This window comes from Demequina globuliformis (assembly GCF_000975155.1).
GTDB lineage: Bacteria > Actinomycetota > Actinomycetes > Actinomycetales > Demequinaceae > Demequina > Demequina globuliformis.
In genome coordinates, this window is sequence record NZ_BBRG01000006.1 from 1 (window position 1) to 57,671 (window position 57,671).

At 66.2% G+C, this 57,671-nt stretch carries 51 protein-coding genes (1 of these 51 running past the window's edge); 17 read left to right on the forward strand and 34 right to left on the reverse strand.

The features are described from left to right. Positions 1–186: 186 nt before the first annotated feature. The 4 genes from lplAB to AOP75_RS12050 form a co-directional block, all read right to left on the reverse strand. Positions 187–1,236, reverse strand: a complete 1,050-nt coding sequence (gene lplAB / locus AOP75_RS12035; protein WP_062079338.1) for a lipoate-protein ligase LplAB — start codon at positions 1,234–1,236, stop codon at positions 187–189. A 138-nt stretch (positions 1,237–1,374) separates the two neighbouring features. Then, complete coding sequence (cimA, locus tag AOP75_RS12040) at positions 1,375–2,970, reverse strand: citramalate synthase (protein WP_062079339.1); 1,596 nt, start codon at positions 2,968–2,970, stop codon at positions 1,375–1,377. Positions 2,971–3,324: 354 nt separating this feature from the next. Next, positions 3,325–4,686: an HNH endonuclease signature motif containing protein gene (locus AOP75_RS12045; protein WP_062079340.1), complete on the reverse strand. Its 1,362-nt coding sequence runs from the start codon at positions 4,684–4,686 to the stop codon at positions 3,325–3,327. A gap of 203 nt (positions 4,687–4,889) precedes the next feature. Continuing rightward, entirely contained in the window at positions 4,890–5,423 is a 534-nt protein-coding gene (locus tag AOP75_RS12050) for a M48 family metallopeptidase (protein WP_062079341.1), read from the reverse strand. Positions 5,424–5,560: 137 nt separating this feature from the next. On the opposite strand from AOP75_RS12050, the gene AOP75_RS12055 reads away from it, so the two are divergent. Further along, positions 5,561–6,130, forward strand: coding sequence for an RNA polymerase sigma factor (locus AOP75_RS12055; RefSeq protein WP_062079342.1), 570 nt, complete (start codon positions 5,561–5,563; stop codon positions 6,128–6,130). Beyond that, positions 6,127–7,134, forward strand: coding sequence for an endolytic transglycosylase MltG (locus AOP75_RS12060; RefSeq protein ID WP_062079343.1), 1,008 nt, complete (start codon positions 6,127–6,129; stop codon positions 7,132–7,134). Before AOP75_RS12055 ends, AOP75_RS12060 begins: the two co-directional genes overlap by 4 nt. A gap of 18 nt (positions 7,135–7,152) precedes the next feature. Here the strand turns inward: AOP75_RS12060 and AOP75_RS12065 are convergent, their stop codons facing one another. The 7 genes from AOP75_RS12065 to AOP75_RS12095 form a co-directional block, all read right to left on the reverse strand. Further along, positions 7,153–8,259, reverse strand: coding sequence for a branched-chain amino acid aminotransferase (locus tag AOP75_RS12065; protein WP_062079344.1), 1,107 nt, complete (start codon positions 8,257–8,259; stop codon positions 7,153–7,155). A 57-nt stretch (positions 8,260–8,316) separates the two neighbouring features. After that, positions 8,317–9,135, reverse strand: a complete 819-nt coding sequence (locus AOP75_RS12070) for an SDR family NAD(P)-dependent oxidoreductase (protein ID WP_062079345.1) — start codon at positions 9,133–9,135, stop codon at positions 8,317–8,319. 15 nt (positions 9,136–9,150) lie between these two features. Continuing rightward, positions 9,151–10,947: an AMP-dependent synthetase/ligase gene (locus AOP75_RS12075; RefSeq protein ID WP_062079346.1), complete on the reverse strand. Its 1,797-nt coding sequence runs from the start codon at positions 10,945–10,947 to the stop codon at positions 9,151–9,153. 148 nt (positions 10,948–11,095) lie between these two features. Next, positions 11,096–11,650, reverse strand: a complete 555-nt coding sequence (locus AOP75_RS12080) for a hypothetical protein (RefSeq protein WP_152650080.1) — start codon at positions 11,648–11,650, stop codon at positions 11,096–11,098. A gap of 128 nt (positions 11,651–11,778) precedes the next feature. Further along, entirely contained in the window at positions 11,779–12,705 is a 927-nt protein-coding gene (locus AOP75_RS12085; protein ID WP_236683176.1) for an ABC transporter permease, read from the reverse strand. Beyond that, complete coding sequence (locus AOP75_RS12090) at positions 12,702–13,673, reverse strand: ATP-binding cassette domain-containing protein (protein WP_152650081.1); 972 nt, start codon at positions 13,671–13,673, stop codon at positions 12,702–12,704. Before AOP75_RS12090 ends, AOP75_RS12085 begins: the two co-directional genes overlap by 4 nt. An 87-nt stretch (positions 13,674–13,760) precedes the next feature. Further along, a complete protein-coding gene (locus AOP75_RS12095; RefSeq protein WP_269078819.1) occupies positions 13,761–14,444 on the reverse strand; it encodes an NADPH-dependent F420 reductase in 684 nt (227 codons plus the stop codon). An 88-nt stretch (positions 14,445–14,532) separates the two neighbouring features. On the opposite strand from AOP75_RS12095, the gene AOP75_RS12450 reads away from it, so the two are divergent. Then, positions 14,533–15,447: a PDDEXK family nuclease gene (locus AOP75_RS12450; RefSeq protein ID WP_083966969.1), complete on the forward strand. Its 915-nt coding sequence runs from the start codon at positions 14,533–14,535 to the stop codon at positions 15,445–15,447. 18 nt (positions 15,448–15,465) lie between these two features. Here AOP75_RS12450 and AOP75_RS12105 read toward each other — a convergent pair whose 3' ends face one another. From AOP75_RS12105 to AOP75_RS12140, 8 genes are all read right to left on the reverse strand, one after another. Next, positions 15,466–16,671: a DNA cytosine methyltransferase gene (locus tag AOP75_RS12105; protein ID WP_062079351.1), complete on the reverse strand. Its 1,206-nt coding sequence runs from the start codon at positions 16,669–16,671 to the stop codon at positions 15,466–15,468. Between the two features lie 842 nt (positions 16,672–17,513). Continuing rightward, the gene (locus AOP75_RS12110; protein ID WP_062079352.1) at positions 17,514–18,449 is read right to left on the reverse strand and encodes an LAPAL motif-containing putative phage structural protein; all 936 of its coding nucleotides are present in this window, start codon (positions 18,447–18,449) and stop codon (positions 17,514–17,516) included. Between the two features lie 193 nt (positions 18,450–18,642). Continuing rightward, complete coding sequence (locus AOP75_RS12115) at positions 18,643–19,095, reverse strand: hypothetical protein (protein WP_152650082.1); 453 nt, start codon at positions 19,093–19,095, stop codon at positions 18,643–18,645. 822 nt (positions 19,096–19,917) lie between these two features. Beyond that, the gene (locus AOP75_RS12120; protein WP_152650083.1) at positions 19,918–20,718 is read right to left on the reverse strand and encodes an amino acid ABC transporter ATP-binding protein; all 801 of its coding nucleotides are present in this window, start codon (positions 20,716–20,718) and stop codon (positions 19,918–19,920) included. Beyond that, positions 20,702–21,370 carry an amino acid ABC transporter permease gene (locus AOP75_RS12125; protein ID WP_062079354.1) on the reverse strand — a complete coding sequence of 223 codons (669 nt, stop codon included), beginning with the start codon at positions 21,368–21,370 and terminating at the stop codon, positions 20,702–20,704. Before AOP75_RS12125 ends, AOP75_RS12120 begins: the two co-directional genes overlap by 17 nt. Positions 21,371–21,375: 5 nt before the next feature. Then, a complete protein-coding gene (locus AOP75_RS12130) occupies positions 21,376–22,203 on the reverse strand; it encodes a transporter substrate-binding domain-containing protein (protein ID WP_062079355.1) in 828 nt (275 codons plus the stop codon). A 352-nt stretch (positions 22,204–22,555) separates the two neighbouring features. Further along, a complete protein-coding gene (locus AOP75_RS12135; protein ID WP_152650084.1) occupies positions 22,556–23,029 on the reverse strand; it encodes a hypothetical protein in 474 nt (157 codons plus the stop codon). Beyond that, positions 23,026–23,982 carry an alpha/beta fold hydrolase gene (locus AOP75_RS12140; protein ID WP_062079357.1) on the reverse strand — a complete coding sequence of 319 codons (957 nt, stop codon included), beginning with the start codon at positions 23,980–23,982 and terminating at the stop codon, positions 23,026–23,028. Before AOP75_RS12140 ends, AOP75_RS12135 begins: the two co-directional genes overlap by 4 nt. Before the next feature lie 71 nt (positions 23,983–24,053). On the opposite strand from AOP75_RS12140, the gene AOP75_RS12145 reads away from it, so the two are divergent. Together AOP75_RS12145 and AOP75_RS12150 are read left to right on the forward strand one after the other, a co-directional pair. Then, the gene (locus AOP75_RS12145) at positions 24,054–24,617 is read left to right on the forward strand and encodes a dihydrofolate reductase family protein (protein WP_062079358.1); all 564 of its coding nucleotides are present in this window, start codon (positions 24,054–24,056) and stop codon (positions 24,615–24,617) included. Between the two features lie 3 nt (positions 24,618–24,620). Beyond that, positions 24,621–25,058 (forward strand): hypothetical protein, encoded by a 438-nt coding sequence (locus tag AOP75_RS12150; protein ID WP_062079359.1) that lies wholly within the window; start codon positions 24,621–24,623, stop codon positions 25,056–25,058. Positions 25,059–25,086: 28 nt separating this feature from the next. On the opposite strand, the gene AOP75_RS12155 is transcribed toward AOP75_RS12150, so the two are convergent. From AOP75_RS12155 to AOP75_RS12170, 4 genes are all read right to left on the reverse strand, one after another. After that, the gene (locus tag AOP75_RS12155) at positions 25,087–25,575 is read right to left on the reverse strand and encodes a small multi-drug export protein (RefSeq protein WP_062079360.1); all 489 of its coding nucleotides are present in this window, start codon (positions 25,573–25,575) and stop codon (positions 25,087–25,089) included. Positions 25,576–25,718: 143 nt separating this feature from the next. Then, positions 25,719–27,359, reverse strand: a complete 1,641-nt coding sequence (locus tag AOP75_RS12160; protein ID WP_062079361.1) for an MDR family MFS transporter — start codon at positions 27,357–27,359, stop codon at positions 25,719–25,721. 191 nt (positions 27,360–27,550) lie between these two features. Then, positions 27,551–28,162, reverse strand: coding sequence for a TetR/AcrR family transcriptional regulator (locus tag AOP75_RS12165; protein WP_062079362.1), 612 nt, complete (start codon positions 28,160–28,162; stop codon positions 27,551–27,553). Positions 28,163–28,229: 67 nt separating this feature from the next. Then, the gene (locus AOP75_RS12170) at positions 28,230–30,584 is read right to left on the reverse strand and encodes a hypothetical protein (protein ID WP_062079363.1); all 2,355 of its coding nucleotides are present in this window, start codon (positions 30,582–30,584) and stop codon (positions 28,230–28,232) included. Positions 30,585–30,697: 113 nt separating this feature from the next. Between AOP75_RS12170 and AOP75_RS12175 the strand changes: the two genes are divergently transcribed. Both AOP75_RS12175 and AOP75_RS12180 read left to right on the forward strand, forming a co-directional pair. Further along, on the forward strand, positions 30,698–30,937 hold the full coding sequence (locus AOP75_RS12175) for a hypothetical protein (RefSeq protein WP_062079364.1): 240 nt from the start codon (positions 30,698–30,700) through the stop codon (positions 30,935–30,937). Then, the gene (locus AOP75_RS12180) at positions 30,937–31,434 is read left to right on the forward strand and encodes a hypothetical protein (protein ID WP_152650085.1); all 498 of its coding nucleotides are present in this window, start codon (positions 30,937–30,939) and stop codon (positions 31,432–31,434) included. The genes AOP75_RS12175 and AOP75_RS12180 overlap by 1 nt, the downstream gene beginning before the upstream one ends. Positions 31,435–31,499: 65 nt before the next feature. On the opposite strand, the gene AOP75_RS12185 is transcribed toward AOP75_RS12180, so the two are convergent. The 6 genes from AOP75_RS12185 to ilvD form a co-directional block, all read right to left on the reverse strand. Further along, on the reverse strand, positions 31,500–32,609 hold the full coding sequence (locus AOP75_RS12185; protein ID WP_062079366.1) for a branched-chain amino acid aminotransferase: 1,110 nt from the start codon (positions 32,607–32,609) through the stop codon (positions 31,500–31,502). A 123-nt stretch (positions 32,610–32,732) separates the two neighbouring features. Further along, positions 32,733–33,776 (reverse strand): 3-isopropylmalate dehydrogenase, encoded by a 1,044-nt coding sequence (locus tag AOP75_RS12190; RefSeq protein WP_062079367.1) that lies wholly within the window; start codon positions 33,774–33,776, stop codon positions 32,733–32,735. Further along, a complete protein-coding gene (ilvC, locus tag AOP75_RS12195; protein WP_062079368.1) occupies positions 33,773–34,801 on the reverse strand; it encodes a ketol-acid reductoisomerase in 1,029 nt (342 codons plus the stop codon). Before ilvC ends, AOP75_RS12190 begins: the two co-directional genes overlap by 4 nt. Positions 34,802–34,910: 109 nt before the next feature. After that, a complete protein-coding gene (ilvN, locus tag AOP75_RS12200) occupies positions 34,911–35,429 on the reverse strand; it encodes an acetolactate synthase small subunit (RefSeq protein ID WP_062079369.1) in 519 nt (172 codons plus the stop codon). 4 nt (positions 35,430–35,433) lie between these two features. Continuing rightward, positions 35,434–37,263: an acetolactate synthase large subunit gene (locus tag AOP75_RS12205; RefSeq protein ID WP_236683177.1), complete on the reverse strand. Its 1,830-nt coding sequence runs from the start codon at positions 37,261–37,263 to the stop codon at positions 35,434–35,436. A 588-nt stretch (positions 37,264–37,851) separates the two neighbouring features. Further along, positions 37,852–39,549, reverse strand: coding sequence for a dihydroxy-acid dehydratase (ilvD, locus tag AOP75_RS12210; protein ID WP_062079370.1), 1,698 nt, complete (start codon positions 39,547–39,549; stop codon positions 37,852–37,854). A 95-nt stretch (positions 39,550–39,644) separates the two neighbouring features. Between ilvD and AOP75_RS12215 the strand changes: the two genes are divergently transcribed. From AOP75_RS12215 to AOP75_RS12230, 4 genes are all read left to right on the forward strand, one after another. Then, on the forward strand, positions 39,645–40,430 hold the full coding sequence (locus tag AOP75_RS12215; RefSeq protein WP_161794578.1) for a MerR family transcriptional regulator: 786 nt from the start codon (positions 39,645–39,647) through the stop codon (positions 40,428–40,430). Positions 40,431–40,596: 166 nt separating this feature from the next. After that, a complete protein-coding gene (locus AOP75_RS12220; protein WP_062079372.1) occupies positions 40,597–41,247 on the forward strand; it encodes an NADPH-dependent FMN reductase in 651 nt (216 codons plus the stop codon). A 192-nt stretch (positions 41,248–41,439) separates the two neighbouring features. Beyond that, complete coding sequence (locus AOP75_RS12225; RefSeq protein WP_062079373.1) at positions 41,440–42,000, forward strand: NADPH-dependent FMN reductase; 561 nt, start codon at positions 41,440–41,442, stop codon at positions 41,998–42,000. Between the two features lie 148 nt (positions 42,001–42,148). After that, positions 42,149–43,492, forward strand: coding sequence for a cryptochrome/photolyase family protein (locus AOP75_RS12230; RefSeq protein ID WP_062079374.1), 1,344 nt, complete (start codon positions 42,149–42,151; stop codon positions 43,490–43,492). Between the two features lie 45 nt (positions 43,493–43,537). Here AOP75_RS12230 and AOP75_RS12235 read toward each other — a convergent pair whose 3' ends face one another. Next, entirely contained in the window at positions 43,538–44,470 is a 933-nt protein-coding gene (locus AOP75_RS12235; RefSeq protein ID WP_062079375.1) for a 2-hydroxyacid dehydrogenase, read from the reverse strand. A 63-nt stretch (positions 44,471–44,533) separates the two neighbouring features. Further along, on the reverse strand, positions 44,534–45,529 hold the full coding sequence (locus AOP75_RS12240) for a LacI family DNA-binding transcriptional regulator (protein WP_062079376.1): 996 nt from the start codon (positions 45,527–45,529) through the stop codon (positions 44,534–44,536). A gap of 124 nt (positions 45,530–45,653) precedes the next feature. On the opposite strand from AOP75_RS12240, the gene AOP75_RS12245 reads away from it, so the two are divergent. From AOP75_RS12245 to AOP75_RS12270, 6 genes are all read left to right on the forward strand, one after another. Then, positions 45,654–47,012 carry an ABC transporter substrate-binding protein gene (locus AOP75_RS12245; protein ID WP_062079377.1) on the forward strand — a complete coding sequence of 453 codons (1,359 nt, stop codon included), beginning with the start codon at positions 45,654–45,656 and terminating at the stop codon, positions 47,010–47,012. A gap of 43 nt (positions 47,013–47,055) precedes the next feature. After that, a complete protein-coding gene (locus AOP75_RS12250; RefSeq protein WP_062079378.1) occupies positions 47,056–48,111 on the forward strand; it encodes a carbohydrate ABC transporter permease in 1,056 nt (351 codons plus the stop codon). Then, complete coding sequence (locus AOP75_RS12255) at positions 48,108–49,010, forward strand: carbohydrate ABC transporter permease (protein ID WP_062079379.1); 903 nt, start codon at positions 48,108–48,110, stop codon at positions 49,008–49,010. The genes AOP75_RS12250 and AOP75_RS12255 overlap by 4 nt, the downstream gene beginning before the upstream one ends. A 4-nt stretch (positions 49,011–49,014) precedes the next feature. After that, positions 49,015–51,333, forward strand: a complete 2,319-nt coding sequence (locus AOP75_RS12260) for a beta-xylosidase/alpha-l-arabinosidase (RefSeq protein WP_062079380.1) — start codon at positions 49,015–49,017, stop codon at positions 51,331–51,333. Positions 51,334–51,473: 140 nt separating this feature from the next. Then, complete coding sequence (locus tag AOP75_RS12265; protein WP_062079381.1) at positions 51,474–52,823, forward strand: anaerobic C4-dicarboxylate transporter family protein; 1,350 nt, start codon at positions 51,474–51,476, stop codon at positions 52,821–52,823. A gap of 28 nt (positions 52,824–52,851) precedes the next feature. After that, the gene (locus AOP75_RS12270; protein ID WP_062079382.1) at positions 52,852–54,189 is read left to right on the forward strand and encodes a M20/M25/M40 family metallo-hydrolase; all 1,338 of its coding nucleotides are present in this window, start codon (positions 52,852–52,854) and stop codon (positions 54,187–54,189) included. 254 nt (positions 54,190–54,443) lie between these two features. Here the strand turns inward: AOP75_RS12270 and gatB are convergent, their stop codons facing one another. The 3 genes in view from gatB to gatC are tightly spaced (at most 5 nt apart) and all read right to left on the reverse strand, a layout consistent with a single transcriptional unit that may run on beyond the window. Next, positions 54,444–55,952, reverse strand: coding sequence for an Asp-tRNA(Asn)/Glu-tRNA(Gln) amidotransferase subunit GatB (gatB, locus tag AOP75_RS12275; protein WP_062079388.1), 1,509 nt, complete (start codon positions 55,950–55,952; stop codon positions 54,444–54,446). A gap of 5 nt (positions 55,953–55,957) precedes the next feature. Then, on the reverse strand, positions 55,958–57,463 hold the full coding sequence (gatA, locus tag AOP75_RS12280; protein ID WP_062079383.1) for an Asp-tRNA(Asn)/Glu-tRNA(Gln) amidotransferase subunit GatA: 1,506 nt from the start codon (positions 57,461–57,463) through the stop codon (positions 55,958–55,960). Beyond that, positions 57,460–57,671, reverse strand: partial view of an Asp-tRNA(Asn)/Glu-tRNA(Gln) amidotransferase subunit GatC gene (gatC, locus tag AOP75_RS12285; protein WP_062079384.1) — the 3' portion only. The gene runs 88 nt beyond the window's last position; only the last 212 of its 300 coding nucleotides appear in the window; its start codon lies off the right edge, out of view; it ends in the stop codon at positions 57,460–57,462. Before gatC ends, gatA begins: the two co-directional genes overlap by 4 nt.

Below are 57,671 nucleotides of genomic sequence, written 5' to 3' on the forward strand. Positions count from 1 at the left end.
AAAGTCGGACGCGACTAGCGGAGCGGATGTGTCGAGGCGCCAAGCACTACAGGTCCGCGGCTAGGCGCGGGGCGCTCAGCATCCGGTGCGCGTGGTCACGCGCAAGGTGTGCCGCGCTCGGCGCTCAGCGTGCAGTGTGAATGGTCACGCGCAAGCAGTGTGGTGTCCAACGTCCGGCGCTTGCGGCTACGGGACCAGGCCGATCCACTCAGGGGTTGAGAACTTCGACTCCACCAACTCGGCTGCTGCGGCGAGCTCGTCGGGACTGACGGATCCGGTGGTGGTGCGGTAGCGCCCGGCGAAGTGAGCAAGGAACGCGCTGATCACGTCGGCCCGGGCCATGCCCGTCTGACTTCGCAACGGGTCCACGCGCTTGTTCGCGCTCTTGGTGCCCTTGTCTGACATCTTCTCGCGGCCAATGCGAAGCGTCTCCATCATGGCGTCCGCGTCGATGTTGTACGCCATCGTCACGTGGTGAAGCACGGCGCCGGACGAGTATCGCTTCTGGGCCGCTCCAGCAATCTTGCCGGCGTCAGAAGCTATGTCATTCAGCGGCACATAGCGCGCTTGAATGCCGACGTCCGCCAGCGCGCCCAAGACCCAGTCGTCGAGGAAGGCATAGGACTGCTCGAACGACAGTCCCTCGACCAGTGACGACGGCACGGAAAGCGAGTAGGTGATCGTGTTACCAGGCTGGATGAACATGGCTCCGCCGCCCGAGACTCGGCGCGTGACGGTGATGTCGTGCCTATCCGCCCCCTCGGGATCCACCTCGTTGCGCAGCGACTGGAACGATCCGATCACGACAGCGGACGAGGCCCACTCCCAAATGCGGAGCGTGGGGCCCCGGCGGCCCGCAGCGACCTCCCGCGTGATCACGTCGTCGAGCGCCATCTGCATGTGCGGTTCGCGGGGCTCATCGTGCAGCATCTCGAACGTGTGGTCGTGCCAGCCCGTGGCGTGGCCAAGTGCACGGCGGACGGCGATCGCGACGGCCTCGGGAGAGAAACCCACAAAGTGCGCGTCGGGGCCGGCGGCGCGTTCCACGACGGCCGCGAGCGTCGCAACAGAGGAGTCAGCTGGCATCCCAGTGAGCGCAACCCGAATGTCCATGAGGGCCTCGGCGGGTTCCAAGAAGAAGTCGCCAGAGATCACCACCTGCGACAGCGTGTCCGTAGAAACCTCGACGTCGGCGACAACGAGCTTGCCGCCAGGAACCTTGTATTCACCGTGCATGCTCACCATTGTCCCCCGCCGGACGCGGCGGAGGTCGGGACTTCGCTCAGGGCCGAGCCGACGTGGGGACCGCCTCCACCCGTCGCGCGGCAGCGCGTCGCCGTGGAGTAAACACCTACGGCGACGCGCTGGCGACGCTCAGCGGCGGGTGATGCCTTCCTTCAACAGGCCGTACACCATCGAATCGACCAGAGCCTCCCACGAGGCCTCAATGATGTTGGGGCCAACGCCGACGGTGCGCCATGTCTCCCCCGTCTGTCCGTGCACGGTGGTGATCAGGACTCGCGTCACGGCATCGGTACCGTGCGACGCTTCCATGATGCGCACCTTGAAGTCGGTGAGTTCGAAGTGCGCGATCTCGGGGTAGGCGGCACGGAGCGCGGTGCGCAGGGCGTGGTCGAGAGCGTTGACGGGACCGTTTCCTTCGCCAACGGAGACCTGCCGCTTCCCGCCTGCAGCCAGCTTCACGATGGCTTCGGCATCGGCGTCGGTGGGATCGCCCAGCTTCGAGGACACGCGGACCCGCCACGTCTCGACGTCCCAGAAGGTGTTGTCCTCGCCCAGTTCGTCGCGCAGGAGCAGTTCAAAGGAGGCATCGGCGGCGTCGAAGGTGTAGCCCGCGGCCTCGGCGTGCTTGACGCGGTCGGTGACGCGGCCCAGGAGCTCGTTCTGACCCTCGAGGTCGAATCCCAACTCCTTGCCCTTGAGCTCAATCGAGGCGCGTCCGGCCATATCGGACACCAGCATGCGCAGGCCGTTGCCGACCTTCTCGGGCTGAGTGTGCTGGTAAAGGTCGGGGTCTACGCGGATGGCCGACGCGTGGAGGCCAGCCTTGTGCGCGAACGCGGACGCCCCGACGTACGGCTGGCGGGCGAACGGAGCGATGTTCGTGATCTCGGAGATGGCGTGGGCGATCCGTGTGGCTTCGGTGAGCCCCTCGCCCTTGAGGACGGTAAGCCCCTTCTTGATCTCGAGGTTGGCGACCACGGAGACGATGTCAGCGTTGCCGGTGCGCTCGCCGTAGCCATTGATGCACCCCTGCACGTGGGTGGCCCCAGCCGCGACGGCGGCCATGGAGTTTGCGACCGCGCACCCGGAGTCGTTGTGAGCGTGCATGCCGAGCACAGTGTCGACGCGCCCGGCGACTGCACGCACGATCTCAGTGACGTCGTCGGGCAGCATGCCGCCGTTGGTGTCGCACAGGCACACGGTGTCAGCGCCACCTGCGACAGCGGCCTGCAATGCCCTCACTGCGTAGTCGGCGTCGTAGCGGTATCCGTCAAAGAAGTGCTCAGCGTCCATGATGACGCGGCGGCCCTCGCCGGTGAGGAAGGCGAAGGTTTCCTCGATCATGCGGAGGTTCTCGTCGGGGCTGACGCGTAGGGCTCGCTCCGCGTGGCGGATGTCCGACTTGCACACGAGCGTGACGATGGGCGCCTCGGAATCAAGCAATGCACGCACTTGGGGGTCGGCCGCGGCGGTGGTCCCGGCCTTGCGCGTCATGCCAAAGGCCGCGAACTGAGCGTTCTTAAACGACAGTTCCTTATTGACCAGCCCAAAGAACTCCGTGTCCTTGGGGACGGCGCCGGGCCAGCCGCCCTCGATGATGCCCACGCCGAGCTCGTCGAGCAGGGGCGCAATCGCCATCTTGTCCGCAACGGACAGGTTCATGCCTTCCTGCTGGGCGCCGTCGCGCAGCGTGGTGTCGTAGACCTCCACAGTGAGATCCGTCATCGTGCCAACTCCTCGTCATGTGTCACAGGGCATGCGGGCGCTCTACGAACGCCTGCCTTCTGTGCGGTCACTTTCCCATCGCGTGTTCTGCGGCGGTGCTTGTGGCGGTGCCGGAGAGCCTTCCCAACAAAAAAGCCCCCCGGGTACGGGAGGCTGCGCATCGGGAGGTTCTCGCCGATGCGCTACGGAATGATGATCGCGGTGTACATCGGGTTCAGTATGGCACACGGCGGACACCAGGGAGAAGCACCTGTGGCCGTACTGTCGAGGACCGCGCAACCGGCGCCTCCCAAGCGTGCGCGCGAGCCAGCACGCCTGAGCCTCGGCCTGTGCGCGGCACGCGCCGACGGGCACCTACACATTCGCGTCGTAACGCGCACGGCCGCCAATCCTGGGCCGCCGCTGAGGATCAACATGCTTGGGCGGCGTGAACCACACTTGCCCCTCCCGCACGTCGATGCTCCACCCATCCGCATGAATCCGATGGTGACAACCGACGCACAGCATCACGCCATTGTCTAGATCGGTCGGGCCAGCATCCCTGCCCCACCAGCGAATATGGTGCGCCTCGCAGTAGCTCGGCGGTGCGTGGCACCACGAGCACCCGCCGTCGCGCTCCAGCAACGCCAGCTTCTGGGCGCGGGTGAACATCCGCTGGGATCTGCCGACGTCCAGCGGTAACGACTCCCCACCCAGGACCGCGGGCAACGCCTCGGCGTCCACGGCCATGCGGCGGAGCGTCCCCGCGCTCAGGGGACTCGCGATGCCGTCGACCTCTCCCACGCCAAGGCCTGACTCAAGATCTGATTGATTGACCCTCACCACTACCGTGGTGGTGACGCCGGTAGGAACGGCATCGCAACCGGCCATATGCCGGCACATGGAGACGAGCTCGTCAGCACGGATCTGCACGGCCGAGCGGTCGTCGACCAGCCCGTCGTCGCCCACTCCCGGCACGGCCGATCCACACGCACCCGCGGGGCGGCCACGCTTTGTCGCGTTGTCGCGCCGCTGCCGGAACACCCGCTTCACGCCCGCCTCCAACACTGCCACCACCGGCGCTGCGGACGCGGCGTCCAACCGCGCGTGAATGGTGACCATCCCGTCCGCCTCATCGCGAATGGTGACGGTGCGGTCATGGAACGCCCTCATCTCCCTCGCCTCGAGGTCCTGTGGGCGGCGTCGCGCTTCTTCGAGCGCGATCATCTTGCGCACCTGGGCCAGCGGGAGTTTCTTCGCTTTGGTGACGAGCCTCGCCTCAGCGCACTTGAGGAGGTCTGGCGAGACCTCCGAGATGCGCTCAAGTGCGCGAGTGAGCAACGCTGCCGGCTCCGCGGACAACGTCCCCGCCTGCACGGCCGCATGCAGGAGCGGAAAGCGCGGGCCCTCGCCGTCGTGGCCCTCCTCCCCCGCCCTCGCGACAGTCAGGAGCCGGTTCGCCTCAGCGTCCGAGCCGCCCAGGGCGTCCGCCACCAGCTTTCCGGGGCTGGCGAAGCCCTTCTTCCGCGAAAGCCCTGCGGGGCCGTCCTCTGGCCTCGAGCGACGCGCCACCTCACCCGCGACGGACACCAGCAGGGCGTCTGCCTGACGTCGCATCTGCGCGAGCGTGGACTGCAACTCGAGTAGCCGCTCGGAGGCCACCGACGCGAGGTCGTCGCCGTCGAACGCACCCGCAGCGGTGACCGCTTGGGCGAGAGCGTTGGTGGAAAACCTCATGCGACGAGTCAATCACCTACCACTGACATCACGCATCAAACAGCAATAAAGGTGAACAAAAGAGGCGCGGGCTATGCCTGGGGACAAGGCCCCGCTGTGCGTGAGGGCGCGCCCGCGCGACCGCGAACACCACGGCCCGCCCCCGCACCTCAGCGCCGCACTTGCGCGCAAGCGACCGCGAATACCGCCGCGAAACCACAGCATTACCGCGCGCGCAAAGCCTTGCGCCGCTGCTTCCAGTCCGGCAAATGCAGGTCCATCAAGGCGTAGAACCCGGGACCATGATTGGACTCAAAGAGGTGCGCCAGTTCGTGCACCAGGACGTACTCGAGCGCGTCGCGGCCCCGGCGCCCCAACTCCACGTTCAACGAAATGGATCGCCGCAGCGCATTGCAACTGCCCCACCGGGACTTCATGATCTTGAGGCTCACGCGCGGCTGCGGCTCCACGCCCATTCGGGCGCACCACACCGGCATCAGGTCGTCGAGCTGCTCCCAGATCCACGTCTTGAGCTGCTCAGCCTCTAGCCCAGCGGTCAAGGGAGCGGGAAGGGTGTCCGCGAGCGCTTGTCGGCGCGCGATCCAAGCGGCCTTCGACGCCACGAACTCATCAATCTCTCGCCTCGCAACCCACGGAGGGGCGCTCACGCGGACCGCCCCGTCTGCGCCAACGCGCAGCACCGTGCGCCGCATGTTCTTGCGGCGCGTCAGCGAGTATTGCGGCACGGGAGCGTTCATATCGCCACCCACCATAAGCGCGCGCCGTACGGCCGCCACGCCCACCGCCAAGAATCTGTGAAAAATCTGCGCCACCGACACAACCTGGGGACGGCGCGTTGCGTTTATACCCGCATGACGCACTGGATACTCAAGCCATGAGCGCGTGGGCACGCACCCTCGACACGTTGATGCAGCAGCGAGCATCAACCCTCTTTGGCTACGCCTACGTGCTGACGGGCAATGCGGACGAGGCCGAGGATCTGCTTCAAGACGCCCTCGTCCGCACCTTCCGCAAAGCGCGCCGGGTGGGTACCGTGAACGAGGCCCACGCGTACGTCAAGCGCGCCATTGGCACGGCCTTCATCGACCGCCACCGCCGCCAGCAATCCCGCCCCCAACGTCACGGAAGTGACCAGGGAGACTTCTCCCGGGCATCGGCCCACAGCGATGACCACTCCACGGCCGTCGCCCAACAGCTAGACCTGCACGAAGCCATCCTGCGCCTACCTCCACGCCAGCGCGCGTGCGTGGTCCTGCGCTACCTCGAAGACATGCCGGTGGCCGCCGTGGCCGAAGAACTTGGCTTAGCGACGGGGACCGTCAAGCGGTATCTGGCCGATGCCGTCGCCACCCTCCGTACACAGGTCGCCGACGTGGACTTTACGGCCGGCGCCGCCCCACCCACCGTACCCGTCACCACCTACTCACGAGGAGGCCAGTCATGACGACGGCACACGATCGACTCGCCGGGATCGCAGCCGAGGGCGCGCGACACTTTTCAGGGACACGCCTCGCCACAAGCCACGACCACGTGACCCGCCGGGTGCGCCGCGACCGGGCCGTCCACACGGGAGTGACCGCTGTCGCGGGAGTGGGAGTCATTGGCGCAGGTGCGTTCGGCCTGATGAACCTTGGCACGGGCAGTGAGTACGCCCCCGCGGGCCCGGCTGCGACCCCGAGCGGGTCCGCTTCCACGGCGCCTACCCCCGAGGCCGCCGCCTCCACACCCGCTCCAAGCCCCGCCTCCTCGTACCTGCCAGTTGACGACACGGAGTACCTCGCTGTGAGCCCTGAGGATCACGCCGACGACGTTGCGGCAAGCGTTGCCACCCGGTTTGGCATCACTCAAGAAGAGGCGACGGCAGCCCTGGCCGCGGCCCTCCCGCCTGAGGCACAGGGCAGCATCGAGGGCTGGGTCGCGGATGGGCAGTACGCAGTCACGGACAGCGACACGCTCGAGGATGTCGCCATCAACCTGACGTCATCCATCAGCGGCTGGCTTGAGGCAACAGGCGTGCCCCGCGACCAGTGGCATGCCACCGTCATCGCGGCGTCGATCGTGGATGCGGAGGTGCCCCTCGACGCCCCGGAAGAGGACTACCAAGTGGTGGCGGACGTCATTGCGAACCGGCTTGCCGCGGACATCATGCTTCAGGTCGACTCTCCGCTGGCATACGCCCTGGACGCGGAAAACACCACCATCAGCGACGACGGCTGGGCGGTGGACTCCCCGTTCAACACCTATAAGTACGAGGGGCTACCGCCCACGGCGATCGGCGTTGTCCAGGCGTGGGCGCTGCGCGCAGTCGTCGACGCCCCCACCAGCGACGTCGAGTTCTTTGTCCTCAACCCCGACACCCAGGGGCTTTCCGGGGCGACAACCTTCGAAGAGTTCCAGCAGCTCCTGTTCGAGGCAGGCTTGCTCGAGCGCGAAGACCTCGAAGGCTAGCGGCGGTTCATCGACCGCCTACGCGATCTGGGTCATCCACCCAAACTGATCGTCACGGCGCCCGTACTGGATGTCGGTCAAGACTGTCCGCAGGTGCATGGTCAGGGTTCCTGGCCCGCCGTCTCCCACCAGCACGTCGAAGTCCGGCGACACCAGGCGGGCGATGGGGGTGATCACGGCAGCGGTCCCGCACGCGAACAGTTCCACAACGGAGCCGTCAGAGATCCCCTCGCGCAGCGCCTCAAGCGAGATGTCGCGCTCGACGACCTCGCGCCCTTCGGCGCGCAGCAACTCGATGACCGATGCGCGGGTGACGCCCTCGAGGATGGTGCCGGTCACGCGCGGGGTCCACACGGTGCCGTCGCGGCGCACCGCGAACACGTTCATGCCACCGAGTTCTTCGATGTACTTGTCCTCGCGTGCGTCGAGGAAGAGCACCTGGTCGCAGCCGTTGTCCTGCGCCTGCTGCTGGGGCAGCAAGGACCCGGCGTAGTTGCCGCCGGTCTTCGCCTGCCCGGTGCCGCCCTCGCCTGCGCGGTGGAAGCCTTGGGCGACCCAGATCGACACGGGGCGCACGCCGCCGGAGAAGTACGCGCCCACCGGGCACGCCATCAGCAGGTACTCCACCTCGTGGGAGGGCCGCACGCCCAGGCAGGGCTCTGTCCCCATCAGGAGAGGTCGCAGGTAGAGGCTGGATTCACCCTCGGTGGGGACCCAGTCGCCGTCAACAGCCAAGAGCGCCTCGATCGAGGCCAGGAAGTCCTGCTCCGAGAGGGCCGGCAGACCCAGCCGCGCGGCGGATGCAGCCATCCGACGCGCGTTGCCCTCGGGACGGAACAGCCGCGTCGAGCCATCGGCCCACCGGTATGCCTTGAGCCCCTCAAACACCTGCTGCGAGTAGTGCAGCACCGTCGCTCCCGGGTGCAGCGCGAGGTCGGCAAAGGGTTCTACACGGCGGTTGCCCCACCCACCGTCGATGGTCCACGTCGCGCGCGCCATGTGGTCGGTGAAGACCATCCCAAATGCAGGCGCCTCCATGAGGCGCGTACGTTCGGCGGCCGATGCCGCGGCTGAGTTGGCAGTGAGCGTGTAGTCGGCGGCGGTGACAGTGGGCGATTCGTCCATTCCGTCACCCTAACCGGGTGTCTCTGTGGCCCCTGGGATGCTCGCCGCATGGGCGCCCTACAACCCGACGAGTTCCTCCGACTGCTCCCACAGGCGCCGCCCCAGCTCCGCGTTGCCCACCGCGGGATTGACCTTGCGCGGAATGGACCGCTTGACGTAGTAGCGGCCGGGCTCAAAGTCAGTGCCGGGGGCCGCCTCGGCGAGCCACACCAACTGATCGGCGCCGCGTTCGGGCGTCACCGTCACGAGGCGCTTGAGTGGCCCGTGGTACATGAACTCCATGGGGCCGCCTGACCCGGCGGCGAAGTTCGAGCCCACGACGCCCGGGTGGAACGCGGCGGCGTTCAGCGAGTCACCGTAGCGCCGCTGGAGTTCCTCGGTGAACAGGATGTTCTCGAGCTTCGCGTTGCCGTACGCGGACATCACCGAGTAGTCCCGGGCGTTCTGCAGGTCCTCGATGTCGAACTTCGCGTAGAGCCTCGCGGCCATTGAGGACGTCTGGATGACTGTCGCGTGCGCAGCCTGCAATGCCGGGAGCAGCTCGAGGGTCAGCAGAAAGGGAGCGAGGTGGTTGACCTGGAAGGTCTTCTCGTTGCCGTCGGCGGTCAGGGACCGCTCCCCCATGACCCCGCCAGCGTTGTTCGCGAGGACGTCGACCTGCGGGTGTTCTGCGCGGAGGCGCTCGGCGAGGTCACGCACCTGGTCAAGTTCGGCAAAGTCGCACACGTGGTGTGACGCGCCGATGCCGCCGGCGACCTCCGCGGTCTTGTCTGGATTGCGGCCTACAAGGACGAGCCGGTGGCCGCGCTTGGCCAGTTCGCGGGCGGCTGCGGCGCCAATTCCGTCGCTAGCGCCCGTAATGACGATGGTCTTCATGCGGGCCAGGATGCCTTACGCGCGCTTCTTCTTCGAATAGATGGACTCGATGACGTCGGAGAAGTGCTCCATCACGACCGCGCGCCGCACCTTGAGCGAGGCGGTGACCTCCTCGCGTGCCTCCGAGAATTCGCGGGGCAGAATGCGGAACTCCTTGATCGCCTCCGCCTTAGATACCTGCTCGTTCGCGGCCGCGATAGCGCGGCCCACGGCCTCGCGGACCTTCTCGTTCATCGAAGCGGTCTCCAGGTCCATCTCCGGCAGGTCGTGCGCGGCGAGCCAGTCCGGCAGCAGCACGGGGTCCAGCGTCACCACCGCGGACACAAAGTGGCGGCCGTCACCGATCACCACGGAATCCTGAATCGCCGGGTGCGACCGAATAAAGTCCTCCAGCATTGCAGGCTGGATGTTCTTGCCAGAGGACAGCACCAGCAGTTCCTTCTTGCGGCCCGTGATCACCAGGTTGCCGTCCTGAATCTCGCCCTGGTCGCCGGTGGCGAACCAACCGTCGCGCATCACCTGCGCGGTCGCCTCGGGCGCGTTCCAGTAGCCCGGGAAAGTGCCGATGCCGCGCACCAGGATCTCGCCGTCGGCGTCGATCTTGGCTTCACATCCCGCGATGGGGCGCCCCACGGTGCCCATGATCTGGCCGCTCACAGGCGTCCCGACCACGGCCGCGGAGGTCTCGGTGAGGCCGTAGCCCTGCATCACGGTGATCCCGAGTCCGCGGAAGAAGTGTCCAAAGGACGGCGTGAGCTTGGCTCCGCCGGCGAGCACGTACTCGAGGTCGCCGCCCAGCAGCGCACGAATCTTGCTCAGCACCAGCTTGTCCGCAATTGCGTAGCGGCGCTTGAGACCACCGGAAGGACCGCCGTTCTCCATCGCGACCGACCATTCGCGGGCAACCTTCGCGGACCAGCGGAACAGCGTCTTCTTCACCCCGTGCATGGACGTGTCCGCACGGTTGTAGACAGTCTCGAGCACGCGCGGCACCAGCGGCATCCACGTGGGCTTGAAGGACTGCAGGTCTGCCGCGAGGGACTTGTGGTTGGGGGTGTAGCCGATGACCGAACCGGTTGCGAGGGCCAGCACCATCGCGAAGCGTGCGAACACGTGAGCGAGCGGCAGGAACAGCAGCACGCGCGTCTCGCCCTGCACAAAGGCGCCAAAGTTGGGGTCTGCCTCCACGTTCGCAGCGTGCTCCACCAGGTTGCGGTGTGTGAGCATCGCGCCCTTGGGTCGACCGGTGGTGCCGGAGGTGTAAATCAGCGTGGCGAGGTCATCCAGGGTGGCGTTCGCGGTGCGGGCGTCGAGGTCGGCGTCGCTGACGTCCGCGCCACGTGCGGCCAGGGCGTCCAGTCCCTCGGCCGTGAGCGGCAGCACCTCGGGGGCGCCCTCAAGGCCCGCAAGCATGGCCTGGTTCTCCTCGGACTCGACGCCCACGAGCGACAGGCCCGCGTCCTCCACAATCCACGCGCACTGCGAGGCCGAGGACGAAGGGTAGATCGGCACCGTCACGCCGCCCGCAGCGATGATCGCGAAGTCCAACTCGGACCACTCGATGCGCGTGTCTCCCATGACGCCCACGCGGTCGCCGATCGCGACTCCTGAGGCGATGAGGCCCTTCGCGAGCGAGCGCACGCGGTCGCGGAACTGCCCAATGGTCACGCCGCTCCACTGGCCCTCAGCATCTTTGACTTCCGCGAACGCAGCACCGGCATTGGCGGAGACGCGCTCGTTCAGCAGCGCAGTGAGGTTCATGGAGGGGTCGAGGTTCACCAGGGAGGGTGAGGACATCACGTTTTCGGCCATGCTCCATCGTAACTTACGCGCGCGTAGGTTACGGAGACGTAGGTCCCGCATGGTGGGCCGATGCCGTGGTTCCGTCACGCACCGGGCTAGGAACGGGCGCAGCGCCCGTTCCTAGCCCGGTGTGTGGTGCGCAGGTTCGGCTGGAGCGCTAGCCGCAGTAGTCGCAGCGCCCCGTCGCGGGAAGGTTCGTGAAGCAGGACGCACAGGTCGCGACGACGGGCTCCTCGTTCTTCTTCTTGCGCGCGGCAGGCTTGGCGAGGGTAGCCGTCGCCGTGCCCGCGCTGAGGGACGAGCGGTACTCGGTGTACTCGCCAGACGGGTCAAGCGAGGACCCGAGGTCCTCCCCCATCGGCAAGTCGAGTTCCCACTGAGCGAGCGGTTCGTCGGAGTCTGCGCCGGCGCGAACTGACGCGTGGGCGGCTGCACGGGAGGCGGCACCGGGTAGCTCGATCCACTGGCTCTCGCCGTCTGCGGGATGCAGGGCAATGTAAAGCTCAGTGATGAAGGCGACGGGCTTGGAGACTCCGAGCGCCTCCAGTGCGATGTAGTCGCGCGAGGCAGGGATGAAGACGTGTTCGTAGGTGAATCCGTGGAGGATGTCGCGAACGCGGTCGACGGCGCCCAGGGGAAGGGCGAAGTCGCCCATGGCGGCGTCGAGCGAGCGGAAGTAGGTACGGCTGTCAGAGTCTGCGGCAGAAGTCACCGGAGAATCTTGCCGCATCCCCGGGGGCCCGGTTGACCACCTGAGCGCGGCGCGCCGGGAACTTGACATGGCCGTTTTTTCATGGCCATGTCAAGCCCCGCGCGACGCCCTCTCAGCGAGCGTTATTTCTACTTGGGGTCGCGGTACTTCCACATCGTGAGCGACCCGAAGACGGCGACCAAAATGACCGCCCACATGAGCGACAACGTCAGGTCGGAGCCTGGTGATACTCCGTCCATGAGAGCCCGTACCGCCGTCACGAGGTGCGAAACCGGGTTGACGTTGACCCACGCTTGCAGCCAGCCGGGCATGGTCGAGGGGTCAACGAAGATGTTGGACGCGAACACGAGGGGCATCATGACCATCATCGCGACTCCCATGATGGAGCCGGCGGTGCGCAGGATGAGCGACAGGAACGTCCACACCCAGCCCAGGGCGAAGGCAAAGATGAGGAGCAGCAGCACGCCTGCCGCCACTCCCGCAATGCCTCCTGCTGGGCGCCACCCGATGAACCAGCACACCACCGCGGTGATGACGGACGCGACCGTGAACCGCACGGCATCGCCCAGCAGCATGCCCACGAGCGCGCTGGGCCGCCAGATGGGCAGCGACCGGAAGCGATCAAAGACGCCCTTGTCGATGTCCGTGCGCAACGTGGTGCCGGTGTACATCGTGATCATCAGCACCGACTGCACAAGGATGCCGGGCGCGAGGTACGCGATGTACCCATCGACCGAACCCGCGATCGCCCCACCAAACAGGTAGGTAAACAACAGGGTCATGACGACCGGGAACACCGTGACGTCGAAGAGCTGCTCGGGTACGTGTTTGATCTTGAGCAGCGCGCGCCACCCGAATGTCACCGACGTGGACAACGCGCTGGGGCGCGGCGGCCGCTCGGTGTTCGCGAGCGCCTGCGCAATGGCGTCTGCTTGCGGCGCGGCCTCAGTGGACGGTGCGGCAGACATGTCGACCGCCGTACTCACGGCCGTGGTGGCCGGGCCTGCGGGCTCGTTGATGGGCTCGCCTTCTTGATTACCGGTGTACGTGCTCATGCCGCTTCCTCCTCGTTCACGGCCGCCTCCGCGACGGGCTTGCCCGTCAGCGCAAGGAATACTTCATCGAGAGTGGGTTGGCCGAGCGAGAACTGCGCAAGACCGACCCCCTCAGAGTCGAGCGCACTGAGCGCCCGGGTCACGCGCCCGCGGTCGTCGATCGCGGCGGTCAGTCCCTGTGGGTCGGCAGACCGCTCCACATCCACGCCCAGCTCGCGGACAAGGATGTCGCGAGCGTTCTCGCGTTCGTCACGGTGCATGACCCGCACGTGCAGCGCGCCCGCGCCAACCGACGCCTTCAGTTCCGTCGCAGAGCCCTCTGCGATGACCTTGCCGCTGTCGATGACGGAGATCCGGTCCGCGAGCTGGTCGGCCTCATCGAGGTACTGGGTTGTCAGCATCACGGTGGTGCCGAAGTCGACCATCGCGCGGATGATGTCCCACACCTCGTTGCGTGAACGGGGGTCGAGGCCAGTCGTGGGCTCGTCTAAGAACAAGAGCTCTGGCGTGACCACAATGGATGCCGCGATGTCGATGCGGCGACGCATGCCGCCCGAATACTTCTTGACTTGCCGGTCCGCGGCGTCTGACAGTCCAAAAGCGTCGAGCAGCTCGTTCGCGCGCCGCACAGCCGCCTTGCCTGAGTGGCCATAGAGCTTGGCGATCAGCCGAAGATTCTCGCTACCGGTCAAGTCCTCATCCACCGACGCGAACTGCCCCGTGAGCGAGACTCGCGAACGTACCTCGTCCGCCTGAGACGAAATGTCGTAGCCGAGTACGGTGCCCGTGCCGGCATCGGCCCTAATCAAGGTCGCGAGCATGCGGATGGTGGTCGTTTTCCCGGCCCCATTGGGGCCAAGGAAGCCGTGCACGCCACCGCGCGTGATCGCGAGGTCCACTCCGTCTACTGCGCGCGTGTCCCCGTAGGTTTTGACGAGCCCATGCGTCTCGATGGCAAGGTCTGCCACGATGCCTCCCCGGCGTCACTCGCGAGGGCCATCCCCTCGCACCCCATCAGAGTAGATCCGGGCACCGACATTGGCCATCGATGCCGGTCAGGTCTGCTGCACGCGCTCCGTGGAGGCGAGCGCCTCGCGAAGTTCGTCCGCCGTCATGCGCGGGCCATACCCAGGCGTGTCGCGCTCAATGCGCCAGCTCTCCGACAGCGGCCCCAGGTCCACGGCGTCGTAGCCGAGCGTGTCCAAGAACTCGGTGACCACCTGCTTGGCGCCAGGGTCGGCACCGGCGATGGCGAGCGCGCGGCGGTCTTCATGCCCGGCCGGCAGGCCGTGCGCGGGGATGTCCTTGGCGTAGATGTGGTTGAACGACTTCACCACGTGAGAGTGCGGCAGGTGCTTTTGCAGCAGCTCCGACGTCGTGGAGACGTTCGTGTCGAGTGCCGGGATGCGGCCGTCGCGCTGCGGGTAGTAGTTGTTGGCGTCCAGCACCACGGTGTCCTCAAGCGGCTCCTTGGGAAGCTTCTCGATCGCGTGCAGCGGGATCGCGATGAGGACAAAGTCGCCCTGACGCGCCGCCGAGTCGACGGTCGCCGCCTTCGCGTGCTCCTCACCCAACTCCGCGATGAGGTCCTTGAGCGTCTCCGGCCCACGCGAGTTCGCGATCACCACATCGTGACCGGCGGCGATGGCCGCCCTGGCCACGTTGGTGCCGATGTTGCCTGCTCCGATAATGCCTACTGTGCTCATGGTTGCGGCAACGTGCTGGGGTGGGTCAGGTATTCCTGCCCATTCTCGCCGCTCGCGAACGCAGCTTCAAGCGCACCGCAGCACGTAGGTCGAGCAGATCGGTACGGATAGGCTTAACCACATGGCCAATCAAATCTTGGAGTGGTACGGGTACGCCCCGGCTAACTCAAGTCTCGTCGCCAGGAACGCAGCAAGCCAAAAACTCTGCCCTTTCGTGCCCGGACCCTGCACGAAAAAAGGTGGAGCTTGCTCAGTCGCCGTCGGACCGTCGGAAGTTCCGGTTTGTCCAAAGAGGCTCTACTTCAGCAATTTCCATATGCTGCGCCGAGTCGCGGAACGCGCGTTCGGCGAGCTCGATATTCGACGCGACCAAGATGATCATCAACCCGCGCTTGTACCCGGGAGCCGAGCGGCAAGTGCCGCTTTGAAACACCGTCAGATTCAAGTCGGAGTCTTTGGCCAGGGTTGGGACGGCGAAGTCAAGCTCCCGCCCGCCAGCCCGGGTGGGGCTCGGTACTCCGTCGACTTCACCCTGATAGCCATCGACGGTCACGGTGGGCTAGTCGGCATCGCCCCTGTCGAGGTTCAAACCATCGACACGACAGGGAGCTACAGGGGCTCGCTCAGCGCGCTGGAGGAAGATCGCTCCAATGTCCCGTCAAAGTTCGGAATGAACTGGGAGAACGTAAACAAACGCATCATTCCACAACTCATATCCAAGGGTTTACTACTTCAAGGCGAGCGTCTGTGTTCTACAGGGCTCTATTTTGTTACTCCTGAAGCAGTCTATGACAAGATAATGCTGCGGCTCGGCGGGCCCGATCGATTTCGGGAGTTACCGCCTCAGCCCGGAAGTATCACATTCATCCGATACGCCTATCGATCGCAGGAGCGGCGAGAATCTGCAGCACTGGAGCTCACCGAGCTCCCGGACCTCACTATTTCCACGAGCGACATGTCACTTGCCTTCATTTCACCTCAGAACTTGCCTCCAGCGGGGGCATACGAAGACGCGGTTAGCGCTCGTCTGCGATAGCCTTGACCGTGGCGCTCGCTACGAATGCTCCAGCTCTGCATGCGCCTCGATGCCTTGCTTAAGGGTCGTTCGCAGCGCAAAGCCGACGGCCGCCGCCAGTTTCGGCGGTACGGCGTTTCCAACCTGCTCGTACTGATCCGCACGCGACCCCAGGAACACGTAGGAGTCAGGGAATGACTGAATGCGCGCAGCTTCCCGCACCGTGAAAACTCTGTCTTGTGCGTAATGGAAGTACGCGCCCCAGTGCGGGTCACATTTAGTGAGAATCGTCGACGCAAGTCCGTCTGGATTCACTCTGCCGTAGCGTTTCGTGTGGTCTGAACGGCGCGCACGTTTCATGCCCGCCGGCAACATTTCGAACGGAATATCTGTCCAGTTGCCGCCTGGCGGAATGTGTCGCAAGCGCGCGAGATTCACAGCCCCGAGGCGCGGCGCCGCGTGATTGAGCACACCGGCGGACGCGTCTCGCATCTCAGACTGATACTTAGTCGTTGGTTCGCTCGCGTAGGGCGCGCCATCCTGCGTAGCTTCACCATTGGCCAATGGCGGCAGGTCTGAGAGCGCTTCTCGCACGGTCACAAACCTGGGCAAGTCAGCTTCCGCCTCTTTCTCGACAAGCGGGCGCCCCCTGAACTTCGATGTGAAGTTGGCGCGGACAGGGCCCTGGTGGGTCGGTCTCGGAAAGAGCTCTGTGGGATCGGCCAGGTCCTTGCCTGCCAGGATAAATGTCCGCCAACGCGTCTGCGGCACCCCGTAGTTGGCTGCGTACAGAATACGAACGTCAGCGCGATAACCCAGGTCCTGTAGCGACTGCAAAATAGCAGCAAGTGTCGATCCGCCCTCGAACGACACTAAGCCCGGAACATTCTCGATCAACACACGCTTGGGCTGGAACTCCTCGACGAACCGCAGGTACTCCCGAAAGAGGTGGTTTCGACGGTCATCGCCCGATCGAGTAGGCGCGTTAATCGAAAAACCCTGACATGGGGGGCCTCCCGCGACCAAGTCGAGCTCGCCGACGCCGAGCCCCACCTTGCGCCTGACCTGAGCAGCGTCAACGTCGCGGATATCGCGCGACTCTACTATCGCCAGCGGATGGTTGGCCGCGTACGTCTCTGCGTACTGGGGCACAACTTCATTGGCGTAGACGGTGGCGAAGCCCGCATGGCTTAGGCCATGAGAGAGGCCACCTGCACCCGCAAACAGGTCAACCGAAGTCAGCATTTAGGCGTCGTCCTCTCGCATCACTTGATCCTACGTCCTGTCTATCGTGATCAGTTACGAGAACACGCTATGGGCAACCACCGACACGCCCGCATTCCGCGCTGGGAGAGGGCAGCACGCGGTAGCGTCGGGAGCGCCCAGCCGGTGCGCCGGGCGTCGACCGCGAAACGCGCGTTGGCACGTCGGCCTCCCTTCAGAAACTTTCCGCAGGGGGCGCGAAGCGTTCACACTCGCGACCTACGAGTGCTTGACGGGAAAGGCAGCATCGGACGAGGCGCGGACGCAGTCTCCCGCCCCGAGGCGTTGGGGTCGAGGGACAGATGCGAGCCAGCTCCAGACAACGACTGAATCAGCACACACTCACTCAGTGACGGGGACCGCGACCTGCGGATGCGGAGTGGCACGCCCTCTGGTGGATCCGGCTTGCACTTCGTAAATGTCAGTGAATGTGTGTGGGGCTTGACTAGAGCCCCCGATGCGTCTTGAGCGCATGTTTGTTGCCGACGGTGCCACCCGCCGGTGCCGGTGCCGGTGCCGGCAATCTTGGCACCGGTGATCACCAAACCTCAAGGGTGTAGTCCGCGCTTCGGTTCGACCCCTCTAGCGTCGTGCCTGCGCGACGCTGGTCAACCCCGCGACCTGCGTAGGGCTTGCGGACGGTGCTCCGCACCAAGGGTGGCCGGATCGCGGGTTTGGGGGTTGACAAGCACCGCTCCAGCGCTTGGGCCTCCGGTATCGAAACGAAGCCCCCGACTGGTCGTAAACAGTCCCCGAGTCATGTTGCCAAATCAAGTGAAGAGCGCGCTACGCGCGCCCCTGTCGGGCTCGCCCATTTTTGATACTTAGGAGTCAACATCCGGACTATCTAATCTCGGAACCCCGGAGTCGTGCCGAAGGACCGTAACCACGTACCTATCTGTGCGTGGCCGCACGTTGACCACACGCTGCACCGTTCGGACTTCGGCAAGGAGCATGTCGCCATCTGCAAATGTCTCTTGTCGATCCCGTACCCGTCGCAAAAAAGCTTTGTCCTCGATCTCCACTGAAAATTCCGCGTCGCCGTCACTCACTCGCCACTTGGAGTCCCTGAACCCGACATTGATAACTTCGAGCAACATCTTGGTTGTCTCGTCGTGAAGCACCTCAGCGCGAAACTCAGCGCCAAATCCGGCGCGGTCTACCGGCTTGACGAGGGCAGATTCAGAGGAACTTGAGATGCTGAGCGTGTCTATTTCTCCTTGATCGAGGGGACTCACAACTTTCTCGAGCCCAACCATGGCCTTTCCATCCTTGTAGATCAACCAAGCGAGTTCGTCGACTTCAAGTACGGTGCCGTCTGGGTACCGAATGCGCACTTGAGGTGTCGACTGAACGTCCGGAAGGGGTGCGACTTCACCTTCAGATTCGATCTCGACCGGCTTACCGCCGTGGCGGATCACTCGCGCAGCAATTTGGATTGCCTTGACTACGCCGGCACCAATGATTGTCAAACCACCGAGTATCTCGGCGGCGTTTACCGCCGCCTGTGCGTTTTCCCCACGGAGCGTGTCCGCAAGGTTCGGTAGGTCGTTCATCCACTCGATCAGAAGTGAAATTTCGAACGACCCCGCTGCCGTTGCTTCTATGTCAAGTTTGACTTTCGACCCAGGCTCAGCCAATGAACCCGCAACCTCAACGGCATCCGCAAGGCCAAGTAGCGCCGGAGCGAGGTCTCGAACATCCATCCGATGCGTCTCAAGCGCAGGGCCATCGTATTTGAGTGCGATGGTGCTTGTCATTACGTTCCCCCAAGGTAGCGGCTGTGCATTGATCATTGCGTGATTTGGCTGGCGTTCGCGCAACTACCGCCTCACCCTAGTCCGTGTAGGAGTCAAAACCATCATGGAGGACTGAGTGTCCTCGGCTTGACAGGGTGTATTAACAGTTCGCGTCATTGGTGGAAGCAGTGCCTCTTAGTAGACCTGCCCCTCGCTAAGCAAGGGGAACGGGGTTGCGGCTGAAGACCTTGCGGCCGTCACCCAGCCGCACCCAAGGGCGCATGTCTCTATAGCGGACCCCGCCCTGGTCGTGTGCTCTGCGCAGCTCTACGACGGGGACCGCGACCTGTACCGGCACACCGCCCGGCTCCGCGGTTGCTGGTAGGCGGTCGCTAATCTCGTGCGGGATGTTCACGGCCATGTTATGAGCGTGGCGACTCCGCCCCATACGCACGCCAAAACCTGTAACGACGACAGGCATGCCTCCTACGTTTGTGACCGTGATCGCAACCTGGTCGTCCCCACGAAGCGGGTTGTCGCCCTCAACGCCATAGATCGGGATTGAGTACACGGACCTGACCTTGACTCGACGCCCACCGAGCCGGTGTGCGCGAATCTGCCACACCAACGTTGCCGCCGCGACGAGTGCAGCCACGACTCCAGTCATCAGGCCCCCCAAGCTAACTGTGTCCATGCTTCAATCCCGTCCCTCACGCATCACTGGGAGAAGGCTACCGGCGGCATGCGGTGACTCCTCGTACGGTGCGCTCGCGTAACCGAAGTTGCGCCGACCGGGTGCATTCGGGAGTTACTCCATCGGGTGCAGCCCTGAATTCTCTGCCAGAAGGTTCGCTCGGGCAATAGCTTGTCAACAGGGCACGTGGGGACACAAAAACGGCATTCGACTTAGCCGCCGCCCGTAGCGGCATTGAGCTCGAACGCGCGCGGGCGCCTTGGATCAACGAGTGTGGACACTTTGGAGTCGACTCCCTTCCGCCGGAAACCGCCGACATTCTCGATTCCATGTTTGAGGCACTTGGCGGCAGCAATGCCGAGCATCGAGCCAAGCGTCTGAGGTCGTTGCCGGGTGACTTTTGCCACCGGCCGTCAGGCAGGTTCAATAAAGTCGATGAGTCGCAACAGTTCACGAGTGCTCGGAGCCTCACCCTGCCCTCTATCCCGATGACGCGGACCTCGGATACTCACTAGGTCGGATACCGAGCGCTGTGCAGCCAGTGGTCTACGAGCGCAGACAGTTTTCGGGCAACAAAGCCGGCTCTGGCGTTCGGGCCTGGCGGGCGACCACGGCAACGCCCCTACTACTACGCCCTCCGTGATCTCGTGACGCCAGCGCTCGGGCACCCGTCACTTATGCGAGTGCCCGCGCCGGAGCGTGACGGTGCGGTCGCATACGAGCGTGTTCGCGACGCCATCGTGCGTCTGAAGCAGAAACGCATCGCGCTCCTTTAAAACTGCGAGACGCCGACCCCTACAACGGATGCGTGAGCCGCCGCACGAACTGCCGGGTCCGCTCCTCGCGAGGCGCGCCGAGCACTTGGGCGGGCGGGCCTACCTCGAGGACGCGCCCGGCGTCGACGAACGCGACCTTGGCGGCCACCTCGCGGGCGAACTGCAGCTCGTGGGTCACGACGACCATGGTCCAGCCCTCGGCTGCGAGGTCGCGCATGAGCAGCAGCACGTCGCCCACCAGTTCTGGGTCGAGCGCGGACGTGGGCTCGTCAAAGAGCAACAGAGAAGGCTTGAGCGCCAGCGCGCGCACAATGCCAACACGCTGCTGCTGCCCGCCAGAGAGCTGATGCGGGTAGGAGTCGGCCTTGTCGGCCAGCCCCACGCGTTCCAGCAAGGCGCGAGCATCCTCCAATGCCTCGGACCGCGACCGGCCCTGCACCACGACCGGGCCTTCGATCACGTTCTCGATGACGGTGCGGTGCGGGAAGAGGTTGTAGTGCTGGAAGACCATGGCGGACTGGTCGCGCAGCGAGCCGCGTGCCCGCTCCAGCTCCTTCGCCCCCGCGCTCCCCACGGAGGCGAAGTCCACCCGGGTGCCGGCGACGGACACCACGCCGGCGTCGGGCGTTTCCAGGCCGTTGAGGCACCGCAGCAGCGTGGTCTTTCCGGAGCCGGAGGCTCCGATCACCGCAACCACGTCTCCGCGCTCCACGGTGAGGTCCACCGAACGCAGAACCTGGTTGTCTCCAAAAGCCTTGGAAACGTCTTCTACGGTCAGCAGCGGAGCATCGGCCCGCTCAGCGTCAGGCGACAGCGACATGACGGTCCGGCCTCCTTTCCAGCCTCAGCTGCCCCGAGGACAGCGCCAAGCAGATCACCCAGTACACCAGGCCCGCCTCGACGTACAGGAGCATGAACTCCTGCGTGAAGGCGGCGATCTCTTGGGCCTTGCGGAACAGCTCGGACATGAGAATCAGCGACGTGAGCGACGTGTCCTTCACGAGTGAGATGAACGTGTTGGACAGCGGCGGCACCGCGACGCGCGCGGCCTGCGGCAGGATCACGCGGCGCAGGGCGGTGCGACGGTTCATGCCCACCATGTAGGCGGCCTCCCACTGCCCCTTGTCGACGGACAAGATGGCGGCGCGCACCACCTCTGCCGCGTAGCCGCCCACGTTGAGCGACAGCGCGATGATGGCGCTGGGCCAGGGGTTGATGACGACCCCTATGGACGGCAGCCCGTAGAACACGACGAACAGTTGCACCAGCAGCGGGGTGCCGCGGATCACCGAGATGTACAGGCGTGCCAGTCCGGACACAAAGCGGTTCTTGGACAGCCGCATCAGCGCCGCCGCGACGGCGAGCACCATTCCCAGCACAAATGACACGAGTGCCAGAGGAATGGTGCCCACCACCGCGGCTAGCGACAGTGGTCCCAGCGATTCCCAGAACAGGGACCAGTCAATGTCCATGAGGTTTAGGATTCCACGGACACGTCGTCACCGAAGAACTGCGCGGACAGTTCGGCCAGCGTGCCATCCTCAGCGAGGGTGCCAAGGGCCTCGGTCACGGCGTCGGCCAGCGCCGAGTCGCCACCGGCGAACGCAAAGGCGCTCTGGGAGCCGTCCTCGGTCTCGAGAGCGACCTTGAGGCCCTCGCCGCCCTTGTCGACCTTGTAGTCCAGCCAGGTGAGCTTGTCGTTGATCGTGGCGTCCACGCGGCCCTGGTTGAGGAGCTCGACTGACTGCGCCCAGCCCTCGACGGCCTCGATGTTGGCGCCGGACTCCTTGGCGAGCGTGCCGTAGGAAGACGTCAGGGACTGCGCCAGGGTCTGGCCCTCGATGTCGTCCCACGTGGCGATCTCGTCGTAGTCCTCGCGCACCACGACCACACCGTTGGAGTAGGTGTAGGGAGCGGAGAACTCGTAGACCTCTTCGCGCTCGGGGGTGATGCCGACCTGGTTGGCGACCGTGTCAAAGCGGCCGGCCTCGAGACCAGTCAACAGCGCGTCCCACTGGGTCTCCTCGAACTGGACCTCGACGCCCAGCTCGTCGGCGACGGCGCGGGCCACCTCGACGTCGTAGCCGGTGAGGTCTCCGGTGCCATCGGCGTGGAAGGTGAAGGGACGGTAGGTGCCCTCGGTGCCGACGACGATCACGCCGGCCTCCTGGACGTCGGTGAGCGACGTGTCGGTGCCTGCCGCGGCGGACGAGGTGGACTCGGCACTGTCACCCTCGGCGGAGCAGGCGGTCAGCGCGAGTGCTGAGGCGACTGCGACGGCGGGAACAATGGCGCGGATCTTCATGGAGGTTGCCTTTCGTGGGGCGTGTCAGGGCGCATCGGGACGCCCGTGGTTCGGGCCGATGCTTGGGGTAAGCCGGCGTTCACCGGCACGTGCCGGAGGGCACGGGAAGACTCAGGCGAGTCAGGGGGCGAGCGCGGGTTTTGCTGCGTTCGCGGGGGCTGCCTGCGGTCAGCGGCGCGCGATGCGGGCCTTCAGCGGCAGCGGGTTGTCGTTAGCGACAACACATGTGAGCGGCGCGACAGCACATCATGCCGGGCGCGACGTGCGCAGGCATGGACATGGGGCTGTTGCGGGTGATGCTCATGAAGGGATTTAACCACGCATCGCGGGCGTCTATTCCCCTCCATCCGCGTTACGGGCAGTACGGCTGCCACTGCACCTGGTAACCGGCGGCTTGGAGTGCGTCAATCATTTGCTCTCCGTGCGTTGCCTCATTGGGTGCTGCGTACCACGTGGCGCCGTCCCCCACGACCTCATAGTCCTGCGCGATGTATCCCTGCTCGCACGCCTCCGCGCGTTCTTGGACGTCAACGTCCCAGTCGAAGGGCACGACGACGGGCATGGGAACGTCGTCGAAGTAGCAGAAGGTGCTGGCCCGGATGAGGTCGCAGTCAAGACCTGCCGCGCCGAACGCCTCTTCGAGGTTGTCTGCCGTCACCGGAGCCGGCTGCGGCTGCGCGTTGGTCTCGCTGCCTGACGGCGCCGGGCTCGCAGTCGCACTCGGAGGGGCCGAGGGCGACGGTGGAGCCGCTTCCTCCGGACCGGCGCATCCGACCACGAATGCGGCGACCACGAAAGCGGACACCGCCATAAGCATGCGAGTCATGAGTCCCGATTCTTCCAGAAGCTGTGGAACAGGTCCGCGTGATCGGCGGGCGCATCCAGCCACGGCTGGTGCCCTTCGCCAGGTCGCACCTCCACGCGCGAACGGGAAACGTGCGCCGCCCACCGAGCCACGGCATCGGCCCGCCCAAAGGGATCCCTCTCCCCCACGATCCACAGCGACGGGGCCTCCACGCGCGCCAGCACCGAGGCGTCCGGCGCCCAGCCCGGGCGCAAGCCGCGCACGGAGGCGAAGGCCCGCAGCAGAGCGAACTCGTGGGCGTACGTGTCGGTGTGGTTCGCGAGCGCCACACGCCAGTCCAACTGCTCGCGGGTGAGGCCGCCGCGATCGATGAGCGCACCGTGCCCCATCCCCCGCAGCGAGCGTACAAAGTCCCGCTCGCTCACGCGCCAGCGCGACACCACGCCTGCGACGGGACGCAGGGTCGCCAGACGCATGGGCGCAGGAAGCGTCATCCCTGCGACCGCAGGCACCCCATCAAGGACCACGGACGCGACCTGCGCGGGCCTGCGGGCGGCGAACTGGATCGCCGCCATGCCACCCGCAGAGTTGCCCACCACATGCACAGGCCCGTCCCCGAGCTCTCCGGCCACGGCGCCCAGGACCGCTGCGATGGCTTCGCCGGCATCGGCCCCCAACGAACCCACCGGGAGCGGGTCGCTCAGCGCACAACCCGGCCTATCCAGCACCAGGCACCGCCGCCCGCCACCTGCCTGAAGCGCAGCGACGAGCGAGGCGAACACTCCCCCGGCCGTGGGCGTGCCGTGCACAAAAAGCGCGGCTGTGCCAGGGACGCCCGCTCCGCATTCGAGGACGCGCACGCGTATGCCGAGGGACGGCACGGTGACCCAGTGCTCTCGCGGCTCCAGGCCGTAGGCAGCCCACAGGGCGCGCTCGGCCTCGCGATAGCGGGCCTCATCGAGTCGTGTGCGCACCTGGCCTCCTTCCCTCAAGCCTGCCACGCGCTCCGCGCGCGCGACCGGGCCCAACGACGTAGCGTCAAGCCATGGGACGCATCATTGTGGAGCAGCACGTCACCGCCGACGGCTTCGCTGCCGGGCCGGGCGGAGAACTGGACTGGGTGGACGGCTCGGTGACGAACACCGCCCCCATGGTCGACCGTGCCCTCGCCGAACTCACGGAGGCCAGCGCGATCCTGCTGGGGCGAGTCACCTACGAGATGTTCATCTCCTACTGGCCCACCGCGACCAACGATCCCCTCGCGGCTCCCATCAACGCGCTGCCGCGACACGTGGTCAGCACCACCCTGGGCGGCGCGCCATGGGGCGACCACGACCCGGCCGTCTTGGAGCCAGGAGACGCGTGCGAAACCGCTGACCGCCTGGCCGCCATGTATGACGGCGACATCATTGTGTGGGGCAGCCTGACCCTCGCCTCCAGCCTTCTCGATGGCGGCTGCGTCAATCAGATCCGGCTGCGCGTCGCCCCCGTATTCCTGGGCGCAGGCCTACCTGTGTGGTCAGGCGCCTACGCGCCGCGACCGGGGCAGTTGGTCGAGAACACGAGGCTGGAGTCCGGCCAAGTGCTGCTGACCTACGACGTGGCGTGAGCGATGACGCGGTACGCCATCGACGCCGCGGTCGCGCTTGAGATCGCGGCCGGCTCGCTGCGTGTTCATGAGGCGCACTCCCTTGTAGGGCCCGGTCGCCTTCGCTCGGACGCGATGGCAATCCTGTTTGCGGCGGTGCGGGCCGGGAGCCTCGAAGCCGACCAGGGGCTCGCGCAGCTGGACGCGCTCGCAACCGTGAAGATGCGCCTGCTCAATGACCGGGTGTCCAGAGCGGTGGCGTGGACAATTGCGGCCGCGCGCGCACGGGACGGCCTCGGTGCTACCGCGGGCGTGCCCGTCTCGGAGTACCTGGGCGCCGCTGAATACTTCGCGGTGGCGTCGCTTCAGGCCGATGCCCTCATCGCTTTGGACCCGACCCTCACGGCGGGTGCTGTTGGGCTCGTGGAGTTAGCTCCAGTCGAGGCACTGGCGCGCGCGTAGCGCCGGCGTTGGCATGCGCGCCGGGCGACTACCCGGTCGCGCCCACCAGCCACACGCCCAGCGCGGCGAAGAGCACACCCCAGGCGACAATCGAGATGCCCATCCACAGGTACACGCGTCCGGCAGCGGCGCCGAGGGCGACCATGGTGGGACCGGTGAACTGGCTAGGCAGGGCGAGCGGGCCCAGCAGCGATACACCGGGAACGCCGTACTTCTCCAGGTATCCGGCGATCTTCTGATTGCGCTTAGATGGCTCGGACTCGTCCTTCGCCTTGCGCCCCGCCAGGATGGCCCTGCGCGTGCGGTCGGCCGCGAAAATCAGCCCAAACGTGCAGACGGCGTTGCCAATGACCGCCGCCGCGAACGCGAGCACGGGGTTCATCCCCAGCACGATCCCCAGGAAGCTTCCCAGGTAGGACTCCACGAACGGGATCGCGCTGATCAGCATCAGCGCACCCACCTGCTGCCACGACTCAAAGCCGGCAACGAAGTCGGAGAGGTTCTCGAAGATATCCATACGTGCGCGGGTCCTTTGTTCGGGGTGAGCGCCACGGTACCAGCGGTGACCCCGAAAACACGTGAGCCCGCCAGGCCCCACGCGTGCCGCCGGGATGCGGCTCATCGTGGGCCCTGACGGGCCGTGTCGCGAGTGCGGCGGGACTACTCCCGCTCGCGGGTGACGCCGGCATGCACGGGCTCGCCGGCGCCGAGCTCGGCGGCGACAATAGCACCGTCCTCCGCGTCCGCCTCAACCGCGTCGTCCACGGTCGTTGCGAGTTCCGTCTGCTTGACGAACAGCAGCGAGATGAACGCCACGACCGCCAGCGGAATCATGAACGCGAAGATGGGCAGCAGCGCCTCGTTGTACGACTCGATGACGGGAACGCGGATAGCGTCCGGGAGAGAGTTGACCAGTGCGGGGGTGAACGAGTTGGAACTGTCGCCAGTGGCTGCTGCCGCATCCCCCAGCCCGTCGAGGTGATCGTGCAGCCCGGTTGTAAGGCGAGTGGCGAACACCGAGCCAACGATCGCGGACCCCACGGTCGCACCCACTTGGCGGAAGTAGTTGGTCGCGGCAGTCGCGGTGCCGACCATCGAGTTCGGGAACGAATTCTGCACAATGAGCACGATGATCTGCATGCCAAGGCCGATCCCCACGCCAAATACGGCCATCGCGGCACACATTGCCCACGTGGGCGAGTCCACCTCGAGAATCGACATCAGGTACAGCCCCGCGCCCATCACGGCCGCGCCGGCCAGCGGGAATGCCTTGTACTGTCCGGTGCGCGAGACCACTTGGCCAGACACAATCGAGGACACAAGTAGGCATCCCATCATGGGCACCATGAGCAGTCCCGCCGTGGTGGCGGAGACGCCCGTCACCATCTGGATGTAGGTGGGCATGTAGCCGATGGCGCCGAACATCGCGACGCCGATCATGAGCGCGGCCAGCGTCGCGGCATTGAAGTTGCGGTCGCGGAACAGCGCCAGCGGGATCACGGGAGCGGCGGCGCGCGACTGGGCCCACACAAAGAGGATCGACAGCACGACGGTGGCTCCGATGAGACTGAGCACCTGCACGCTGTCCCACGCGTATGTGCCACCGCCCCACGTGCACACGAGCACCAGGGTCGTGGTCGCGGCAGACAGTAGCGCCATGCCCAGGTAGTCGATCTTGACGCGGGATTGGGCCCTGCGCGGCGGAAGCTTGAGGAATGCGACGGTGGTGGCGATCGCGACGAGGCCTAGCGGGACTGACATCCAGAAGGCCCAACGCCAGCCCGGGCCTTCCGTGAGCCAGCCGCCCAAGAGCGGCCCCGCCACGGAGGCAACGGCGAACGAGGACCCCATGATCCCCATGTACTTGCCGCGCTCACGAGCCGGAACCACGTCAGCGATGGCCGCCTGGGACAAGATGATGAGCCCGCCACCACCAAGGCCCTGAATCACGCGGGCGGCGATCAGCACCTCGATGTTGGGTGCAAGGCCGCCAACGATGGAGCCGATGATGAACAGCGTGATGGCGGTCAGCAGCGCCGGCTTGCGCCCCACGATGTCGCTCACGCGCCCGTAAATCGGCATCACGACGGTGGAGGCCAGAATGTAACCGGTGATGACCCAGGTCATGTGGTTCATGCCGTTGAGCTCGCCCACGATGGTCGGCAGCGCCGTGGAGAGCACCGTCTGGTTCAGCGACGCCAAGAGCATCGTGACCATGAGGCCAATGAACAACAGGGTGAGGTGGCGCTTCGCTTCCGGAGTGCGCGTGACTCCGGGGCTCGCGACATGGGTGGTCGACACAGGTTCTCCTAGCGAGGTCAGGTGGCGCGTCGGGGACGGCGCGCAGCAGGTTCCAGGCGCCCGTCTGGCGGGCCGGATTCAACTGCCCCATAGCGGCATATGTACTAGTGCAGTTTATGCACTAGTGCAAGATTTGTCCACGCGGATCGACGCTCAAGACCGCGCATCCGCTCCGCCGCGCGCGGCGACGGTCACAGATCGTTCGCGAGAATCCGCTGGAACAGCGCGATCGTTTCCTTCATGTCATCCTCAGGACGGGCCGATGCCCCGGTACCGATGGGCCCGTCTGTCACCTTGAGAGCGGCGCTGGCGAGCAGCACGAGGGAGCGCAGAATGCGAGGGTCGCGGGAGATCTCGACCGCCCACGGCTCGTCAGCGCCGGCAATGAGAGGCGCAATCAACTCCTCCACAATCGCGGTGTGCTCGGCCACGCGCACTCGCAATCCGGGGAACTCCGTCACGAGCGCGCGCCGGGCGGGGCGTCCAATGTCCACCACAATTCCCGCGCGCCACACGACCGAGATGAGGTCAATGACAGCCTCAAAGACGTTGGTGGCAGCCTGCTCGCGGAAACGGTCGAGCACCACGTCGGACACCACGGGAGCGTTGAGCCCCAGCATCGCGTCCTCTTTGGACGGGTAGTAGTTGAAGAACGTCCTGCGCGACACCCCAGCGCGTTTGGCGATCGCGTCGATTGTCGCGCCCTCAAGCCCACCGGTGCGGGCGAGGTCCACAGCGGCCTCGTGCAGGTCTCGCCAGGTCTGCTCACGCTGGCGCTGACGCAGGCCAGGGGTGTCAGTCATGAGTCCATTCTTGCACTGGTGCAGGGAAGCCGAGGAGACTCCCCTGCACCGTTCAGGCTGAGATTCGCTAGCGACGGGCGCGGGAGCGCTGACGCGAGCGCAGGTCGCCCTGCGTGAGGAGCACCGCGCCCGCGATGATCAGCGCCGCCGCGGCGAGCACGAACGCGTTGAGTCCGTCCGGTCCAGTGGTCGGCAGCTCCGCTTCCACGCTGGCCCCAGTGCCAGATGCGCTCGCTCCCGTCCCTGAGCCATCCGGCGCCACGTCGGTTTCGCTGTCCGCGTCGCCGCTGCCGTCTTCCCCCGGGTTCGCCGGTGCAGTCACGTCCGGATCCACAGCCCCGCCGGGGGTTGAGTCGCCGTCGCCGTCCGGTTCTGGGGTGACCGTCGGGTCAGGAGTCACGGTCGGGTCAGGAGTCACGGTCGGATCCGGGTCCACACCAGCTGGCGCCCGGACCGTCACGGGCGCCTCTGCGCGAGCTCCCGAGGCTGCCATCACCACGAGCGTGTGGTCACCCACCGGAGTCCCTGCGGGCACTGCGGCAGACAGCACCAAGGTGCCTGAGGCATCGGCCTGCCCGGTGGCGATCAGCTGCGGATCGCTGTTGAGCCACACCTCGGCGGCATCACCCGGAAGCAGACCCTCGGCTTTCACGCCGATGGTGCCACCCGCCTCGACGCTACTCGCCGACAACTCGACGCTGGCGCTCGGCGCGGCGACCGAGATCGTCACCGGCGCACGGTGCTCACCAGCTACGTTTGTCGCGACAATGGTGAGCGTGACGTCACCGCTCGTGGGAGGTATGCCCACCAATCGTCCACTTGTCGCAGAACCTTCCCACAACAGCCAGTCAGGCGCTCCTTCAAGCACGACCGCAGGCGCGGGGCCGCCGTCGACCGCAACGTCCACCGCAAGCGGCATGCCCGCGACTCCGGACAAGGAGTCCGGAAGCTGGATGGCGGGCACCGTGGGCCGTGCGATCGTCCACTCCATGGTCGCAGTTCCGTCCCCCAGTGAACCAATCAAGGCATAGGTCGCGGTGCCACTCAGGATGTCGACGCCCGGCTCGAGGACGGGAGTACCGGTGAGCGACGCCGTTCTGTCCCGCCCCACGACGGCTGCAAGACCAGGAATGCCGCTATCGACACGTACGTTCCAGATCCCTGCCCCCAGCAAGATCGGATCGATCGGCTCACCTTCCCACAGCTGGATCGCCGGTAGTTGAACATCGTCTGGGTCGCTACCTACCAAGATCTCGATGGCGGTTCCAAAGCCCGATATCGCGTTGCTCGCCGAGATCGCGGGCGCGAACAAGCCGATCGTGGTCGGCGTGCCCGTCACAAGTCCCGAGCTCGAGATGCTGACACCCTCGGGAAATTTAAACCCGATGACCGTTGGCGCAGGGTAACCGGTCAACTTCAATTGGTAGGGGGTCATCTCTTTCCCGACGACCAGCGTCAGCCTCTCAGGCTCGAAAGACACCGGGGCCTGGATCTCAAGAGAAACCGCCACCGGCCCAGTGGTGCCGGCGGAGTTCGTCGCTTCCATCGTGAACTCGAATAGGCCTCCTTCGGTGGGCGTGCCCGCGAGGCGTCCACCACTGTACGCGGACTCCCACGACAACCAGGGCGGCGCCCCGACCAACGTCACGGTCGGCGTGGGAACCCCGGAAACGGGCACAAAAAACGCCAAGGGCGTGTCCACCCGGCTCACGAGCGAGTGCGGGAGTGTCATGGCCGGCACCCGAGGGCGATCAATTCTCAGATCAATCGGAACGCTCGACGTGCCGTAGGCGTTGCGGGCAGTGACCCACAAGACCACTCGCTCCCCGTACGGTCCAGGCGGCAGGGCCGCCGTCCCCTGGAGTGCCAAGAAGTCCCCCCGCCGCTCGAAGGTTAAACCCGCCGGGAGTGTGGTGTGTTCGAACTCCGTGATTCCTTGCCACGAGAACATATCCAAGCTCACCTCATCGCCCGCGAGGACCGTGACTAACCGAGCCCCCAGGAAGACCGGAGGCTCGCCCGCATCGATGGTGAGCGTGCCTTGGTGCCCATTGCTGAAGGTAAGGCCCACGGCAGTGGTGCCAGCAGATGTCGGTGTGCCCGTCACGAGCCCCGTGCTCGACACTGACAACCCATCTGGGACGTTCTCCGCCGTGACCGTCGGGGTGGGGGTCCCGCTCAACTCAATCTGGTACGGAGCCATCGGTTCGCCTACGGTCACAATGACTGTCGCGAGTGCGATGGTGTCCGGCGCTGAGGAGGCGACGGCGTCGCCCCGCACAAGGCCCGCAGTTGCCCCACGATCGGGCGCAACGTGCACCGAGGCAGCCGCCGTCGCCGGGACGGCAACGAGGCCCACTGCGCTGATCCCCAGAACGATTGCTGCAATGGTCGTGCGGGCGCGCCTCAAGCGGATATTCACTCCGTTGTCCCCTCGATAAGGGGGAGCCCCACAGCGTCCACCCGTCGCCAACACTAGCGGTGAAACACCAGGAGCGATACCACTCGTTCGCCGGGACATCGCGTCACGGTGCTGTGAGCGCCGTGCTGTCGTACGGTGCGCTCGACCTCGTCTTGGCCGTCATCGCCATCGCTACCGGGTGGATCCTCTCAGGAGACCTCACACACGAGCCAGGACACCGCGACCCACACCGCGCCGGGCACCCCGCTCAGTCGCGCGAGGGCACCGGCATAGGATCACCGTGGTGCTCGAGTTTCTACACTCCGCTGAGCGCCATCTCGTCGGAATGGGGAGGGTCGGTGAAGACAGGGTGATGAGTCAACGACGTAGTCAACTGCCAGCATGGGGGTCAGCGACTGCGCGCGTGCTCCTCGGCGCATGGGCACTGGTCCTGCTGGTCACACTTTTTCCAGAGAATCTGCGCACGTGGGACGACCCGAATGCGTCTGTGTTGCCGTCTGAACGCACCATGCCCGCATGGGGCAACCTCGCCATGATGGCGATCATGGTCGTGACCGCGGTCGCTCTTGCCGTGGGTTGGAGGGCACGACGGCGCTTGGATCGCCAAGCACCCAGAGCCGCGCAAGTCCTGACATGGGCAACGGTCGCCGGTCAACTGGCGTGGGCCGGTGTCCTGATCGCTTCACTCGTCGTATCGATGGCACCGGCGGCCGAGGAAGCCGTCATCGGCACGGGCCCAGGCATAGTGCTGGACGGGTTCGCTGGGCTCGTCGCGTTGGCCACCGCGTTCGTGGCGGCAAGGGACGCGATACACCTGCGACGTACAGCTGATGCGGCCGGCACCGGCTAAACGGCGGGGCAGTTCGAGGAACCCGAGGCGCAGGCAGCGACAGGTGCCTCCACTCCTCCTGCTACCTAACCGACGCGGTGCATCCAGCCGTAGGTGTCCTCCGCACGGCCGTACTGAATGTCCGTGAGGCGCTTGCGAATCGCCATGGTGACGGCGCCTGCCTCTCCCCCGTTAATGGTGAGGTCAAAGTCCGGGGATGCGAGGCGGCCCACAGGAGTGACGACCGCAGCGGTGCCGCAGGCGAAGACCTCCGCGATGTCCCCTGAGTCGACGCCGGCGCGGATCTCGTCAAGCGTGATGTCCTTCTCGACAACCTTGCGGCTGTCATCATCGAGGAGCTGAATCACGCTTGAGCGCGTGATCCCTTCGAGGATGGTGCCGGTCAGCCGGGGCGTCTCAACGGTGCCATCCTTGCGCACCACGAACACGTTCATGCCGCCCAGCTCTTCCAGATAGCGGCCATCCTTGGCGTCGAGGAAGAGCACCTGCTGGCAGCCGTTCTCGAACGCCTGCTGTTGAGGCAGAAGCGACGCGGCGTAGTTGCCACCACACTTGGCATCACCCGTACCTCCAGGGCCAGCGCGGTGGTAGCCCTGCGCGACCCAAATCGATACCGGCTTCACGCCGCCGGAGAAGTACGGCCCCACAGGCGAGGCAATGAGCAGGTAGTCCATCACGTGTGCCGGTCGCACGCCCAAGAACGACTCCGAGGCAAACATGAAGGGTCGCAAGTACAGGCTGGATTCCTCGGCACTTGGCACCCATGCCTCGTCCACAGCGACAAGCGCCTCGATCGAGCCCAGGAAGTCGTCGATGGCGACCTCCGGCATCGCCAGGCGGCGGGCCGACTTGTTGAAGCGCTCGGCATTGGCTACCGGGCGGAACGACCACACTGAGCCGTCGGCCCAGCGGTACGCCTTCAGCCCCTCGAAAATCTCCTGCGCGTAGTGCAAGACAGCAGCAGCCGGGTCCAACTGAAGCGGACCGTACGGCTCCACGCGGCGCTCGGCCCACCCCTCGCCCTGGCGCCACTGCATCCGGGCCATGTGGTCGGTGAACTGCGTCCCGAACTTGAGGTCAGAGAGCGCCTGTGCCCGAGCATCGGCCGAAAGCGGGTTCGGGTGCGGACGGACAGCGAAAGCCTCAGCGCGTGAGGAGGGAGCGGCGGCGGTCACGTCGGAGCCTTTCTACTGCGTTGTGTGGAGCGTTGGCAGTCACTGAGTGCCGGAAATCAGTCGATTCCGGCACTCAGCGACTGCTCGGACGCAAAGGTGCGGCGTCACACCGCGGGGTGCGGACTAGCCGCGAATACGGGCGGCGAGCGCGTCGCCAATCTGCGCGGTGGTGCGCTGCGAGCCATCCTTAGCCGCGGCATCGGCCGCAACGGCCTCCTCCACGCGAGCAGCAAGCTCGGGGTAGCCAAGGAAGTCCAGCATGAGCCCCACCGACAGCACGGTCGCGGACGGGTCCGCAATACCCTTGCCAGCGATGTCCGGCGCCGAGCCGTGGACCGGCTCGAACATGGACGGTGCGGTCTTGTCAGGGTTGACGTTGCCCGACGCGGCCAGGCCAATGCCACCGGAAATGGCGGCGGCCTGGTCGGTCAGGATGTCGCCGAACAGGTTGTCAGTGACGATCACGTCGAACTTGCCGGGGTTGGTCGTCATCACGATGGTCGCGGCGTCGATGTGCAGGTAGTCCCACGTCACGTCAGGGAACTGAGGCGCCACGGCCTCGACGGTGCGGCGCCACAGGTGACCGGCGTGCACCAGCACGTTGTGCTTGTGCACCAGCGTGAGCTGCTTGCGGTCGCGCTTGGATGCCACCTCGAATGCGTAGCGCACCACGCGCTCCACGCCGTGACGAGTGTTCACCGAGACCTCGGTCGCGATCTCGTGAGGCGTGTCGACGCGCAGTGCGCCGCCGTTGCCCACGTACGGACCTTCGGTGCCCTCGCGGACCACGACGAAGTCGACCTCGTCCACGTCGCGCAGGGGCGACACCTCGCCCGGGTACAGGCGGCTGGGACGCAGGTTGACGTACTGGTCGAGCGCGAAGCGCAGCGGCAGCAGCACGCCACGCTCAAGCACGCCGGACGGCACTGACGGGTCACCGATGGCGCCCAGCAAAATCACGTCGTGGCTCTTGATCGCGCCCAGGTCATCCTCGGTGAGGGTGTCGCCCGTGGCGTGCCAACGCTCAGCACCCAGGTTGAAGTCGGTGGTCTCGAAGGCGATGTCGGTGCCCTCGGTGGCAGCGGTCAGGCACTTCAGGCCCTCCGCGACCACCTCAGGCCCAATGCCGTCCCCCGCGACAACAGCGAGCTTGTAGGTCTGAGTCATCGGGCGGTCTGACCGTCCACGTAGTCGGTGTCCACGTCGTTCTTCCACGCGAAGAGCTTGCGCAGCTCGCGGCCGGTCTCCTCGATGGGGTGGCCCTCACCCTTGGCGCGCAGCTCGGCGAACTCCTCGCCGCCGTTGTCCTGGTCACCAATGAAGCGCTCGGCGAACGCGCCGGACTGAATATCAGCAAGCACGGCCTTCATGTTCTCCTTGACGTCGGGAGTGATGACGCGGGGGCCGGAGACGTAGTCGCCATACTCAGCGGTGTCAGACACGGACCAGCGCTGCTTGGTGATGCCGCCCTCCCACATGAGGTCCACGATGAGCTTGAGCTCGTGCAAGACCTCGAAGTAAGCGATCTGAGGCTGGTAGCCGGCCTCGGTCAGCACCTCGAACCCGTACTGCACCAGCTGGGAGGTGCCGCCGCACAGGACGGCCTGCTCGCCAAAGAGGTCCGTCTCGGTCTCCTCGGTGAAGGTGGTCTTGATCACGCCGGCGCGAGTACCGCCAATGCCCTTGGCGTAGGACAGCGCGAGAGCCCACGCGTTGCCGGAGGCGTCCTTCTCCACGGCGACGATGTCGGGGATACCGCGCCCCGCAACGTACTCGCGGCGCACGGTGTGACCGGGAGCCTTGGGGGCGATCAGCAGCACGTCAACGCCCTCGGGCGCCTCGATGTAGCCAAAGCGAATGTTGAAGCCGTGCGCGAAGGCGAGTGCCTTGCCCTCGGTCAGGTGCGGCTTGATGTCGTTGTTGTAGATCGCGCGCTGGTGCTGGTCCGGCGCGAGGATCATGATGACGTCTGCCCACTGAGCGGCGTCCGCGACGGAGTTGACGGTGAAGCCGTCCTCCTCAGCCTTGGCGGCGGACTTGGAGCCGTCGCGCAGCGCGACGCGCACCTCGACGCCCGAGTCGCGCAGGTTCTGAGCGTGCGCGTGCCCCTGCGAGCCGTAGCCAACGACCGCGACCTTCTTGCCCTGGATCAGGCTCAGGTCGGCGTCGTCCTCGTAGAACATTTCAGCCATGCTGTTTCTCCTTCAGCGGTAGTGCGCTTGTGGTGGCGACGGGCCGATGCCTCGGGGGCAGCGGGCGCCGCACGTTGAGTGGGGTATTCAGTTGAGGTGGAGTGGGGCGTCACGCAGAGGCGCGGTCAAAGGCGCGCTCGGTGATGGACCGGGCGCCCCGGCCGATGGCCACGGTGCCGGACTGGACGATTTCGCGGATGTCGTGAGCGCTGAGCGCCGTGAGGAGCGCCTCGAGCTTCTCTCGCGTGCCGACGGCCTCGATGACCAGCGAGTCCGTGGCCACGTCGACGACGTGTGCGCGGAACAAGTCGACCACCTGGAGGACGTCCGCACGCTGGCGGGCGTCGGCCCTGACCTTCACCAGCAGCAGGTCACGCTGGACCGACTTCTCACGCTCAAGCTCCACGATCTTGAGCACGTGCACCAGTTTGTTGAGCTGCTTGGTGACCTGCTCAAGCGGAAGCTCATCCACGTCAACCACCACGGTGATGCGGGAGATCTCCGGGTGCTCGGTCTGGCCCACCGCGAGCGAGTGGATGTTGAACGCCCGGCGCGAGAACAGGCCGGCGACGCGCGCGAGCACGCCGGGCTTGTTCTCGACGAGGACGGAAAGAGTGTGCCTAGTCATCGTCTTACTCCTCCTCGCCGCGGTCCCACTCGGGGGCAATGCCGCGGGCGTACTGAATCTCGTCGTTTGACGTGCCGGCCGCGACCATGGGCCACACCATTGCGTCGCGCGACACGGTGAAGTCCACGACCACGGGCTGATCATCAATTTCCATGGCTCGCTTGATGGTCGCGTCCACGTCCGCATCGGACTCGCACCGCAGTCCCACACAGCCCATGGCGTCAGCGAGCTTCACGAAGTCGGGGATGCGGCGGGTGCCATGCCCGGTGTGCAAGTCCGTGTTGGAGTACCGCTCGTTGTAGTACAGGGTCTGCCACTGGCGCACCATGCCCAGCGACGAGTTGTTCACGATCGCCACCTTGATGGGGATCTCGTTGATGGCGCACGTCACCAGTTCCTGATTGGTCATCTGGAAGCAGCCGTCGCCATCGATGGACCACACCGTGCGGTCGGGCTCGCCGACCTTCGCTCCCATCGCCGCGGGCACCGAGAATCCCATGGTGCCCAGGCCGCCGGAGTTGATCCACGAGTTGGGGCGCTCATACCTAATGAACTGGCTGGCCCACATCTGGTGCTGCCCCACGCCGGACGTGAAGATCGTGTCCGGTCCGGAGATTTCACCCAGTCGCTGGATCACGTGCTGCGGGCTCGACAGGCCGTCATCGGTGGGGGTGAAGCCCAGGCCGTAGGTGTCGCGCCACTGGTCGATCTGCGTCCACCAGGCCTCGAGGTCGGGCTTGCCGTGCTTGCGGTGCTCCTCCTCCAAGGCGGGCACCAACACCTCAAAGACCTCCTTGAGGTCGCCGACGATAGGAACGTCGACGGCGCGGTTCTTACCAATCTCAGCGGGGTCGATGTCCGCGTGCACGATGGTCGCGTGGGGAGCGAACGATTCCAACTTGCCCGTCACGCGGTCATCGAAGCGAGCGCCAAGCGCGACCACCAGGTCAGCCTTTTGCAGCGAGGCCACCGCGGCTACGGTGCCGTGCATGCCCGGCATTCCGACATGCTGGGGGTGCGAGTCCGGCAGAGCGCCGCGCGCCATCAGCGTGGTTGTCACCGCTGCGCCCGACAGGTCGGTCAACTTGCGCAGTCCGGCAGAGGCTCCCGAACGGATGACGCCACCACCCACGTACAGCACGGGGCGGCGGGCGGTCGCGAGCAGGCGAGCCGCCTCTTGCACCGTCTTGGCGTGCGGACGAGCGCCCGAGTTGAAGCCTGGCAGATCAATCCGCTCGGGCCACTGGAAGTTCATGGTCGACTGCTGCGCGGACTTGGTGATGTCCACGAGCACCGGACCGGGGCGCCCGTGCGTGGCGATGTAGAACGCCTCCGCGATGGCCTGCGGGATCTCGTTGGGGTCCGTCACGAGCACGTTGTGCTTCGTGATGGGCGCCGTGATGCCGACAATGTCCGCCTCTTGGAAGGCGTCCGTGCCGATGAGGCTGGCACCCACCTGCCCGGTGATGGCCACCATGGGAATGGAGTCCATGTTTGCGTCTGCGATGGGCGTGACCAGGTTGGTGGCGCCGGGGCCTGACGTCGCGATGCACACCCCGGGCTTGCCGGTGGCGTGCGCGTACCCCTGCGCTGCGTGGCCGGCGCCCTGCTCGTGCCGCACCAGGATGTGACGGATGCGCTGCGAATCCATCAGCGGGTCATAGGTGGGCAAGATGGCTCCGCCTGGAAGCCCAAAGACATCCGTAGCGCCCGCGCATTCGAGCGACTTGATGATCGCCTGTGCGCCCGTCATCTCCTGGCCATTGTTGGCCTGAGCGAAGGACTGCGGCTGCGCGGCGAGCGCGGAAGGCTTGGGTGCCTTGACCTGTGCCATCTTCTCTCCCATTGAGTCGATCGGTGGTGAGGCGATTCCCGCGTCCGCCTCCACATGGAAAAACCCCTCGGCCTTGGTGGCTGTCGGGGTATGCGCGCGGACGTTGCCTGGGCTTGGACTAGATGTCCGCGCGCCCGGTAACTACGAGAATCGTCTGCATGTGGACGACTCTACGCCCGCTACTGACAGAAAGTCACCATCTGGAGAGATAATCTCACATCGTGGTTCACCGTATCGAATAGTGAGACAGGTGAGGCGCCTCGCAGCCCCTCTCCGCCCCCACTCTCCCCCTGGCCGTACATACACGGCGGGCCTGACCGCTCCCCAGCGTTCTGGCCGAAGACTTCCGGTGGCGCCTCTGCGCCACCCAGCCGTGGCATCGGCCCTCACCGGGCGCTAAGTGCGCTGGGCCGCCACCGTCACCGCGACCTGCCCGCCGGTGCCGGGACCCCTTGGCCGCCGCGTGCGGTAGAGCGCTGCGCCATCGGATATGGACGGCCCTGGGCCCCGAGCCCCGAAATCCCCGCCGAGTATGTTCGGCCAGGGGAAATCGGGAGGGAGAGTGGGAGGGCGGGGAAGCGGGCCGCGCTAGCGCAGCACGGCTCCCGTGGATGCCGACTGCACGAGCTTCGCGTACTTGGCGAGAACTCCGCGCGTGTAGACGGGAGGCAGGGGCTCCCAGCCCTCCTTGCGCGCCTCGAGCTCTTCCTCCGGCACGTGCAGTTCGAGCGCACCGTTGGACACGTCGAGCGTGATCTTGTCTCCGTCCTTCACGAACGCGATGGGCCCGCCGTCCACGGCCTCGGGCGCCATGTGGCCCACACACAGGCCCGTCGTCCCTCCGGAGAAACGGCCGTCAGTGACCAGCAGCACGTCCTTGCCCAGGCCTGCCCCCTTGATCGCGGCGGTGATGGCGAGCATCTCGCGCATACCGGGGCCACCCTTGGGGCCTTCGTAGCGGATGACCACCACGTCACCAGCGGTGATGGTGCCGTCCGCGAGCGCATCCAGCGCGGCGCGCTCACGATCAAACACGCGCGCGGTGCCCTCGAAGACCGACTCGTCGAATCCTGCCGACTTCACGACAGCGCCCTCGGGAGCCAGCGAGCCCTTCAGAATCGTGATGCCGCCGGTCTTGTGGATCGGGTTGTTGAGGGAGCGCACCACGCGGCCGTCAATCGTCGCCGGCTTCAACTCAGCCATGTTCTCCGCGAGAGTCTTACCCGTGACGGTCATGCAGTCGCCGTGCATGAGGCCAGCCTCCAGCAGCGTGTTCATCACCGCGGGGACGCCGCCGACGCGGTCAACGTCGTTCATCACGAACTGACCAAAGGGCTTGAGGTCTCCCAGGTGCGGCACCTTTGCGGCGACGCGCGCGAAGTCGTCGAGCGTCAGGTCAACCTCGGCCTCATTGGCGATCGCGAGCAGGTGGAGCACAGCGTTGGTGGAACCACCGAAGGCCATGACGACGGCAATGGCGTTCTCGAAGGCTTCCTTGGTCATGATGTCGCGTGCCGTGATGCCCAGTCGCAGCATGTTGACGACGGCCTCGCCGGACTTCACTGCAAAGTAGTCGCGGCGGCGGTCGGCAGAGGGCGGCGAGGCCGAGCCGGGGATCGACATCCCGAGCGCCTCGCCAACGGAGGCCATGGTGTTGGCGGTGAACATGCCGCCGCAGGCGCCCTCGCCCGGGCAGATCGCCTTCTCGATGGCGAGTCGGTCTTCCTCCGACATCAACCCACGCTGGCAAGCGCCAACAGCCTCGAAGGCGTCAATGACGGTGACGTCCTTCTCGGTTCCGTCCGAGAGCTTCACGTGGCCGGGCATGATCGACCCCGCATACAAGAACACGGAGGCCAGGTCCAGGCGCGCGGCGGCCATGAGCATGCCGGGCAGAGACTTGTCGCAGCCAGCCAGCAGCACGGATCCGTCCAGGCGCTCAGCGCTCATGACGGTTTCCACCGAGTCCGCGATGAGGTCGCGGGACACGAGCGAGAAGTGCATACCTTCGTGGCCCATCGAGATGCCGTCGGAGACGGAGATGGTCCCGAACTCGAGTGGGTAGCCGCCGCCGGCGTGAACGCCGTTCTTCGAGGCCTTCGCGAGGCGGTCAAGCGACAGGTTGCACGGGGTGATCTCGTTCCATGAACTTGCGATGCCAATCTGGGGCTTCGCGAAGTCATCGTCGCCAAGGCCGACGGCGCGGAGCATGCCGCGAGACGCGGTCGCCTCCAGTCCGTCGGTGACCTGGCGGGAGCGGGGCTTCATGTCGGGCGTCGTCGTCATGTTCACGAGTGTAGGACGGGCACATGCTCGCCCGGGCCGACGCGGGAAAAACGCCGCTTGACATTGACGCTGCGTCAACTTCTACGCTGGTTCACATGAGCACCACTGACCTCTCGTCGCCCACAGATGACGACACCGTCGACATCGCGCGCCTGTCGCGCATGTCAGGCGTGACCTCGCGCACCCTGCGCCACTACGACGCAATCGGGCTCCTCACCCCCGCATTCACGAGCGGCGATGGCCGGCGCCACTACGGCCGCGACGAGGTGTTGCGTTTGCAGCACATTTTGGTCCTGCGCGAGCTGGACACCCCCCTCGCGGACATCTCCCGCATCGTGGACGCCGACGATCCCGCCGTGACGGCCGCAACCCTGCGCGACCACCTCGCGGCCCTGACGGCTGAACGGGACCGCTTTGCGCGCCTCGCCGCCACCGTCGCGCGCACCATCGACTCATTAGAGAAAGGCACCAGCATGACCAACGAAGACATCTTGAACGGGTTCGACCACAAGCGCTACGAGCCCGAGGCCCGCGAGCGCTGGGGAGACGACGCCGTCGATCGCTCCAACGCCAAATGGGAGTCGCTCGGCAAGGAAGGCCAGCAGCGCCACCTCGACACTCACCGCGAGGTAGTTGAGGCGCTCGGCGCGGCAATCCGGGTGGGCTTCTCGCCTGACTCCGCAGAGGTACAGGAGATTGTCGCCAAGCACTACGCGTGGGTCTCCCTCTTTTGGACGCCGACTGCGGAGACCTACCGCGGGCTCACCCAGATGTACGTCGACGACGAGCGGTTCCGGCGCAACTACGACGAGGTGGCTCCCGGCGCGGCAGTCTTGCTGCGCGATGCCGCAGACATCTACGCGGGGCGCGAACTCAAATAAATCCCTACGGGCCGATGCCCTGGTTGCCAGCGCAACCAGGGCATCGGCCCCTACGGCTGTGGGGGACTTCACAAGATGCCTGCAAGAGCCGGGAATAACTGTGAGGTGAGGCGGCGTTGGAGGCCATGACAACCGCAATTTAGACCGGCCTCATGAGGAGACCCACGTGACCACGCTCGGCTTGTTGATTGGCTCTTTGCCCCTCGCCCGCACGCAGCACCACCTCACGCAACTACTGACCGACTCAGCCCCACCCGGCGTAGAGGTCACCCTCCTCGATCCGCACCGCCTCCCGCACCACGCTCCGTACTCAGATGTCCCGACCCCCACAGCCGCACACGAATGGAAGCGCGCCCTCGCCGGCGTCGACGGCCTCGTGGTGCTGACGCCCACGGTCGAGCGGTCGATCCCCGGTTCGCTTAAGAACGCCCTAGACTGGGCGGGCGGCATGAGCGGCGTGAACACGCTTGCCGGCCTTCCCACCGTGATCGCTGGGGTGAGCGTCGGAACGCTCCCCCGCTTTGCCGCAATCCAACACCTGCGCACCGTGCTCGGGGACGCCGGCGCCGCCCTGCGCTCGCAGCCGGAAACAGTGCTGTTCGCAGCGCCCGAGGCCTTCGACGATTCCGACACGCCCGTGGACGCCGACCTGGTGGCCGAGGCCCGCGACCTCATGTCCGCGGCCGCCGGTCTCGCAGTTCACGAGCGCCGCGCAGCCACGGCCCGGGCCGCCACCCAAACCATGGACCCCATCGCAGAGGTGATCGCCGCGCCGCTAGCGCCTATCAGTCCTGCGGACGGCATCAAGGTCGCGTAGCGGTCGCGACGCAGCACCCGCGATCAGTCAGTGGGGTATGAATGCTCACCCGCGCATTCATGCCCCACTGTCGCGTGTAGCCGGCGAATAAATAGATGCGTTGGGAATAGTTGAGGAGTCACGTATTGTTGTCCATGGCGCCGCCATGGATGACGGCGGCCATCCCCTGACTTCTTCCGAAAGGACTCCACCATGCCCCGCATCGGCATCATCGTCGGCTCCATCGCCGAGGCCTCTATCAACCGCACCGTCGCCAACGTCCTGCCCTCGCTCGTGACGGACTCCGACGTCGAGTTCGTGTTCATCGAGATCAAGGACCTGCCCCTGTACAACTACGAGCTCGACGGCGCATGGCCCGAGGCCGCGACGGAGTTCAAGAACCAGGTCGAGTCGGTTGACGGCATCATCATCGTCACCCCCGAGTACTCGCGCTCGCTTCCCGGCGCCCTCAAGAACGCTCTGGACTGGGCCGCCCGCCCCTGGGGTCAGAACTCCTTCACTGGGAAGCCGACCGCCATCATGGGCGCCTCGATCTCTGCCGTCGGAACCGCGGCGGCACAGCAGCACCTGCGCGCCATCTTGGGCCACTTCAACGCCCCCACGATGGGCCAGCCCGAGACCTTCTTCCACTTCGCCGCTGACTCCTTTGGCGCCGACGGCTCGCTGCAGGACGAGGCCCAGCAGGCAGTGCTGTCCAACTTCGTCAACGCTGCGGTGGAGCACGTGAACCAGTTCGCCTCGGTGAACGCGTAACATTTTCTTCTAGGCGTGGGCGCGCCTGTGACCACCCCCTCCACAGGCACAGCGCTCATCGGCGTGCGACGCGACATCCTCGCGCCACGCCACCCCCAGGCAGCGGCCGTTCGGGAACACCCGGGCGGCCGTTGCTGTTGGTGCAGGCATGACTTCGGAAACCGCCCTGTGGTGGGCACGTCGCGACCTGCGCGTCACCGACAACCCTGCCTTGGTCGACGCCACCGCCACCGGGCGTGCGCGCGCCGTGTTCGCGTGGACGCCGGCGCTGCACCGGTGGTCTGGACGACGCACCGCTCATCTGGCGCGCGTGCTGTGGCAGTTGCGCGATGGTTTGGGCGGGTCGCTTGCGGTACGCAAGGGGGACGCGGCCGATGTCGTGTCCCAGGCCGCGCAGGAGGCCGGCGCGACCGTGGTGTTCGCCGCGAAGGAGTACAGCCCTGCGGGCGTCGCCGAGCAAGAGGCCGTGGCGGCTGCGCTGAGGGCCGACGGACGCGAGTTGCGCTTCGTGGGCTCTCCGTACGCGGTAGCCCCTGGGCGGGTCGTCAAGGCAGACGGCACCGAGTACAAGGTCTTCACTCCCTTTCGTGACGCCTGGCGCCAACACGGGTGGCGCGCCCCGGCGGCGGCGCCGAACCTGGATGCGCTCGAGGCCTGGGGTCCGCATGCAGACGACATTGACCTCGACCAACGTGCGGCCCACGGCGACACCAACGACCCGCTAGTCAGCACCCCCGAGTTCCGCGAGGACCGCATCCTCGCCGCGCTCGACGATTTCCTCGATTCAGACATCGCCACCTATGGCACCGACCGGGACAGGCCTGACCTGGATCGCACCTCGCATCTGTCGGTGCCACTGGCGTACGGCCAAGTGCATCCCCGCACCGTGCTGGCACGCACCGCGCGCATCGACGGCGACGGCGCCAGGGTCTTCGAGTCCGAACTTGCTTGGCGCGAGTTTCACGCCGACGTCCTGCACCACTACCCCGACGCGCGGCGCGCGTCGCTGCGCCCCGTGCTCGCGGAGGGTGACTGGGTCACGGGCCGCGAAGCCGACGAGGCCTTCGTGGCCTGGCGCGACGGCCGCACCGGGTTTGGGTTGGTCGATGCCGGCATGCGTCAGCTCCAGCACACAGGCTGGATGCACAACCGCGTCCGCATGGTGGTCGCGAGCTTCCTCGTGAAGGATCTCCTGATTCCGTGGCAGCGCGGCGCGAACCACTTCCGACGCACCCTGATGGACTACGACCACTCCCAGAATCAGCTCAATTGGCAGTGGGTGGCCGGCACCGGCCGGGACGCATCGCCGTTCTTTAGAATCTTCAACCCGTCAACGCAGGCGGACAAGTTCGACCCCCAGCGGCGCTACATCGAGCGATGGGTGCCGGAGATCGACACCCCCGAGTACCCCGCGCCCATGGTGGATCACAAGGAGGCCCGCGCCCACACCCTCGAACTCCACCAACGCGCGAAGGATTCAGGCGCCCGCTAGTGGCAGAGCATGGGCGCGGCGGAGGTCAACGCGTGGGCTCGCGCGTCAGGCCACGCGGTTGACGGGTCCCTCCCCTGCGGTGAATGACGCGATGTGCCGGTGGACGAGGTCGACATAGCGACGGTCCGTCAGTTGGGCAAAGCCCGCCACGTGCGGCGTGAGGATCACCCCGGGAGACGTGTACAAGGGGTGTCCATCCGGGAGCGGCTCGGGGTCCACGACGTCGAGGGCCGCACGTAGCCGTCCGGTCGAGGTCTCTGCGAGCAGCGCGTCCGTGTCCACCACGGCCCCGCGGCCAACATTCACCAGCAACGCACCGTCCGGCATCGCAGCCAAGAAAGCGCGGTCCACGAGGCTGTGCGTGCTGTCGTCATGCGGGGTCACAATGACCACGACGTCAAAGTACGGCAGCAATGCCGGCAGGTCCGCTGCGGCGTGGACTGTGACGCCATCCGGGGCGGTGCGGGCGGATCGAGCAACGCCCTCGACCTGCGCCTCGCACGCCCGCATGCGCGCGCCAATCGCGGTGCCGATCGACCCATAGCCGACCACGAGCACGCGCGTGTCGGCGAGCGACGGCGCCGTCTCATACGGCTCCCACGTCGCACGCGCCTGTGCATCGATGAACTGCGGGAGGGCACGCTGGCTCGCAAGGGTGAGCAGCAGTGCCATCTCTGCCGTGCGGGTGTCGTGCACGCCACGCGCATTGCACAGGGCGACGCCGTCGGGAAGGAACGGCAACGCGTGTTCGTACCCAGCGGAGGGGATCTGAATGGCCGCGAGGTTCGGCAGGTCGGCTAGTCGCCCGTACACGCGCCGCCCGCCCGTCCGGTGGGCCAGGCACGCCAGCGTGATGCGCTCGCGCTCAGCCTCGGGGGCATCGGCCGTCGCCGGGTCCCACACAATGACGCGCGCGCCGTCGCCTACGTGACCCACGGCATCGGCCACAGCCTGGTCAGGGACAGAAACAGTGATCATGAGATCGAGTCTGCCACTGCCCTCCGGCCACGGTGAACCACCGCGGTACCCGCCATCTCCCGCTCAGCCGCGCGGCCGAGCGCAACTAGCGCGCTCGATCAGTTCCGTGGCCAAACGCACATGGGCGTCGTGTTCACGGCCCTCAATCCGGTCAAGCAACATGCGCATGGCGGCCGCGCCCATCGCCTGCAACGGCTGGCGCACCGTTGTCAATGCGGGGGTGGCAAGGCCTGCCTCTGGGATGTCATCAAAGCCCATGATCGACAGGTCACCGGGAACGTCAAACCCCATCTCTGTTGCCACCTCCATGGCGGCCAACGCGGTGAGGTCGTTGGCGCCCTGGATCGCAGTGGGAGGCTCTGGCAGGCTCAGCAGTTCGCGAGTGGCCTCTGCGGCGAGCTCCGGCGCATAGCGTGTCTCGATGATCAGCGAGGCATCGACCTCGACCCCGGCCTCGGCGTGCGCGTGACGGTACCCGGCCTCACGCAGGTGAGACGAGTCAAGTTCGTTGCGCCCGCCCAGGAATGCGATGCGGCGGTGCCCCAGACCTAGCAGGTAGTCCGTGGCCCGCTCGGCGCCCTCGAAGTTGTCGACATCGATGGTGGGCAGGCGGTTAGGACCGTAGTGAGGGTCAATGGCGACGACCGGGACAATGTCCTCGGTGTCCAGCACAGTGGGCGTCACGATCACCGCACCGTCAATGAGCGTGCCGCCCAGTCTCGACAGCGACCGCCGCTCCCAGCCGTGGCGGTCACCGCCCGAATGCGACAACACCTCATACCCGGAGCCGTGCGCCGCCCGCGCGGCCCCCTTGAGCAGCTCCGCGGAGAACGGCTCAAAGTCTGCCACCAGGACTCCCAGCACGTGAGTCTGTTGCGCGCGCAGCGAGGACGCGGAGAGATTGCCGGCGTAACCAAGCTCGTCAATCACCTGCTGCACGGCCGCGACGGTCTCCTTCGAGACGCCGTAACGGCCGTTGACCACTTTCGAGACCGTGGCCACCGACACCCCAGCGCGCTGCGCCACGTCGGAGAGCTTCACGCGCCGTCGAGGTTCCATGCCCCGATAGTAGCGCTTCGCACTTCCGTGTCGAAAACGTTATCGATAACGATTGACACAGCGTTTCGACTGGGCCACACTCAACGTGTTCGACGAGTCAACGAAGACTGAGAGGAACCGAACAATGACCCGATCCCGCATCGCGACCGCGACCCTCGCGTTCGCCTCCGCGGCGCTCCTGCTCACTGCATGTAGCTCCGACGGAGACTCCCCCGACACCTCCTCCGCGCCGGAGGGCTCATCCACCGCTCAAGGCGGCGGAGACGAACCCGTCACCCTCACCTGGTGGCACAACGGCGTGGCAGGAGACACCGGCGAGAACTCGCTGGGCGACTACTGGGACAAGGTGGCAGCTGATTTCACGGCTGAACACCCCAACGTCACCATCGAGATCGAGCAGATCCAGAACGAGGACCTGCAGCGCACTCGCATTCCCACGGCTCTGCAGTCCGGCGACGCCCCCGACATCTTCCAGCAATGGGGCGGCGGCGAACTCGCCGACCAGGCTCAGGCCGGTTACCTCATGGACCTGTCGGAACCCTTGGCGGAGGACATCAGCCGGCTGGGCGGCGCCGTCGCACCCTGGCAGGCAGACGGCACCACGTACGGTGTGCCGTTCCAGTTCGCCGTGGAAGGCATCTGGTACCGCCCCAGCCTGTTCGAAGAAGCAGGCATCGACGGTGAACCGACCACGATGGACGAACTGAACGACGCCGTGCAGAAGCTCAAGGACGCCGACATCACGCCCATCGCTGTAGGCGCAGCTGACAAGTGGCCCGCCGCACACTGGTGGTACAACTTCGCCCTGCGTTCGTGCTCACCCGACACCATGTCGTCGGCGACGTCGGCGCTGGACTTCTCCGACCCCTGCTGGCTGGATGCCGGTCAGCAGCTTGAGGACTTCCTCGGCACGGAGCCCTTCCAAGACCAGTACACCTCCACCGTGGCGCAGACCGGCGCGACGTCCTCCGCTGGCCTTGTCGCCAACGCTGAGGCCGCCATGGAACTCATGGGCCAGTGGAACTACTTCGTCTATGAGGGCTTCACCGACGGCACCGACGAGGGCATCGCGGCCCTGCACGAGGACCTGGACTGGTTCCCCATGCCCGCGACGTCCTCAGGCGAGGGCGACCCCTCCGCATCGATGGGCGGCGGCGACGGCTTCTCTTGCTACGTCGACGCCCCCGCTGAGTGCGCACAGTTCCTGTCCTACCTCGTCAGCGACGACGTGCAGCGTGGCTTTGTCGAGGCAGTGGGTGGCCTCCCCGTGGCTCCCGCCGCCACGGACGCCATCACTGACCCCGTTTTGCAGGAGATCGCGCAGACCTCCTCTGACGCCGCCTACGTGCAGCTGTGGCTGGACACCCTGCTGGGACAGAACGTGGGAGGTGCGCTGAACGACGGCGTCACCGCCCAGTTTGCCGGCACCGGAGACCCGCAGAACACCGTGGATCTCATGACGGCTGCCGCCGCCACCCAGTGACCCGTCCTTTCCGCACTACCCCCTGAAAGCGAGATCTCCTGACGTGACTGCACTGGAGACCTCGGGCACGGGTACCGTCCCCGCCGCCGCCGCTTCGGCGGCGGCGGGTGACGCCCCGCACACGCCCGTCACCCCGAACCCCCGCAAGGCCAAGCTGCGCATGTGGGCCGAGCTCACGCTGTTCCTCGGCCCCGCCCTGGTCCTGTTTCTGACCTTCGTCGTCTATCCGGTCATCTCCGCCGCCCGGTACAGCCTGTACCAGTGGAACGGCGTCGAGCAGTTCTCGGATGCGACCTTCATTGGCTTCGAAAACTACGCACGAGCCCTCTTTGGCGGTACCGACCCGGCCACCAAGAGCGCGTTCATGACGGCCTACACCGAACCGTTCCAGGCCGCTTTCTCGCACACCATTGCGATCCTGGTGCTGTCGCTGCTGATCCAGCTGCCGCTGGGCCTGCTCATTGCGCTCGTGCTCAACCGCCGCTTCCCAGGCCGTGCGAGCGTGCGCGTCATCATGTTCGCGCCCTACGTGCTGAGCGAAGTGATCGCCGGCATCATGTGGCTCATCATCTTTGACCCCAACGGCGTCGCCACCCGGTTGGTTCAGGCCGTGGGCCTCAACCCGCCCGCTGGGGGGTGGCTGGAGGACCAGACCTGGGGCTTCTGGACCGTGTTCTTCATCATCACCTGGAAGTACATTGGGCTCGCCGTCATCTTGTTCCTCGCTGGCCTGTCCGGCGTCCCCCAGGAACTCCAGGACGCGGCCTCTATCGATGGCGCCTCCTGGTGGCAGACCCAGTGGCGCATCAACATTCCGCTCATTGCGCCCACTATCCGCATCTGGGTGTTCCTGTCCCTCATTGGGTCCATCCAACTGTTCGACATGGTGTGGGTCCTCAACCAGGGCGGCACCACGGGACAGTACTCAACGATCGCGACATACATGATGCAGATTGGCTTCTTCCGCTCCGACTGGGGATTCGGCTCAGCCATCGCCGTCATCATGTTTTTGCTGTCCTTCGCCGTCGCCTCGTTCTACATGCTCGTGGTCTTGCGCCGCGACAACGCCGACCGTCCCAAGAAGGTGAAGCAGGCATGACCGCCACCAGTTCCCCCGCGACCGCGCCGCAGCGCCCCGTCTCCCCGCCGCACCGCCGCTACGCCAAGGGCGAGAAGCGTTCGTCGGACCGGTCCGTGTACCTGTCGATCGGCGTCGCCCTCATCGGTGTCGCCGTGACCCTTGGCCCGATCATCTACCTGGTCGTTGGTGGCCTACGTACCCAGCAGGACTTGTCGACCAACCCGACCGGGATTCCCGACCCCATCATGTGGTCGAACTACGGCAACATCCTCACGACGGACATCTTCTGGCGCCAGGCCGCGAACTCGCTCCTGGTCGCGACGTTGACCACCGCCGGAGTGGTCCTCTTCGGAACCATGGCGGCCTACCCGCTCGCCCGCTACCGCTTTCGCGGTCGTGAGGGCATCTTCTTGATGTTCACGACCGGCTTGATGTTCCCGCTCACGGTCGCAGTGCTCCCGCTGTACCTGCTGCTGCGCGACCTTGGCCTCAGCGGGCTGCCAGGGCTGATCATTCCGCAGATCGCGTTCGGTCTGCCCATGACCATCATCATCTTGCGGCCGTTCCTGCGCGCTCTCCCGACGGAGCTGGAGGAGGCGGCGTTTATGGACGGCGTCAGCCGCATCGGGTTCTTCTGGCGCATGCTGTTGCCGCTGGCCAAGCCCGGCATGGTCACAGTGGGCGTGCTGGCATTCATCGCGTCGTGGAATGCGTACCTGCTGCCGCTGCTGCTCCTGACCGGTGACCCGCGCGGCATGACGCTGCCTTTGGGAATCACCACGTTCCAGGGCCAGTACGCGTCCGCGACCACGTTGATCATGGCCTACACGTCACTGGCGATGATTCCCGCGCTCATCTTCTTCCTGGTGATGGAGCGCAGGATTGTCGACGGCCTGACCGGCGCGGTGAAGGGATAGTGCGATGACAGACACGCAGGCACGCGCCTCGCTCAGCGCCCAGGGGGCCGATGCCCGTCCCCCAGTTGGCGACCTCGACGACGGTCGCGTACGCGACCTGATTGCCTCGATGACGCTGGACGAGAAGCTCGCGCAGTTGGTGGGCTTTTGGGAAGGCGAAGAAGGCGACGCCGTCGCGCCACTGCAGGGCGAACTCGCCCACACTGGCCCGGTAGCCGACGCCATGCAGCATGGCCTGGGGCACATCACGCGTGCCTATGGCACCAATCCCGTCGAGCCAGACGAGCGCGCCGCGTGGGTATGGGAGCGCCAGCGGTGGCTCGTGGACAACACCCGCCACGGCATCCCCGCGATTGTCCACGAGGAGTGCCTCACTGGCTTATCCGCGTGGAAGGCGGCCACGTTCCCCGCTCCCCCGGCCTGGGGCGCCTCCTTCGATGCGGAGCTGGTCGAGCGGATGGGTCAGCTGATCGGCGGCTCCATGCGCGAGCTCGGCATCCACCAGGGGCTCGCCCCCGTCCTCGACGTGGTGCGCGATCCACGCTGGGGGCGCGTCGAGGAATCCATCGGTGAGGATCCGTACCTTGTGGGAGCGCTGGGAACGGGGTACGTCCGCGGCGTGCAGTCCCAGGGCGTCGACGCCACCCTCAAGCACTTTGTGGGCTACTCGGCCTCGCAAGCGGGACGCAACTTTGCGCCGGTTCACGCGGGCAGACGTGAGGTCCAGGACGTGCTGCTGATCCCGTTCGAGATGGCACTTCTGGACGGCGGCGCGCAGTCGGTCATGCACTCGTATGCGGAGATCGACGGCGTTCCCGTCGCTGCCGATGCCACCTTGCTGACGGAGCTGTTGCGCGACCGCTGGGGATTCGAGGGCACCGTGGTCGCTGACTACTTTGGGGTCGCGTTCCTCCACTTGCTCCACGCCGTGGCAGACGATCTAGGCGAGGCCGCCGCACTCGCGCTGGCCGCAGGAGTCGACGTCGAGCTGCCTACCGGTGACGCCTACCTGGCGCCGCTCAAGACAGCCGTCGAGGATGGCGCCGTCGACGTAGCGCTCGTGGACCGCGCGCTCGCTCGCGTCCTGCGTCAGAAGGAGCGGTTGGGCTTGCTCGACGCCCGCTTCGACGACGCACCGCCCACCGGCATTGACCTCGACTCGCCTGCGCACCGTGAGGTGGCACGCCAACTTGCGGAGGAGTCCGTGGTGCTGGTCTCCAACGATGGCACCTTGCCGCTTGCTGGCGATCCGTCGCGCACCACGGCGGTCATTGGGCCCAACGCTGACCGGTACGCAGCACTGTTTGGCTGCTACTCCTTCGCCAATCACGTCCTCGCTCAGCGCCCAGGCATCGCCCTCGGAATCGAGGCGCCTACGATCCTCGCCGCGCTGCGAGAGGAACTGACTGGCACCGTCGTGGCCGCTCGCGGATGCGACGTCGACAGCGACGACCGCTCAGGATTCGATGAGGCCGTTGCTGCCGCCGCGAGCGCCCACACCGCGGTCCTTGTCGTGGGCGACCAGGCCGGGCTCTTTGGACGCGGCACCTCCGGAGAAGGCTGCGACACCGACAGCCTGGAGCTGCCCGGCGTGCAACGCGAACTCGTCGAGGCCGTTCTCGCTACCGGGACGCCTGTGGTCTTGGTGATGGTGACCGGTCGCCCGTACTCCGTGGGGTGGGCGCTCGACCGGTGCGCCGCCGTCGTCCAGGCGTTCTTCCCAGGTGAGGAGGGCGCGGGGGCGATCGCGAGGGTTCTGTCCGGCACGGTGAACCCGTCGGGCCGCATGCCGCTGTCGCTTCCGCGCGCGGCGGGAGCGCAGCCGTACACCTACCTGCACCCGCCGCTGGGCGGTGACGGCGAGGTGTCAAACCTAGCGTCGTCACCGGTGGCTCCCTTTGGCCACGGGCTGTCGTACACCACGTTCTCGCACCGCGATCTGACGACCGCCAACACCACCACCGACGGCGTCGTAACCGCCCAGGTGGTGGTCACTAACACGGGCGACCGCGACGGCGTCGAAGTCGTCCAGTTGTATGGCCACGACGTCAAAGGCTCCGTCACCCGGCCGGTGGCGCAATTGCTCGGATTCGCCCGTGTTCCACTGGCCGCCGGTGAGGAACGCACCGTGGAGTTCCGCGTCCCCACCGCGCGACTCGCGCTCAGCGACCGCACCTATCGCCGGGTCGTGGAACCTGGCGACATCGAGTTGTGGACAGGGCATGCGGGCGAGCGCCGCGCGCTCGCATCGCTCGTCCTGACCGGCGACGTCCACGAGGTGACCACGGCATCGGCCCGCCTCACGGAGGTGACGCTCTCCTAGCGGCCGGTGGGCGTGCGCCAACGATGGCGCGGCGCACGCCCACCGCGCGCTCGCTCAGCAGCAATCCGTCGCCGCCGTTAGGCTCGTCCTCACAGGTAAACCGCACACTTCGCGGTGAGCGGAGGGGACGGGACAACGACGTGGACGTCATCTTTATCCTCGAAGTCATGGTGGTGCTCGGCGCCATCGTGATGGGAACGCGCGCCAGCGGCATTGGGGTCGGCGTGTGGGGCGGCGTCGGCACGTTCGTGCTCATCTTCGTCTTTGGCGAGGCCCCGGGCGAGCCACCAACGGACGCGATCGCGATCATTCTTGGCGTCGTGACCGCGGCCGCTCTCATGCAGGCCGCCGGCGGGATTGACTGGATGGTCGCCATGGCAGCCCGGGTCATTGAGCGCCGCCCTCGCCAGATCACTTTCCTCGCGCCGCTGACCGCCTTCCTCTTCTCCGTGGGAGCAGGCACCGGCAACATCATCTATCCGCTGCTACCGGTCATCTACGACGTCTCCTACCGCAATCGCATCCGACCCGCGCGCCCGTTGACCGTCACGGTCGTGCAGTCCGGCATCGCCCTCGCGGCGTCGCCTGTGTCAGCGGCCATGGCGGCGATGCTGACGCTCACCGATGTCGCGCCATACAACCTCGGCCTAGGAAAAATCCTCGCCATCACGTTCCCGTCGTGCGTGATCGGCATACTCGTCACTTCGTTCGTCGTGAACCGGATGTGGCGCGACATGGACGACGACCCTGAGATCCAGGCGCGCATCGCCTCGGGAGCGCTACCCGCTCCCACGGCCGATGCCCACTCAAGCGGCGCATCGGCCCACCTGACGTACACCTCGCGCGGGCGCAATGCTGCGCTCGCGTTTTTGCTGGGAGTGGCGACGATCGTCGTGTTCGGCCTCTTCCCCGACCTACGTCCGTCGTTCACCGTCGACGGAGAGACCACGTCCGTCAGCATGACGGTGACCATCGTGCTGGTCATGCTGGTCGCCGCAGCAGTGATCATGTTCGTGGGCCGGCCCAAGGTCGATTCGGTCCCCGGGCAATCGGTGTTCAAGGCCGGCATGATCTCCGCGATCGCGCTGTTCGGCATCGCCTGGTTGACCGCCACGTTCATCGAGGCCCACGAGGACTACATTGTCTCCACCGTGGGCTCGTGGGTCACGGACTGGAAGTTCCTGTTCGCGGTCGCGGTGTTCCTCGTGGCAGCGATGACCACCAGCCAGTCGACGGCCACGCGCACGATCGTCCCCATCGGCCTCGCGGCTGGACTCCCACCGGGCATCATCACGGGCATGTGGGGCGGCGCGCTCGGAGGCGTGTACACACTCCCCGCGAACGGCCCTCAGATCGCCGCCGCCAACTTTGACCTCACGGGCTCCACCAAACTGGGAACCAAGCTCATTGACCACAGTTTCTTTATCCCGATGCTGGTGCTCGTCGTCACGACCGTGGCCTCGGGCGCGGCCATCGGCGCGTTCTTCTAGTCACCACACCACATGAAAGGCTACCGAGATGACCGACCACGTTGCCTCCACCGTCCGCGAACTGATGCCAGGCGTCATCGCCAACCTGGAAGAACTCATCGCCATCCCGTCGATTGCCTTTCCCGGCTATCCCGCCGAGCCCGTCCATCAGATGGCGGCACGCACCCTTGAACTGATCCGCGAAGCCGGCATTCCTGACGCCCACCTGGCCGACGTCCCGCACGGCTACCCGCCCATCTACGGCGAAGTTCGCGGCCCTGAAGGCTCACCGACCGTGGTCCTGTACGCCCACTACGACGTTCAGCCCGCGCCCGAGTCTCAGGGATGGACCTCCGACCCCTGGACACCGACCCGCAAGGACGACGGCCGCATTTACGGTCGCGGGGCCGCGGACGACAAGTCCGGCCTGGTGTCGCTGCTGGGCACCCTGCGGGCGTTCGAAGGCGACTTCCCCTGCACCCTGCGCATCATCGTGGAAGGGATGGAGGAGACGGAAAGCAACCTCGAAGAATTCGTCGAGGCGCACCCAGAACTGTTCGAGTGCGACCTGTTCGTGATTGCGGACATGGGCAACCTGCGCGTCGGCGAGCCCGTCATGACCACCGCCCTGCGCGGTGACGTCTCCTGCACCGTCACGGTCCGCACGCTCGACCATCCGCTGCACTCCGGCGTTTACGGCGGCCCCGCCCCGGACGCGATGATGGCGCTCGCTCGCCTCCTGTCCACCTTGCACGACGACGCGGGCGATGTCGCGGTCGAAGGCGTCAGCGGCGCGCCCTGGCCGGGGTCTGACATGACAGAAGAGGACTTCCGTGCGGGCGCCGACCTGCTTCCTGGCGTGTCCCTGACCGGCACCGGCACCATCGCCGACCGCCTGTGGTCCAAGCCGTCGATCAACGCGATCGGCATCGACACGACGTCGATCGCGGAGTCATCCAACGTGATCCTCCCTCACGCAAGCGCCAAGATCTCGATGCGCATTGTCCCTGGCAGCGATCCGGAGGCGGAGCTCGACGCGCTCGTGCACCACCTCGAAACCCACGCCCCCTGGGGTGCACAGGTGGAGGTGCAGCGCATCAAGGCCGCCCATCCCTTCACTGTGCCCACCGAGGGGCCCGGCTACGCGGCGGCGCGTGCTGCCATGGAGGAGGCCTTTGGGGCCACGGCAAGCGAGGCAGGGTCAGGTGGGTCCATCCCGCTGCTGCAGACTCTCCAGCACGCCTCGCCCGCAGCCGAGTTTGTGTTGTGGGGCCCGGAAGACGTCGCACTGTCGCGCATTCACGCCTCCGACGAGAGCGTGGACCCAGAGGAGATCGAGCGCATGATCGTGGCCCAGGTCCTCCTCCTCACCCGCCTCGCACGCTAACCCCCACGCCAAATGGCTCCATTTCGCTGTTTTACGCGGCTATAATGGAGGTTTTGTGCCACTCCAGCGGTGAGCGGACGCGGAGCCCGGCCAGCCAACCCTTCGGCCCTCCCCACGCGCCGGCCGTGTTGCTCTGCGCGCTCGGAACCTGTCCCAACGCGACACGCCGGGTCACCCACCTCCTCGAGGCGCGTGACCCGGCGTGTCAGGCGTTATGCGGTTCGCAGTGTCGCAGGGCAGCGGGGTGTCCCCGCCTAGCCCTCTACGCCTGCGCGCTGCAGGATGATCTCGCGCACGCGACCGGCATCCGCCTGTCCGCGCGTCGCCTTCATCACTGCACCCACGATGGCGCCGGCAGCCTGGACCTTCCCGTCCTGGATCTTGGCAAGGACGTCGGGCTGGGCAGCGAGTGCCTCGTCGACGGCCGCTTCGAGCGCGGAGTCGTCAGACACGACCGCAAGCCCGCGCGACTCCACGACCTCGGCGGGCGAGCCCTCCCCTGCCAGCACACCCTCGAGCGCCTGGCGAGCGAGCTTGTCGTTGATCTTGCCCTCATCCACCAGGCCCTGCAGCTGTGCCACGTCCTGCGGCGTCACCGGCAGATCGCGCAGCGTCACGCCCCGGTCGTTAGCGGTACGAGCAAGCTCTCCCATCCACCACTTGCGTGCGGCCTGCGGCTTGGCGCCGGCCGCGACGCTCGCAGCGATGAGGTCCAGCGCATCCGCATTCACGGCATCACGCATATCGGTATCGGAGAAGGCCCACTCCTCCTTAAGACGCGCACGCATCTTGGCGGGGTGCTCGGGGATAGTCCCGCGGAGTTCCTCGACCCACTCACGCGACGGCTCGACGGGCAGGAGGTCGGGCTCCGGGAAGTAGCGGTAGTCCTCGGCCTGTTCCTTTGACCGGCCAGACGTCGTCGACCCCGTGTCCTCGTGCCAGTGACGGGTTTCCTGGACCACCGGCTCTCCAGCCAGAAGCAAGTCCGCCTGGCGTGTGGCCTCGAAGTGAATGGCGCGTTCGATGGCGCGCAGCGAGTTCACGTTCTTGGTCTCGGAGCGCTTGCCGAACGGCACGGCGTTCTGGTCCTCGCCCGCGACCGCCTTGGGACGCAGGGACAGGTTGACGTCCGCGCGGACAGATCCCTGCTCCATGCGCCCGTCGGAGATGCCTAGCGCCTTCACGATGTCGCGAATGGTGGCGACATAGGCGCGCGCGACCTCCGCGGTGCGAGCGCCCGCACCCGTGATGGGATGCGTGACGATCTCCACGAGCGGCACGCCGCCACGGTTGTAGTCGACCAACGAGTGCGACGCGCCCTGGATGCCGCCGGTGCCACCCACGTGGGTGTTCTTGCCGGCGTCCTCTTCCATGTGCGCTCGCTCGATACCGATGGTGAAGACCTCACCGTCATCCAGCACCACGTCCAAGCTGCCCTCAAAGCAGGTCGGCTCGTCGTACTGCGAAATCTGGTAGTCCTTCGCGAGGTCAGGGTAGAAGTAGTTCTTGCGCGCAAACCGGCTGGACTCGCGGATCGAGCATCCAAGCGACAGGCCCAGTCGAATCGCGGACTCGACGGCCTTGTCGTTGACCACCGGCATGGAGCCTGGCAGGCCCAGACACACGGGGCATACCTGCGTGTTGGGCTCGGCGCCGAACTCGTTGGCGCAGCCGCAGAACATCTTGGTCTTGGTGTTCAGTTCGACGTGGACTTCGATGCCGAAGACGGGGTCGAACTGCTCCATCGCCTTGTCATAGGTCATGGCGCTCACTTGGACACCTCCAGCTCGGGGGCCTGCGCGGCCAACGGGCCGCCCCAGTCCTTGGCCAGCTCCTTCTCGAGCGCTGCGCCAATGCGGTACATGCGGGCGTCTTCGTGCGCGGGGGCGAGGATCTGGAAGCCGGCAGGGAGGCCGTCCTCGTCTGCCAGCCCTGACGGCAGCGACATGCCGGGAATGCCGGCAAGGTTTGCTGGAATGGTCGCGACGTCGTTGAGGTACATCGCGAGAGGGTCGTCCAAGCGCTCGCCCAACTTGAACGGCGTAGTGGGCGTGGTGGGGCTCACCAGCACATCGCACTGCTCGAAGGCGGCCGCGAAGTCGCGCTGGATCAGCGTGCGCACCTTCTGCGCGGACCCGTAGTACGCGTCGTAGTAGCCGGCGCTCAGCGCGTAGGTTCCAAGGATAATGCGGCGCTTGACCTCATCGCCGAACCCTTCTGCACGGGTGGCGGCCATGGTCCGCTCGACAGTCCCCTTTTCCACACGCATGCCAAAGCGCACGGAGTCGAACTTGGCGAGGTTGGACGATGCCTCTGACGGAAGGATCAGGTAGTAGGCGGCGAGCGCGTACTGGAAGGAGGGGCATGACACCTCGACGACCTCTGCGCCTAGGGCCTTCAGCTTGTCCAGTCCCTCGTGGAAGCGCCTTTCCACTCCGGCTTGGTATCCCTCGCCCGAAAGTTCCTTGATGACGCCGATGCGCACTCCGGAAAGGTCACCCTCGCGCCCCTGGCGGGCGGCGTCGACACACGACGGCACGGGCTCATCGAGACTGGTGGCGTCCATGGGGTCGTGGCCGCCCATGACCTCGTGCAAGAGCGCAGCATCTTCGACGGTGCGGGCACACGGTCCCAGTTGGTCGAGCGAGCTCGCGAGGGCGATGGCGCCGTAGCGGGACACGCCGCCGTAGGTGGGCTTCACGCCCACGGTGGCGGTGACCGATGCCGGCTGCCGGATGGACCCGCCGGTGTCAGATCCGATCGCCAGCGGCGCCTCGAATGCCGCCAGGCTGGCGGCCGAGCCGCCTCCCGAACCGCCGGGAATGCGGTCCAGGTCCCACGGGTTGTGGGTAGGCCCGTATCCGGAGTGCTCGGTGGACGAGCCCATCGCGAACTCGTCCATGTTGGTCTTGCCAAGGATGGGCATGCGCGCCTCGCGCAGCTTGCGCGTCACAGTCGCGTCGTACTGCGGCTCCCAGCCTTCGAGGATCTTAGAACCGGCAGTGGTGGGCATCCCCTGCGTCACCAGAATGTCTTTGACCGCGATGGGTACGCCTGCGAGCTCCGGGAGTTCCTCGCCGGCGGCGCGTGCCGCGTCGACGTCGCGCGCGGTGGCCAGTGCGCCCTCGGCGTCAACGTGAAGGAAGGCGTGAACGGCGCCGTCCACGGCTGCGATGCGATCGAGGTGGGCTTGCGTGAGCTCGACGGAGGTCACCTCGCCGCTCTTGAGAGCGGCAACCATGTGAGCGGCCGATGCCCGGGTCCAGTCGGTCATGCTTCCTCCCCAAGGATCTGGGGAACGCGGAAGCGCCCGTCTTCTGCCTCGGGCGCGCTCGACAGCGCGGCCTCCTGGCTGAGGGAGGGGCGCACGACGTCCTCGCGGTGCACGTTGCTCATGGGAATGGGGTGACTCGTAGCGGGCACATCTTGGCCCGCTACTTCGGCGACCTTGGCCACGGAGTCCACGATGGCAGCGAGCTGCC

Excerpts from the sequence above, each read along its gene's own strand:
- cimA (WP_062079339.1), bottom strand. The coding sequence starts at position 2,970 with ATGACGGATCTCACTGTGGAGGTCTACGACACCACGCTGCGCGACGGC.
- gatB (WP_062079388.1), bottom strand. The coding sequence starts at position 55,952 with ATGACCTATGACAAGGCGATGGAGCAGTTCGACCCCGTCTTCGGCATC.
- AOP75_RS12260 (WP_062079380.1), top strand. The coding sequence starts at position 49,015 with ATGACAGACACGCAGGCACGCGCCTCGCTCAGCGCCCAGGGGGCCGAT.
- AOP75_RS12150 (WP_062079359.1), top strand. The coding sequence starts at position 24,621 with ATGACGCGGTACGCCATCGACGCCGCGGTCGCGCTTGAGATCGCGGCC.
- lplAB (WP_062079338.1), bottom strand. The coding sequence starts at position 1,236 with ATGCACGGTGAATACAAGGTTCCTGGCGGCAAGCTCGTTGTCGCCGAC.
- AOP75_RS12060 (WP_062079343.1), top strand. The coding sequence starts at position 6,127 with ATGACGACGGCACACGATCGACTCGCCGGGATCGCAGCCGAGGGCGCG.
- AOP75_RS12245 (WP_062079377.1), top strand. The coding sequence starts at position 45,654 with ATGACCCGATCCCGCATCGCGACCGCGACCCTCGCGTTCGCCTCCGCG.
- AOP75_RS12235 (WP_062079375.1), bottom strand. The coding sequence starts at position 44,470 with ATGATCACTGTTTCTGTCCCTGACCAGGCTGTGGCCGATGCCGTGGGT.
- AOP75_RS12065 (WP_062079344.1), bottom strand. The coding sequence starts at position 8,259 with ATGGACGAATCGCCCACTGTCACCGCCGCCGACTACACGCTCACTGCC.
- AOP75_RS12110 (WP_062079352.1), bottom strand. The coding sequence starts at position 18,449 with ATGACAAGCACCATCGCACTCAAATACGATGGCCCTGCGCTTGAGACG.
- ilvC (WP_062079368.1), bottom strand. The coding sequence starts at position 34,801 with ATGGCTGAAATGTTCTACGAGGACGACGCCGACCTGAGCCTGATCCAG.
- AOP75_RS12205 (WP_236683177.1), bottom strand. The coding sequence starts at position 37,263 with ATGGCACAGGTCAAGGCACCCAAGCCTTCCGCGCTCGCCGCGCAGCCG.
- AOP75_RS12230 (WP_062079374.1), top strand. The coding sequence starts at position 42,149 with ATGACTTCGGAAACCGCCCTGTGGTGGGCACGTCGCGACCTGCGCGTC.
- AOP75_RS12155 (WP_062079360.1), bottom strand. The coding sequence starts at position 25,575 with ATGGATATCTTCGAGAACCTCTCCGACTTCGTTGCCGGCTTTGAGTCG.
- AOP75_RS12050 (WP_062079341.1), bottom strand. The coding sequence starts at position 5,423 with ATGAACGCTCCCGTGCCGCAATACTCGCTGACGCGCCGCAAGAACATG.
- AOP75_RS12450 (WP_083966969.1), top strand. The coding sequence starts at position 14,533 with ATGGCCAATCAAATCTTGGAGTGGTACGGGTACGCCCCGGCTAACTCA.
- AOP75_RS12075 (WP_062079346.1), bottom strand. The coding sequence starts at position 10,947 with ATGGCCGAAAACGTGATGTCCTCACCCTCCCTGGTGAACCTCGACCCC.
- AOP75_RS12225 (WP_062079373.1), top strand. The coding sequence starts at position 41,440 with ATGCCCCGCATCGGCATCATCGTCGGCTCCATCGCCGAGGCCTCTATC.
- AOP75_RS12135 (WP_152650084.1), bottom strand. The coding sequence starts at position 23,029 with ATGACTCGCATGCTTATGGCGGTGTCCGCTTTCGTGGTCGCCGCATTC.
- AOP75_RS12165 (WP_062079362.1), bottom strand. The coding sequence starts at position 28,162 with ATGACTGACACCCCTGGCCTGCGTCAGCGCCAGCGTGAGCAGACCTGG.
- AOP75_RS12255 (WP_062079379.1), top strand. The coding sequence starts at position 48,108 with ATGACCGCCACCAGTTCCCCCGCGACCGCGCCGCAGCGCCCCGTCTCC.
- gatA (WP_062079383.1), bottom strand. The coding sequence starts at position 57,463 with ATGACCGACTGGACCCGGGCATCGGCCGCTCACATGGTTGCCGCTCTC.
- AOP75_RS12070 (WP_062079345.1), bottom strand. The coding sequence starts at position 9,135 with ATGAAGACCATCGTCATTACGGGCGCTAGCGACGGAATTGGCGCCGCA.
- AOP75_RS12120 (WP_152650083.1), bottom strand. The coding sequence starts at position 20,718 with ATGTCGCTGTCGCCTGACGCTGAGCGGGCCGATGCTCCGCTGCTGACC.
- AOP75_RS12145 (WP_062079358.1), top strand. The coding sequence starts at position 24,054 with ATGGGACGCATCATTGTGGAGCAGCACGTCACCGCCGACGGCTTCGCT.
- AOP75_RS12045 (WP_062079340.1), bottom strand. The coding sequence starts at position 4,686 with ATGAGGTTTTCCACCAACGCTCTCGCCCAAGCGGTCACCGCTGCGGGT.
- ilvD (WP_062079370.1), bottom strand. The coding sequence starts at position 39,549 with ATGACGACGACGCCCGACATGAAGCCCCGCTCCCGCCAGGTCACCGAC.
- AOP75_RS12215 (WP_161794578.1), top strand. The coding sequence starts at position 39,645 with ATGAGCACCACTGACCTCTCGTCGCCCACAGATGACGACACCGTCGAC.
- AOP75_RS12190 (WP_062079367.1), bottom strand. The coding sequence starts at position 33,776 with ATGACTCAGACCTACAAGCTCGCTGTTGTCGCGGGGGACGGCATTGGG.
- AOP75_RS12105 (WP_062079351.1), bottom strand. The coding sequence starts at position 16,671 with ATGCTGACTTCGGTTGACCTGTTTGCGGGTGCAGGTGGCCTCTCTCAT.
- AOP75_RS12270 (WP_062079382.1), top strand. The coding sequence starts at position 52,852 with ATGACCGACCACGTTGCCTCCACCGTCCGCGAACTGATGCCAGGCGTC.
- AOP75_RS12085 (WP_236683176.1), bottom strand. The coding sequence starts at position 12,705 with ATGAGCACGTACACCGGTAATCAAGAAGGCGAGCCCATCAACGAGCCC.
- AOP75_RS12055 (WP_062079342.1), top strand. The coding sequence starts at position 5,561 with ATGAGCGCGTGGGCACGCACCCTCGACACGTTGATGCAGCAGCGAGCA.
- ilvN (WP_062079369.1), bottom strand. The coding sequence starts at position 35,429 with ATGACTAGGCACACTCTTTCCGTCCTCGTCGAGAACAAGCCCGGCGTG.
- AOP75_RS12240 (WP_062079376.1), bottom strand. The coding sequence starts at position 45,529 with ATGGAACCTCGACGGCGCGTGAAGCTCTCCGACGTGGCGCAGCGCGCT.
- AOP75_RS12130 (WP_062079355.1), bottom strand. The coding sequence starts at position 22,203 with ATGAAGATCCGCGCCATTGTTCCCGCCGTCGCAGTCGCCTCAGCACTC.
- AOP75_RS12180 (WP_152650085.1), top strand. The coding sequence starts at position 30,937 with ATGAGTCAACGACGTAGTCAACTGCCAGCATGGGGGTCAGCGACTGCG.
- AOP75_RS12115 (WP_152650082.1), bottom strand. The coding sequence starts at position 19,095 with ATGACTGGAGTCGTGGCTGCACTCGTCGCGGCGGCAACGTTGGTGTGG.
- AOP75_RS12125 (WP_062079354.1), bottom strand. The coding sequence starts at position 21,370 with ATGGACATTGACTGGTCCCTGTTCTGGGAATCGCTGGGACCACTGTCG.